The organism is Actinomadura rifamycini DSM 43936 (assembly GCF_000425065.1).
Taxonomy (GTDB): Bacteria; Actinomycetota; Actinomycetes; order Streptosporangiales; family Streptosporangiaceae; genus Spirillospora; species Spirillospora rifamycini.
Map to the genome: position 1 here is coordinate 434204 of NZ_KE384300.1, position 56229 is coordinate 490432.

Here is a 56229-nt window from a genome sequence, read left to right on the forward strand (position 1 = left end):
CGCACCCGAAAAGCGTCGCCGCAGGTGGTTGCCATGGACGACCGGCCGGCGCGGGCGCCGGAATTCTTCGCCCCGTACCCCCTCGCCGGTGAAGGAGCCGGTCAACGCAGGGGGCGGCGGAAAGGTGAATAATGTGCCGCCGAAATGCGCGGTTGACGCCATTCACCGGACCGTTACCGTGAACGTGCCCCGACGATTCCGGAGGACCCCCATGGCACGTCCCGCGGTGCCCTTCCCCGTCCATCGCGACGACCCCCTCCACCCGCCGGCGGAATACGCGGCGCTGCTCGGCGGGCCGCCGGTCCGGGTCCGGACGCCCGACGGGGCGGAGCACTGGATGGTGTCGCGGCTCGCCGACGTGCGGGCCGTCCTCGCCGACCCCCGGCTCAGCGCCGACGACACCCGGCCGAACTTCCCGAACCTGCTGCCGCTGCCCGCGGTGCCCGGCGCGCTGTCGTTCCTGCGGATGGACGACCCCGAGCACGCGCGGCTGCGCCGCACGCTGACCGCGGAGTTCACGGTCCGGCGCGTCAACCTCATGCGCCCGGGGATCGCCGAGACCGTCGACGCGCTGCTGGACGCGATGGTCGGGCAGGGGCCGCCCGCCGACCTCGTCGCGGCGTTCGCGCTGCCGCTGCCGTCCCTGGTGATCTGCCGGCTCCTCGGCGTGCCCTACCGCGACCACGACTTCTTCCAGGAGCGCAGCGCCGAGTCGCTCCGGCTGGACACCGGCGGCGGCGCGGCGGTCGCGGCGTTCGCCGATCTCGCCGCCTACCTGGACCGGCTCGTCGCCGACAAGGAGCGTGAACCGACCGACGACCTGCTGGGACGGGTCGCCGGACGGGTCCGCGCCGGGGAGCTCGGGCACGAGGAGGCGGTCGCGATGGCGCGGCTGCTGCTGCTCGCCGGGCACGAGACGACCGCCAACATGATCGGGCTCGGGACGTACGCGCTGCTGCGGCACCCGGCCGAGCTCGCGCGGCTCCGCGCGGACCCCGCGCTCGTCCGTCCCGCGGTGGAGGAACTGCTGCGGTACCTGACGATCGTCCACCGCGGCACGCAGCGCGTGGCGCGCGAACCCGTCGAGGTGGGCGGCGTGACGATCGCGGCGGGGGAGGGCGTCGTCGTGGCGCTGGCGGCGGCCGACCGCGACCCGGGCGCGTTCGCCGACCCCGGCGCGTTCGACCCGTCCCGCCCGCCGGGCCACCACGTCGCGTTCGGGTTCGGGCCGCACCAGTGCATCGGCCAGACCCTCGCCCGGGTCGAGATGGAGATCGCGTTCGCCCGGATGCTGGAGCGCCTCCCCGGCCTCGCCCTGGCCTGCGCGCCCGAGGAGCTCGCGTTCCGCGACTCCGTCGTGTACGGCGTGCACGCCCTGCCGGTGACGTGGTCGGGGGAGGGGGCGTGAGCGGGGCGGCCGCGGGCCGGCTGAGCGTCGACCGCGACGCCTGCCGGGGCGCGGGCCAGTGCGCCTACAACGCCCCCGACCTGTTCGACCAGGATGAGGACGAGGGCCTGGTGGTGCTGCTGGACGCCGCGCCGCCGCCCGAGCGGCTGGCGTCCGCGCGCCGCGCCGCGGACGCCTGCCCGAACCGCGCGATCACCCTGGCCGGGCCGGAGTGAGGGGCTAGACGACCGCGCCGTCGTCGCCGTCGCGGGGCTCGTCGCCCATCCGCAGGACGAGCGTCACGAAGCCGCCGATGAACGCCGCGACCGCGAGGAACGCGGCCCAGCCGGGGACCTCCCAGTCGAGGATGACGGTGACCAGCAGGTAGACGGGGCCGCCGACCAGCGCGACCCACGCGCCCTTGGTGAGCGGGTCGGCGGCGGGCAGCGGCGGGGGCGGCGGCGGGACGTAGTGCCCCTCGTCGTCCGCCGCCGGGAACTCCGGCTCGGCGGCGGGCTTGATCACCCGGGCGCGGGGCAGCCGGCCGGTGCGGTCGTCGCCCTCGGCGGGCGGCTCCGGCGGCTCGTCGATGTTCTCCTGCTCGGGCCAGGGCATCTCGTCGCCCTCGGGGACGGCGTCGAACCCCGCGACGATCTCCGCCCAGATGGCGTCCTCGTCGCGTTCGGCGGTGCCGGCGGGGGAGGCGTCGGCGGCGCCGGGCGCGTCCGCGCCGTCGGGCGCGCCGGGCTCGGGCCGGTCGGCGTCGGCGAGCCCGCCGTCCGCGCGTCCCGCGTCGGGACGGCCCGCGTCCTTGAGCCCGGCGTCCTTGAGGGGCGGGTCCTGCGGATCCGGGTCCTTGAGCCCGGTGTCGGCGAGGCCGGCGTCGGTGCGCTCGGCGTCCGGGCCGGAGCCGCGCACGCCCGCGTCGCGCAGCCGCGCCAGGTGGGCCCGCAGGATCCCCTCGGCGGCCGGCTTCATCTCGACGTCCACGTACAGCCGGTCGAGGACGTCCTCGGCGGCGCGGCCGGACGCGTCCGCGGCGCGCGGCCCGTCGGGCGCGGCGGCGGGCCGGCCCGGGTCGTCGGCCGCGGCGGCGCCGCCCGCGGGCGGGACGGCGTAGGCGGCGACGCCCGCGTCCCGCAGCGCCGTCAGCATCGCGTCGGCGAGGTGCGGGGCGAGATCGACCAGCGGAGCGTAGGTGTCGGCCGACAGGCCGTTGCCACGGCGATTCACGGGGCCGGCTCCTTCGGCTCCGGCGTGACCGGCAGCACCGGCATGGCGGCCTCCGCTCCCCCATCGACAGGTGCGTCCGGCGGCGCCCCCGCACGCGGCGGCGCCCCCGGACACGTTGAGACGTGTCCCACGGTATTCGCTGCGCCGCGCGGGACAAGCCCCCGGGCGCACCCGAATTGAGATTACGTAGAGAGAGAGTACGGCCAACCGGCGGCGCGGCGCGCCGCGCCGGGCGGGCCCGCCGGCCTACCCGGGCGGCCGGGTGGGCCGCTCGGGGGCGGGATGCGAAGATAGCCCATCATCTTCCCCCGGAGCCGGGTCCTCGGCTCGCACACCGCATGCACGCGCGGTAAAGAAAGGGTGTCGGCATGCTCTGGTTCTGGATCCTGCTGAGGATCGTCCTCTCGCCCATCATGTACGTGCTGTGGCGGCCGCGGAACCAGGGGATGCGCAACGTGCCGAAGCGCGGGCCCGCGCTGATGGTGAGCAACCACCTCTCGTTCGCCGACCACTTCTTCGCGCCGCTGCCGCTGATGCGTCCGATCTTCTTCATCGGCAAGGGCGAGTACTTCACCGGCAAGGGGATCAAAGGGCTGATCAGCAAGGCGTTCTTCACCGGGGTCGGGGTGGTGCCGGTCGACCGGACCGGCGGCTCGGCGGCCGAGGCGGCGCTGGAGACGGGCCTGCGGATCCTCCGGGAGGGCAAGCTGCTCGGCATCTACCCGGAGGGCACGCGCGCCCCCGACAACCGCCTGTACCGGGGGAAGACGGGGGTGGCGCGGCTGGCGCTGAAGTCCCGCGTGCCGGTGATCCCGGTAGCGATGATCAACACGTTCGAGCTCATGCCGTCCGGCAAGCCGCTGCCCCGGCTGGGGGTGCGGCCGGGCGTCCGGTTCGGCGAGCCGCTCGACTTCTCCCGCTACTACGGCCGCGAGGACGACCGGGAGGTGCTGCGCGCGATCACCGACGAGATCATGCGGGCGATCCGGGAGCTGTCCGGCCAGGAGTACGTCGACCGCTACGCCGCCGAGGTGAAGGCCGAGATGGCCGGCAAGCCGGTCCGCCCGGTCCGCGACGACGACGAGGACGAGGACGCGCCCGGGACCGGCGGCGACAACGGGACCGAGGACGGGACCGGCAACGGGACCGAGGACGGGAACGCCGCGCGGCGCCCCCGCGACGGCGACGGAGGGCCGACCGACGGCGCGTGACGCGGACCGCGGCGGCGGCCTGGGCCTGGACGCCGCGCTGTGGCGGGCGGTCGCGGTCTACCGGACCGCCGCGCTCGGCTACGCCGCCGTGCTGATCGTCAAGAACGCCGGCGGCTACGCGCACCCGGCCGGCGGCTGGGCCGTCCTCGGGGCCATGGCCGGCTGGACGGTCGCCGCCTGGCTGCTGTTCCGCGACCCGCGCCGCCGCGGCCCCGCCCTGCTGGCCGCCGACATGGCCGTCGCGTCCGGCTGCGTGGTCGCGACCGCCTGGGTGGAGAGCGTCGCGGGCATCGCCTCCGGACGCCCGACGCTGCCGGTGTCGTGGGTCGCGGCGGCCGTCCTGTCGTGGGCGGTGGTGGGCGGCCGGCGCCTCGGCATCGCCGCCGCCGGGATCCTCGCGCTGGCGAACCTGCTGGTGCACGTGCTCGCCGGGACGGCCGGCGGCATCGGCGGCCGCACCTTCAACGGCATCGTGCTGCTGGGCCTCGCCGGGCTGGTCGTCGGGCACGTGGTCCGGCTGGCCCGCGAGGCCGAGGCGCGGCTCGCCCGCGCGGTCGAACTGGAGTCGGCCACCCGCGAGCGCGAGCGCCTCGCCCGCGACATCCACGACTCGGTGCTGCAGGTGCTCGCGATGGTGCGGCGGCGCGGCGCCGGGCTCGACGGCGAGGCCGCCGAGCTGGCCCGGCTGGCGGGGGAGCAGGAGACCGCGCTGCGCGCCCTGGTCGGCAGCGCGCCCCGCACGCCGTCCCGCGCCCCGGCCGGAACCGGACGTCCCGCCGCCGGCGCCGCGGCGGAGGACGAGCTGGACGTGCGGCCGCTGCTGACCGCCCGCACGTCCGGAACCGTCACCGTGTCGACGCCCGCGACGCCCGTCCCGCTGCCCGAGCACGCCGCCCGGGAGCTGGACGCGGCCGTCGCCGCGGCGCTCGACAACGTCGCGCGGCACTGCGGCGCCGGCGCCCGCGCCTGGGTGCTGCTGGAGGACGGCGGCGACGAGGTGATCGTCAGCGTCCGCGACGACGGCCCGGGCATGCCGGCGGGACGCCTCGAGCGGGCGGCGGCCGACGGGCGCCTCGGCGTCGCCCAGTCGATCCGCGGGCGCGTCCGCGACCTCGGCGGCACGACGGCGATCACGTCCGCGCCCGGCGAGGGCACCGAGATCGAGATGACCGTTCCGCGGTCCCCGCGGAACGCGTGAGAAGGTGATGGGGTGAGCGACGTTCCCCTCAGGGTCATGGTGGTGGACGACCATCCGATGTGGCGGGACGCGGTCGCCCGCGACCTCGCCGAGGCCGGGCACGAGGTCGTCGCGACGGCCGGCGAGGGCCGCGCCGCGGTCCGTGTCGCCGCCGCCGCGCGCCCCCAGGTCGCCGTCGTCGACCTGCAGCTCCCCGACATCTCCGGGGTCGAGGTGACGCGGCACCTCGCCGCCGCCGACCCGCCCGTCCGGGTGCTGGTGCTGTCCGCCAGCGGCGAGCAGGAGGACGTGCTGGAGGCCGTCAAGGCGGGCGCCACCGGCTACCTGCTGAAGTCGGCCGCCCGCGAGGAGTTCCTGGACGCCGTCCGGCGCACCGCCGCGGGCGACGCCGTCTTCACCCCGGGCCTTGCCGGGCTCGTCCTCGGCGAGTTCCGCCGCCTCGCCGCCGCGCCCGCCCGCGACGCCGACGACGGCGCGCCCCGGCTCACCGAACGCGAGACCGAGGTCCTGCGCCTCGTCGCGAAGGGCCTCACCTACAAGCAGATCGCGCAGCGCCTCGTCCTGTCCCACCGCACGGTGCAGAACCACGTGCAGAACACCCTCGGCAAGCTCCAGCTCCACAACCGCGTCGAACTCGTCCGCTACGCGATCGAGAAGGGCCTCGACGACGACCTCGGCCGGGGCTGACCCGTCCGGCGGGAACGGCGTCGAACACGCCGGGCCGGACGGGCGTCCAACGGTGTGGACGCTCGGAGAACAGAAGAGGTGCGGGCATGGACGATGCTCGGTCGGTAGCCGCACAGCTGGACGGCCCCTGGCCGTCCGTCGTCGTGTGGGCCGTACTCCTACCCGTGTCCGCGGTGCTGCTGGTGCGGGCGCTCGCGGTCCGGCGCCGGCTCGGCCGCGGCGCCCCGCTCGGCCGCGAGCCCCATCCGTACGAGGCGGCGCTGATCCGCTCCGGTGAGGACCGCGCGGTCCTCACCGGCCTGGCCGTCCTGCGGGCTGAAGGGGCGATCGAGGCGCGGCCGCCCGGGCGCCTGGTCGCGGGGGACCGGAAGGGCCCCGTCCTGCCGCTCGACGACGCCCTCCACGGCGCCGTCCGGCGGGGCGTCGCCCCGTCCGCGCTGCGCCGGGACGGGGCGGTGGGCAAGGCCCTGCGGATGCTCCGGACCGACCTGGAAGACGCCGGGCAGCTCCTGAGCCCCGCCGCGAAGGACGCCCGGAGGGTCGCCGCGGTGCCGCTGCTCGCCGTGAGCTGGCTCGGCGCCCCGGCCGTCCTGATCCTCCCCGGCGGCGTGACCCCGCCCGCCCTCGTCGCGGGCTTCCTGATCGAGGCCGTGCTCGCCGTGGCGGCACTGGTCCTCGTGCTGGACCGGGGGTCGCGCACCGCCGAAGGCAAGGCCGCGGACCTGGAGTACGGCCTGCGGCACCTCCACCTGGCGCCGTGGGCGTCGCCGTCCTGGACGACCTACGGCCCGGCGGCGCTCGCCACCGGAGTGGCGGTGTACGGGGTGGCGGTGCTCGACGACGCGGAACCGGAGTTCACCGAAGCGGCCGAGCTGCGCAAGGACTACGGGGGCGGCGCGGGCGGAGGCGGCGGCGACGGTGGCGACGGGGGCGGCGGCGACGGCGGGTGCGGCGGCTGCGGGGGGTGCGGTGGCTGACGCGGCCCCCGCCGGGCTCGGCGTGGGCATCGGCTGGCGGCCCCCGATCGGCGGGTTCGTCGCGTCGCTGCCGGGCCTGCGGTTCACCGAGGTGATCGCCGAGTCGGTCCGGCCGGCGCGGCCCGACCCCGGCCTGCTCGCCCTGCGCGACCGCGGCGCGGCGGTCGTCCCGCACGGGGTGCGGCTGTCGCTCGGCGGCGCCGAACCCGTGTCCGCCGAGCGGGTCGCGCACCTGGCCGCGTGCGCCGAGGCGCTCGGCGCGCCGCTGGTCAGCGAGCACGTCGCGTTCGTCCGCGCGGGCGGCATCGAGGCCGGGCACCTGCTGCCGGTGCCCCGCACCCGCGCCGCGCTCGACGTCCTGACCGCGAACGTCCGCCGCACCCGGGACGGGCTGCCGGTGCCGCTGGCCGTCGAGCCGATCGCCGCGCTGTTCGACTGGCCGGACGCCGAGTACGACGAGGCCGCCTTCCTCACCGAGCTGGTCGAGCGCACCGGCGTCCTGCTGCTCCTCGACGTCGCCAACGTGCACGCGAACGCCCGCAACCGCGGCACCGACCCCCTCGACCTCATCGACCGCCTGCCGCTCGAACGGGTCGCGTACTGCCACGTCGCGGGCGGCGAGCAGGCGGGCGGCCGCTACCACGACACCCACACCGCGCCCGTCCCGCCCGAGGTCCTCGACCTGGTCGCCGAGCTCTGCGCCCGGCACCGCCCGCCCGGCCTCCTCCTCGAACGCGACGGCCGCTACCCGCCCGCCGCCGAGCTGCGGGACGAACTCGACGCCGTCGCCGACGCGTCCGGCCACCCCCGCGTCACATGACCGGGGAGCCGCTGGACGCCGGCCTGGCGGCCGCGCAGGAGGCCCTCGTGCGCGCCATGGCGGCGGGCGGGCCGATGCCGGCCGGGTTCGACGGCGACGCCGTCCGCGCCGCGGCGCGGAGCATCCTGCGCAAGCGGGCCGGGGAGGTCGCGCACGCGTGGCCCGCGCTCGCCGCGTCGTACGGGACGTCCTGGGGCGAGGCGTTCGCGGCCTGGGCGGCGGAGCGGCCCACGCGCGGATCCGCCCGGGACGGGCGCGACTTCGCCCGCGCCCACCGGCACGAGTTGGCGCCCGGCGCGGCGCGGGAACTGGCGGTCGCGGAGGCGCGGTGGTCGTATGTCCGGGACGGCGCCCCGCGCCGCCGCGCGGCCGGGGTGCGGCGGGTGCCCGGCGGGCTGGCGGTGGCGGTCCGCGGCCGGGTGCGCGTCCTCGCGCGCCGCCGCTGACGCGGTTCGCGGCGGACGTGCCCGAGCCGCCCCGACAGCGACTATGGTCTAGACCAATGGCGGCGTGCCGGGACGGCCGGCGAACGCGCCCGTGAACGCACGCGCCGGCATAGAGTCCGGGCACGTGAACGAGGGAGGAGTCCGGTGGCGGGAGAAGGAGACGGCATGCGGGTCGGAGTGCTGACCGGCGGCGGGGACTGCCCCGGCCTGAACGCGGTGATCCGCGCGGTCGTGCGCAAGGGCGTGCAGGTCTTCGGGTACGAGTTCGTGGGCTTCCGCGCCGGGTGGCGCGGCCCCCTCGAAGGCGACACCGTGGCCCTGGACGTCCAGGCCGTGCGGGGCATCCTGCCGCGCGGCGGCACGATCCTCGGATCGTCCCGGACCAACCCGCTCAAGGTCGAGGGCGGCGTCGAGCGGATCAAGGACAACCTCGCCGGGCTCGGCGTGGACGCCCTGATCGCCATCGGCGGCGAGGACACCCTCGGCGTCGCGCGCGAGCTGCACTCGCGCGGCGTGAACGTCGTGGGCGTCCCCAAGACCATCGACAACGACCTGAACGCCACCGACTACACGTTCGGGTTCGACACCGCGGTGAACATCGGGGTGGAGGCCGTCGACCGGCTGCACACCACCGCCGAGAGCCACCACCGCGCGCTGATCTGCGAGGTCATGGGCCGCCACGCGGGCTGGATCGCGCTGCACGTCGGCATGGCCGCCGGCGCCAACGTCATCCTGATCCCCGAGCGGCCCTTCGACATCGACAAGGTCGTCGAGTACGTCGAGAGCCGGTTCAAGACCCGCTACGCGCCGATCATCGTGGTGTCCGAGGGCGCCCACCCGATCGACGGGCAGATGCAGCTGCAGACCGGCGAGCGCGACGCGTTCGGGCACGTCCGGCTCGGCGGCATCGGGCAGCGGCTCGCCGACGAGATCGAGAAGCGCACCGGCAAGGAGGCCCGCGCCACCGTGCTCGGGCACATCCAGCGCGGCGGCACCCCGAGCGCGTTCGACCGCGTGCTCGCCACCCGCCTCGGCCTCCAGGCCATCGACGCCGTCCGCGACGGCGACTACGGCAGGATGGTCGCGCTGCAGGGCACCGAGATCGTCCGGGTCGGCCTCGACGAGGCCACCAAGGAGCTGAAGACCGTCCCGCTGGAGCGGTACGCGGAGGCCGAGGTCTTCTTCGGCTGACCGGAGAAGGATCCTCCTGGCGGGAACACCGATACCAGGTCGCGGCGTTGCGGCTTCTGGGCCACACTGGAGGCCCGCCCCCGTACTTCGCCGCCCCGCCAGGAGGATCCGCATGACCACGCTCGACGCCGCGCCCGCCGTCGTCCGGGAGCAGTCGCCGGTCGACGGCGAGCCGTGCGTGCTGCTCAAACTGGGCGAGGTCGTCCTCAAGGGCAAGAACCGCGAGCAGTTCGAACGCCGGCTGGCCGACAACGTCCGCACCGCGGTCCGCCCCATCGCCCGCGTCGACGTCATCCGCCGCCACGGCGTGTTCGTCGTCCGCACGAAGGACGCCGACGTCCCCACCGTCGACCGGCTCGCCGAGCGGATCGGCGACGTCATGGGCATCGTGTGGGCGCACCGCGCCTGGCGCGTCGGCAAGGACCTCGCGAGCGTCGAGCGCGTCGCCCTCGAGCTGATGGAGGGGCGCACCGGCTCCTTCGCCGTCCGCTCGCGCCGCCGCGACAAGCGGTTCCCGATGACCTCCACCGAGCTCGACCGGCACATCGGCGCGCTCGTCGCGCAGAAGTACGGGCAGCCGGTCAAGCTGAAGAACCCCGAGCACACCCTGTCGATCGAGGTCGACCGCGACGAGGTGTTCGTGTTCTCCGGCGGGCTCCCCGGCCAGGGCGGGCTCCCCGTGGGGATGAGCGGCCGCGCGCTGGTGCTGATGTCCGGCGGCATCGACTCGCCCGTCGCCGCGTACCGGATGATGCGCCGCGGCCTGCGCGTCGACTACCTGCACTTCTCCGGGATGCCGTTCACCGGCCCCGAGTCGATCTACAAGGCGTACGCGCTGGTCCGCGAGCTGGACAAGTTCCAGGGCGGCTCGCGGCTGTTCGTCGTCCCGTTCGGCAAGGCGCAGCAGCAGATCAAGTCGTCCGGCGCGGACCGGCTCGCGGTGATCGCGCAGCGCCGGCTGATGCTGCGCACCGGCGAGGTCCTCGCCCGCCGGCTGCGCGGGACCGCGCTGATCACGGGCGACGCGCTCGGCCAGGTGTCCAGCCAGACGCTCGCGAACATCACCGCGCTGGACGACGCGGTCGAGCTGCCGATCCTGCGCCCCCTCGTCGGCATGGACAAGATCGAGATCATGGACCAGGCGCGCCGCATCCGCACCCTGTCGATCTCCGAGCTGCCCGACGAGGACTGCTGCACGCTGCTCGCGCCGCGCCGCGCCGAGACCCGCGCGAAGATCGACGACCTGCGGCAGATCGAGAAGCGCCTCGACGTCGGGGAGCTCGCCGACCAGCTCGCCGAGTCCGTCCAGGAGCACCGCCCGGTCTACGGCGACGCCGCCGCCTCCTGACCGCCGCCGCGTCGACCGCGGCCCCGTCCGCGCCCCCGTCCGGCCGGGCGGGCGGGTCAGCGCGGGTCGCCGGGGCGCGGGGGTTCCGGGCCGTCCGGGCCGAGCAGCGTGATCCGCTCGATCCGCACCACCCGGAACCGGCGCCCGGCGACCGTGATGCCGTTGCGGCCCGTGCCGTCCTCCATCAGCTCGGCCGCCGCGGCGAACTCGGCGGCGGCGGCCTCCGCGGGCCGCTCGATCACCGGGACGACGTGCCGGAAGTACGTGACGAGCGAGTCGCGGGCCTCCTGCGGGCCGTCGTGCAGCCGGCCGACCGGGCGCCACCGCCCGCCGCCCCGCTCCGCGACCGTGAACACCGGCGCGAGCGGCACCGGCGTCAGGAACGCTCCGTCCGGCTCGTTCCCGGCGGCGGCCGCCGCGTCCAGCACCTGGCACAGCAGCTCCGCCGACGTGAGGTCGGGGTCGGTGCCGTCGCCGGGCAGCAGGTCGGGCTCCCCGCGCGGCGCGCGCCCGGACGGGTCCAGGTCGGTGGGCCGCGGCGGCTCGGGCCCGTCCGGCCCGGTCCGCACGAGCTGCTCGATCCGCACGATGCGGAACCGCAGCCCGGCCGCCGTCACCTCGTCGGACGGGTCCGCCTGCAGCGCCCGCGCCGCCGCCCGCAGCTCCCGCGCGGCGGCGCCGGCCTCCGCGGCGGCCCGGTCCTCCAGGTGGACGGCCAGCAGCTCCCGCGCGCCCTGCGGGAGCGGGTCGCTCGGGCACACCAGCCGCCACCCGTCCGCGACCCGCTCGGCCGCCGCGAACAGCGCGCCGACGACCACCGGTTCCGGGTACGCCGCCATGGCGCGGCGCGCGTCCGCCCGCAGCACGGCGGCCACCGGGTCGACGCCGTCCAGGTCCTCGGGGAAAAGCTGTCCTCCGGCGTCCCCCTCGCCCGTCGTCATGCGGGCCATCATCCCCGCCGCGGGCCGGGTACCGCGAGTGGTTCAGACCAATCGTTACTTCCGCGGCAGCACGATCAGCACCAGCGCGGCGGCGAGGAGCCCGAGGCCGGCCAGGGCGGTGCCGCCGAGCCGCTCGCCGAGCAGGACGACGCCGAGGACGGCCGCGACCGCCGGTTCGGCGAGCGTCAGCGTCGTCGCCGCCGTCGCCGGGGTGGTGCGCAGCCCGCGGGCGAACAGCAGGTAGGCGCCGCCGGTCGCGACCACCCCCAGGTAGAGGGCGATGAGGGCGCCCGAGCCGGTCAGCATCCACCCCGACCCGGCGAACGGCAGGACGGGCAGCAGCGGGACGGCCGCGACGCCGAACAGGGCGCCGACGGCGGCCCGCTCGTCGGCGCCCCGGACGATCAGGACGGACGTCACCGACGCGTACGACGCGTACGCGAGGCCGGACAGCGCGGCGAACGCGATGCCCGCGAGGTCGGCGCCGGCGTCCTCGCCGCCGCCGACGAGCAGCGCGCACCCGGTGACGGCCGCGGCGGTCGCGACCGTCCAGCGCCGGGCGGGTGCGGTGCGGTCGGCGGCGGCGCCGATGAGCCCGGCGAACGCGGGCGCGGACCCGATGGTGACGACGGTCGCGATCGCGACGCCGGTGCGGGCCGCGGCGACGAAGAACGCCGTCTGGTACACGGTGATCGCGACGGCGCCGAGCAGGACGAGCGGGCGGGCGCGGCGGTCGGCGGCGAGCCGCCGCAGGCCCGCGCCGCCCGCCGGGGCGGCGGAGGCCAGCAGGACCAGCCCGCCGAGGACGATGCGCATCGCGGCGACCGACAGGCTGGACGCGCCGTCCGCGAACGTGCGGACGGTGCCGGTCGTCCCCCACAGGGCCGCGGCCGCGAGGATCGGGAAGGCGCCCCCGCCCGGCAGCCCCCGCCCGGACGTGCCGGACGGGGACGCGGACTCGGACGGGGAACCGGTCGGGGACTCGGACGGGGACGCGTGCTCGGACGAGCGCGCGGACATGCGGAACGAAAGCGTGCGGAAGGACACGGAGTGCTGCTCCTGTGCTCGAATCGGGAGAGGGATTCCGGATTCGGGGCGCAGGACTGACCGGGCCGGGGCGCGCTCGCGCCGGGCCCGTCAGGACTCGAGGTCGGAACTGCTTGTGGTTCGCCGCGCCCCGTCAGGAGCGGGGCGGCCCGCAGTTCGGGGTCCAGAACGCCATGGGCCCGACGTTACCAGCCGTTCCGCACGTCCGTCCGCGCCCGCTCAGGCCGGGACGGCGTCGACGTCCGGGTCCCGGGTGAGGGTCCGGCCGACGATCGGGGGCAGCTCCCGCACCGCCTTCGCCAGCTCCCGCAGGTCGCCGTCCACGAGCGCCTGGGGCCCGTCGCACAGCGCGGTCTCCGGGTGCGGGTGGACGTCGATGATGACGCCGTCGGCGCCGATCGCGATCGCGGCGCGGGTCAGCGGCAGGACGAGGTCGCGGCTGCCGCCGGAGTGCGACGGGTCCACGATCACCGGCAGGTGGGAGAGCCGCTGCGCCACCGGCACGGCGGAGATGTCGAGGGTGTTGCGGGTCGCCCTCTCGAACGTCCGGATGCCGCGCTCGCACAGCACGATGTCGAGGTTGCCGCGCTGCGCGACGTACTCGGCGGCCATCAGCCACTCCTCGATGGTGCCGTTCATCCCGCGCTTGAGCATCACCGGCTTGCCGGCCTCCCCGGCGGCCTGCAGCAGCGCGAAGTTCTGCGCGTTGCGGGTGCCGATCTGCAGCATGTCGGCGTAGGACGCGACGAGCTCCACGTCCGCGGCGTCCACGACCTCGGTGACGACCGGCATGCCGGTCTCCTCGCGGACGTCCGCGAGGATCTTCAGGCCGGCCTCGCCGAGCCCCTGGAACGCGTACGGGGACGTGCGGGGCTTGAACGCGCCGCCCCGCAGCAGGGTCGCGCCCGCTGCCTTGGCCATCTGCGCGGCCTGGAGGGTCTGCTCGGGGGTCTCCACCGCGCACGGCCCGGCGATCAGCGTCATCGTGCCGGGGCCGACGGGGACGCCGCCGACCCGGACCACCGTGCGCTCGGCGTGGTTCTCCCGGCTGACCAGCTTGTAGGGCGCCGAGATCCGGATGACGTCGCTGACGCCCCGCAGCCCGCGCAGGTTCAGCGAGCCGAACTGCTCGACGTCGCCGACGAGGCCGACGATCGTCCGCTCCACGCCGCGGCTGACGAAGGCGTCGCCCCCCGCCGTCTCGACCAGTGAGACGACGCCGTCGACATCCGCTTCGGTGGCCCCCGGGGCCATGACGATGACCATGCCGTACTCCCTCTCCTCGTCCCGCGGGCCCGGCGGTCCCGCGGGCGTCCCCTGAAACGACGGAAGCCCCGGGCCGACCGGCCCGGGGCTTCTCGTTCGTGGTCTGTCAGCGCAGCGTCTGGCAGACCAGCCGTCCGGGCTGGTCGAGCCAAAAGAAATACACGACGTTGCGCATGGGCCTCACCATAGCCGACGCGGGACGGGGGCGGTGGCGAGGGGGCCGAATATGGCTCAGCTCACGCCGGATGGCAGGATGGCCGCGTCATGTCCCAACCCGAAGAGCCCACGCAGCAGCGGCGGGACCTGCCGCCCGGTCAGTACGTCCCCCGGGGATGGCCGGTCCTCCACTACGGCCCCGTCCCGAAGTTCCGTCCCAAGGACTGGGATTTCCGTGTCTTCGGTGCGACCGCGTCGGGCGGGCACCACCGCTGGACGTGGGACGAGTTCGACGCGCTGCCCCGCGCCAAGGCCGTCGCCGACTTCCACTGCGTCACCAAGTTCACGATCCCCGACAACGAGTGGGAAGGCGTCCCCGGCTCGGCGATCGTGGAGCTCGCGCCGCCCGCCCCCGAGGTCACGCACGTGATGGTGTGGGCCGAGTACGGCTACAGCGCCAACATCCGGATGGCGGACTTCCTCGCCGAGGGGACGATGTTCGCCACGCACCGCGACGGCGAGCGGATCACGCCCGACCACGGCTTCCCGATCCGCATCGTCGTCCCGCACCTGTACGCGTGGAAGAGCGTGAAGTGGGTGCGCGGGGTGGAGTACCTGGTGAAGGACCGCCGCGGCTTCTGGGAGGAGCGCGGGTACCACAACGTCGCCGACCCGTGGCGCGAGCAGCGGTACTCCTACCAGGAGGACGACGGCGAGGCGCCGCCGCTGTAGGGCCCGCGCGTCCCGGACCGCGGCGTGGCCCATCCGAGACCTTCGTAAATGGCCAACACACCGACCCACGCGGACGACAGCCGTTACCGTAAGTCGTCATGGTCCTACCGTCCGTTCTGGACGCCGTGGCGTGCGCCGTGGCCGCCGGCGCCGCCGTGGGGGCGTGCGCGCTGCGCAGCCGGCTCCCGTTCCCCGGCCGGGGCCCCGCCGTGCCGGACGAGCGGGCCGCGTTCGCGGCCCTGCACGCGATCACGCTGGCGTCGCCGCCGCTGCGGACCGGGCTGGGCGGCGCCGCCGCGCGCCGGTCCGTCCGGCACCTGCGGGCGCTGCTGGACGCCGAGGCCGTCGCGCTCGTCGCGCTCCGCTCCGCGCTCGTGGAGGACGACCCCGCGGACGACGACCCTCCGGACGACGACCCCGCGGTGCTGCTGGCGTGGGACGGCGCGGGCCGGAACCCGCACGCGGGCGAGGCCGTCGACCTCGCGCTGCCGGTGCTGGCCTCGGGCCGCCCCCGGGTGGTCGGCGCCGACCGGGTCGCCTGCCCGGACGGCGCCTGCCTGCTGCGGACCGCGATGATCGCGCCGGTCGCCGTCGGGCGGTCCGCCGGGCCCGCCGTCCCCGAGGCGCCCGCCGGGCGGGGCGTCGAGGCGGCGTTCGTGGCGTACTGGCACCGGCCGTCCGCCGCCCGGGTCCGCGCCGTCGGCGAGACCGCCCGGCTGGTCGCCGGGCAGCTCCGGCTCGCGGAACTGGACGCCGCGCGGCAGCGGGTCGCGGAGGCCGAGATGCGGGCGCTGCGGGCGCAGATCTCCCCGCATTTCGTCTACAACTCGCTGACCACGATCGCGTCGTTCGTCCGCACCGACCCGGAACGGGCCCGCGAGCTGCTGCTCGACTTCGCCGACTTCGCGCGCTACTCGTTCCGCAACGCCCGCGACTTCACCACCCTCGCCGACGAGCTGCGCTCCATCGACCGCTACCTGCTGCTGGAGCGGGCCCGGTTCGGGGAGCGGCTCTGCTTCCAGGTGGAGATCGCGCCGGAGGTGCTGCCCGTCGCGGTGCCGTTCCTGGCGCTCCAGCCGCTCGTCGAGAACGCCGTCCGGCACGGCATGGCCGACGCCCGCGACGCGTTCCACATCTCGATCACGGCGCGCGACTCCGGGCCCGAGGCGGCGATCAGCATCGAGGACGACGGCGTCGGCATGGACCCCGAGCGGCTGCAGGAGATCCTCTCCGCCCCCGTCGGCGGGCCGGGCCCGACCGGGTGGGGGAGCGTGTCGGGCGGCCGGTCCCGCCGCGGCGGCACCGGGATCGGGCTGGCGAACGTCGACGCGCGGATGCGGCAGGTCTACGGGGAGGAGTACGGGCTGACGGTCCGGACGGCGCTCGGCGCCGGCACCAGGGTCGAGCTGCGCGTCCCCAAGTACCGGCCGGGAGTGTTCCCGGACTGAAAATCTCACGCCGACACCCCACTCACTTTTCGGAATCGATTGCGGACGGTCGGTAATCGCGGCAAAGTCGCCCTCATGCTTCGCGTTCTGGCCGTCGACGATGAACGCCCCGCCTTGGAGGAGCTGACCCACCTGCTCCGGAGGGACCCGCGGATCGAGCGGGTCACCGGCGCGGGAGACGCCTCGTCGGCGCTGCGCGACCTGAGCCGGATGCTCGTAGAGGGCGAGCGCCTGGACGCCGTGTTCCTCGACATCCGCATGCCCGGCCTCGACGGGCTGGACTTCACCCGCCTGCTGACCGGCTTCGCCGAGCCCCCGCACGTCGTGTTCGTGACCGCGCACGACGACTGCGCCATCGCCGCGTACGAGCTCGGTGCCCTCGACTACCTGCTGAAACCCGTCCGGCCCGAGCGGCTCGCGGAGGCCGTCCGGCGCGTCGCGGCCGCCGCCGAGCGCCCCGACCCGCCCGGCGAGGAGGGCCGCGCCGACCCCGCGGACGAGATGATCCCGGTCGAGCTCGGCGGCCGGACCCGCCTGGTGTCCCGGCGCTCGGTCACGCACGTGGAGGCCCAGGGCGACTACGTCCGCCTCCACACCCCCGACGGCGGATTCCTGGTCCGGATGCCGCTGTCGGCCCTCTCCAAGCGGTGGGAGGGCGCCGGGTTCATCCGGATCCACCGCAGCACCCTCGTCGCGTCCGCGCACATCACCGAGCTCCGCTTCGACGGCGGCCGCGCCGCCGTCCAGATCGGCGACGAACTGCTCCCGGTGAGCCGCCGCCACACCCGCGAGGTCCGCGACCTGCTCGTCCGTCGCTTCCACGAGCAGCGCGGCGACTGCGACGGGGACGGCCGCCGTGGTTGAGGCGACGGTCGACGCAGACCCGCACCATACGGCGGCGCCGCCCCCGGCGGACGCCCCCGACGCGTCCGACCCCGACCCGTCCGACCCCGACCCGTCCCATACCGGCCGGGACCCGGCCCGCGCCCAGCTCGCGATCGCGCTCCGCACCGCCGCGATCGTCGCCGCCGGAGTCGCCGTCCTGCCGCTGCTCCCCGCCCCGCTCGCCCCGGCCGTCCCCGCGGTCCTCGCGGCCGCCGCCCTCGCCCACGTCCGCCGCGCCGAACGAGCCGAACACCCCCGCCGCCCCCGCCGCGCACTCCCGCCCGCTCACGAACCCCGAACGCACTTCGCGGACCGCACGGGCCACGTGAACGAGGCGGAACGCCTCGACCGGGCGGACCGAAAGCCTGAAGCGACCCGTACGAGAACCGCGCGCCTGACGGACACCGCGGGCCTGACGGACACCGCGGGCCGCATCGAGACTGCGGGCCGGGTGGGCGGCGCGGTGGGGAGCGCGGAACGGAGGGGGCCTGCGGCCCGGGGCGAATCGGCGGACCGGGGCGGGCGTGGCGGCCGGGCGGGACGTTCGGATCGGGGCGGGGGGCGGCTCGGGCGGGACCGGGCCGTCCGGGCGGTCGATTCGCGATGAGCGCGACGGCCCTCGCGGCCGTGCTCGTCGCACTGGCCGCGGCGTTCGCGGCGGGACGTGGCGGGCGCCGGGGCGGCGGGCGCTCGCGGCGGGCGCGGGCCCGTCCCGTGCCCGGTCTGGCGGACGCGGCGCGGGAGGTGCCGCCGTGGCGCAACGCCGCCGCGGTCGGCGGCGAGCACCTGTGCGCCGCGATGTACCTCGGCGCCGCCGGGCTCGTCCTCGCCCACGGGGCGGACGTGCTGTGGCTGCCCGTGGGCGCGGCCGCCGGCTGCGCCCTGCTCGCGGCGTTCGTCGCCGCGCCGCTGCGCAGGTCCGGCGCGTACAGCGTCGCCGACTTCGCCGAGTGGCGGCTCGGCTCGCGCGGCGCCCGGCACGCCGCCACCGGCTGCGTCTGCCTGGTGGGCTGGTGCTGCCTGCTGCCGCAGCTCCACGGCGCGGGCGTGGCGCTGCACGTGCTCACCGGCGGGCCGCACTGGACGGGCTGGACGGTCGGGGTCGCGGCGGCGTCGGTCCTCGTGGCGTCCGGCGGGGTGCGGAGCGTCACCGCGTTCCAGGCCGTCCACTTCTGGGCGAAGCTCGCGGCGCTGACCGTGCCCGTGCTGGCGGGGGCCGTCCTGTGGCAGGTGCACGCCGTGCCGGACGTCCGGGCCGCGCCCGCTCCGGGCGGTGCGCCCGGCATCGCCGGGACGTACGCGCTGGTCGCGTGCGTCGCGCTCGGCACGGTCGGGCTGCCGCAGATCCTCATGCACTTCTACACGAGCGGCGGGGGCGGCGCCGCGCGCAGGACGGCGGCGTACGTCACGGTCCTCGTCGGGCTGTTCTCGGTGGTCGCCGTCCTGTACGGGATGCTCGGACGCCGGCCCGGGGCGGCCGCCCCGGGAACCGGGGCCGACGCGGACCTCCTCCTGCTGCCGCAGCGGACGATCCCCGGAACGGCGGGCACGCTGCTCACGGGGCTGCTCGCGGCGGGGGCGTTCGCCGCGTTCGTCACCGCCTCGTGCGGCATCGCCGTCGCCGTGGCCGGGACCGTCGCGCAGTACGCGCGGCGGCGCGGGGCGGCCGTGTTCCGGGCGGGCGCGGTGGTCGTGCTCGCCGCGCCGCTCGCCGTCATGCCGCGGCTCGGCCCGCACGGGTCGGCGGGACTCGTCACCCTGGCGCTCGCCGTGTCGGCGGGCACGCTGTGCCCTCTGCTGCTGCTGGGGATCTGGTGGCGCGGCCTCACCCCGGCCGGCGCGGTCGCGGGGCTGCTGTGCGGCTGCTGCCTGGCGCTGGCGGCGGGGGCGGCGCAGCTCGCCGGGCGCGGCGCGGTCCCCGCCGCGGCGGCGGCGCCGGCGGCGGCGGCCGTGATGGTCGCGGTGTCGCTGCTCACGCGCCGCAGCGTGCCGCCCCACGCGGGCCGCGCCCTGGCGCGGCTGCACCTGCCGGACGGCGCGTCCGCCCGCCCTCCGGCGGGTTGACGTGGACGGACGCGCGCGCCGCCCGTTCGTCGTACGAAACCGACCGCTCACCGGGTGACTACGCTACGCACAGCTATGACTACGGACCGTTCATCGCGGGCGGCGTGTTCGGGGTGCCGATCTGCGGCATCACGGGCTTAGTGTTCTCAGTGGCACCACGAGAAGCACCCGCCTCCGGAGGGGCGGGCGGCACGGGGGACGGACGTCCGCCGGCCGCGGAACCTCCCACAACAGCACACCCGGAGATCCGGCGAACGCCAGTCGCCGCCGGATCGTGAGTCGCCGGGTCCCGTACCGGGGGGGTGGGACCCGACGGCCTGTGGCTCGGGTGCCGGTGGACAGTCGGGGGGTTGTTCATCGGCACCCGAGCTCTTTTTCATGCTCGGGTGCCCTGTGCTCCGGATCTGCCCGGGGGCGTGCGCTCAGGCGCCGCGCAGGCGCTTCAGCGTCGCGATGTCGCGGCCGTGCGGGCCGGGGTCGCGGCCCGGGGTCTCGATGATGAACGGGACGCCCGCGACGGCCGGGTGGGCGAACAGGGCCGCGAAGGGGTCCTCGCCGATCTGCCCGGCGCCGATGTTCTCGTGCCGGTCCTTCGCGGAGCCGCACGCGTCCTTGGAGTCGTTGGCGTGGACGAGGTCGAGCCGTCCCGCGCCGACCGTCTCGACCAGCGCGTCGATCGTCTCCTTGACGCCGCCCGGCGCGGCGAGGTCGTGCCCGGCGGCGAACGCGTGGCACGTGTCGAAGCACACGCCCAGCTTCGGGTGGTGCTCCAGCTCCTCGAAGAACGGGCCGAGGTCCTGGACCTTGGCGCACAGCATCTTGCCCTGCCCCGCCATGGGCTCCAGCAGCAGCCGCGGGCCGTCGTCCGGGATCTCCTCCAGCAGGGGGAGGACGTGCTCGTGGACCTGCCGCATCGCGGCGTCGTACGCCTGGCTGACGGCCGAGCCGGTGTGGACGACGACGCCCCGCGCGCCGATCGCGCGGCCGCGCTCCAGCGAGTGCCGGACCGTCGCGATCGACTTCTCGAGGGTCTCCTCGCTGGGGGAGCCGAAGTTCACCAGGTACGGGGCGTGCACGTACACGGGCACGTCGTCGCGGTCGCGGAGCTCGGCGTCCTCGGCCGGCTTGCCGGCGGGGAGCGCCCACCCGCGCGGGTTCGCGACGAACACCTGGATCGCCTCGGCGCCGATCTCGGCGGCGTACTTCAGGCCGCCGGTGGCGAGCCCGCCGGCGACCGGGACGTGGGCCCCGACGGGGCTCTGCGGAGAGGTCATGGTCCCTCCAGCCTATCCGCCGCCCGGCGCCCCGGGGCCGCCGCTCAGGGCCCCCGGACGATCGTGACCGTGGAGCCGCGGTCGGCCGTGCCGTCCCCGCCGGGCGCCTGGAAGCGGACGGTGTCGCCGCCCCATCCCTGCACGTTCACCTCGAACCCGGAATCCTTCAGGATCTTGGTGGCGTCGTCGACGCTGCGGTGGGTGACGTCCGGCACCGGAATCTTCTCGGCGCCGCCCTCGCCGTCGCAGCCGAGCCGGATCGGGCCCGCGTCGATGATGCAGTCGCGCTCGTTGACGACGAGCACGACCTCGTCGCCGCGGGACACGCCGGTGCCCTCGCCCGGCGTCTGCTCGACGACGGTGCCGGGCGCCTTGCCCTCGACGCGCTTCTCCCGGACGGTCACCTTCAGGCCGAGCGAGCGGAGCCGGTTCGCGGCGGTCTCGCCGTTCGAGCCGACGAGGTCCGGCATCGACATGCCGCCGCTGAGGACGACGGCGACCGGCTCGTCCGGGGACAGCTCCTTCCCGGCGGCGGGGTCGGTGCCGACGACGCGGTCCTTCGGGACGGTCTGCGACTCGCGGGTGCTCGTCCCGCCGACCCGGAACCCGTCGTCGGCGAGGATCTTCTTCGCCTCGTCGAGCGTCTTCCCCTCGACGTCCGGGACGGCCCGGGGCGTGAGCCCCTTGGACGGCGTCAGCGTGACGGTCTCGCCCTGCCCGACGCGGGCGCCCGCGCCCGGGTCGGACTTCGCGACCAGCCCCTTGCGGACCCGGTCGTGGTAGACGGGTTCGGCGACGCGGACGGCGATGCCGGCGTCGGCGAGCGCGCCGCGCGCCTCCGCGACCTCCATCCCGACGATGTCGGCCGGGACGTGCTCGTACTGCCCGGACGTCTGGTACCAGACGGCCCACCCGAGGATCACGGCGGCGATCGCGCCGATCGCGACGAGCACGTACCGCCCGGTGAGCGCCCCGATGACGCGGTCGCCGCGGGAGCGCGGCGGCGGGCCCGCCGGGTCCTCGCCGGGGTCGAGCACGGCGGTGTGGCCGCGCACGTCCTCGGGGAAGCGGACGGGCGACGTCCGCGGCGCGGGCGGGAGCGGCTCCGTGCCCCCGTGCCCGGCCGGCCCGCCGTCCGCGGCGCCGTCCGGGGACGCGGCCCCGGCGGGCGCGGGCAGGACGGCCGTCCCGCCGGGGGACGCCTCCTCGAGCCGGGCGTCGATGTCGGGCGGCAGCCCGCCGTGGACCTCGGCGACCGCGGCGAGGCAGGCGTTCGCGTCCTGCGGGCGGTGCGCGGGGTCGCGGCTCGTCGCGGCCGTGACGAGCTCGTCGACCCGGTACGGCAGGCCGGGGACGAGTTCGGACGGCGGCGGCACGGTCTCGTTGACGTGCTTGTACGCGACGGCGAGCGGGGTGTCGCCTTCGTGCGGGAGCCGTCCGGTGAGCAGCTCGAACAGCATGATCCCGGCGGCGTAGACGTCCGAGCGCACGTCGGCGCTGCCGGACGTGACCTGCTCGGGCGCGAGGTACCCGACGGTGCCGATGATCACGCCGGTGCGGGTCATCCGGCTCGCGGACTCGGCCCGCGCGAGCCCGAAGTCGGTCACCTTGACCTGGCCGTCCTCGGTGATGAGGACGTTCTCCGGCTTGACGTCGCGGTGCACGAGCCCGGCGCGGTGCGCGGCGCCGAGGGCGGCCAGCACCGGCTGCATGGTCTCCAGCGCGGCCCGCGGCCCGAACCGGCCGCGGGCGGCGAGCGCGTCCCGCAGCGTCCGGCCGGGGACGTACTCCATCACCAGGTAGCCGCGCTCGCCGTCCGTCCCCTGGTCGTACACGGCGACGACGTTGGGATGCGACAGCGCGGCGGCGGCCTTGGCCTCGCCGATGAAGCGGTTCACGAAGTCCTCGTCGGCGGCGAGGCCGGCGTGCATCACCTTGACCGCGACGACGCGGTCGAGCCTGCTGTCGCGCGCGAGGTAGACCGTGGCCATGCCGCCGCGGGCGATGCGGGACTCAATGCGGTAGCGCCCGTCGAGCAGCTGCCCGACGAGTGGATCTGCGACCGTCGTGTCCATCGCAGCGAGTCTACGGCGGGTTCGCCATGCAACTCATCAGTCGCGAGTATGAGCATGGTCGAGCGCGGAGGGTGACGCGGGGTGCGGCGGGGCGGGCGCGGCGGCGGGGACGTCCGCGGCGGCGGGGGACGCGGCGGTGCGCGGCCCGCGGCGCCGCTCGCCGCGCGGTGTGCTGCGCGACACGGCGACCCCGGCCAGGCACAGCGCGCCGCCGAGCAGCGTGACGGCCCCGGGCACCTCGTCGAGGAACGCCCACGACATCAGCACGACGATCGCGGGGACGGCGTAGGTCGTCGCGCCCATCTTCCCGGCGGACGTCCGCGCCAGCGCGTACCCCCAGGTGGTGAACGCCAGCGCGGTCGGGAAGACGCCGAGGTAGACCATGTTGAGGGTCGCGCCCGCCGGGGCGTCGGCGGCCTGCGACACGAGCAGCCCCGCGAACGGCAGGGTCGCGACGGTGCCGACGGCGCACGCGAACGTCGTGAACTGCAGCGCGGACGCGTGCCGCAGTGCGGGCTTCTGGCTCACCACTCCGGCCGCGTAGGTGACGGCCGCGACGACGCACAGCAGGACGCCGAGCAGCGGCGACCCCTTCTCGCCGGACATCGACAGCCCGACGACGGCGGCGCCGGCGAACGCCACGGCCAGGCCCGCGAGCAGCCGGGAGGAGAAGCCCTCCTTCAGCAGCCAGCCGCCGAGGAGCGCGATGAGGATCGGCCCGATGTTGACGACGAGGGCCGCGGTGCCGGCGTCCACGAGCTGCTCGCCCCAGTTGAGCGCCACCATGTAGACGCCGAACCACAGGATGCCCGCGGCGACGATGCCGGGCCACGCGCCGCGCGGCGGGAGGCCCTCGCGGCGGACGAGCCAGAGGGCGCCGAGCACGACCGTCCCGGAGAGCAGCCGCCCGAGCGCGAGGGGGCCCGGGTCGTACGCCTCGCCGGCGCTCCGGATGGAGACGAACGCCGAGGCCCACAGGACGACCGTGACGGTGGCGGCGGCGATCGCGCGCCGGTCGACGCCTCCGGCCGCGGCCGGAGGGGAGATGTCCTGTTCCATGAAGCGCACCTTAGGTCCGGATCGTTTCGCTGAGCACCGAAGTTCGGCGCGCGGCCGCGCCGGACGACAATGGACCGCCCCAGTCTGAGAGCGGTCCATTGTTCAGGTCCAGCGAATTATTCTTGACCGTCGGTTAAGGTGCGCTACATCGAGGCGAGTCCCTCGAAGGGCGACGACGCCTGCGCGTACCGGCGCTTCGGGATCCGCCCGGCCAGCCGCGCCAGCCGCCCGCCCTCCACGGCGTGCCGCATCGCGGCGGCCATCATCGCCGGCGACTGCGCGCGGGTCACCGCCGTCGCCAGCAGCACCGCGTCGCAGCCCAGCTCCATGGCCAGAGCGGCGTCGCTGGCGGTGCCGAGCCCCGCGTCCAGGACGACCGGGACGCCCGCCCGCTCGACGATCAGCTCGATGTTGTGCGGGTTGCGGATGCCGAGGCCCGAGCCGATCGGGGAGCCGAGCGGCATCACCGCCGCGCACCCGACCTGCTCCAGCCGCCGCGCCAGGACGGGGTCGTCGTTGGTGTACGGCAGCACGACGAACCCGTCGTCGACGAGCTGCTCGGCGGCCTCCACCAGCTCGATCGGGTCGGGCAGCAGCGTGTGCTCGTCCGCGATCACCTCGAGCTTCACCAGGTTCGTGCCGAGCGCCTCGCGGGCGAGCTTGGCGGTCAGCACCGCCTCGCCCGCGGTGAAGCAGCCCGCCGTGTTGGGCAGCACGCGGATGCCGCACTCGGCGAGCACGTCCAGGACCGAGCCGCGCGCCGCCGGGTCCACCCGCCGCATCGCGACCGTGGTGAGCTCCGTCCCGGACGCGGTGAGCGCCTCCCGCAGCACCTGCATGCTGGGCGCGCCGCCCGTCCCCATGATCAGCCGCGAGCCGAACTCCTCGCCCGCGATCACCAGCGCGTCGTCCCGCACCGTCCCGCCGCTCGCCTGCGTGTCGTTCGCCTGCGTGTCGTTCGCCTTCGCGTCGCTCGTCGCGTCGTCCATCGTCAGCCTCCCTGCACGGCGGTCAGCACTTCCAGGCGGTCGCCGTCGCGCAGCGGCGTCGCCTCCCAGGCCGTCCGGCGGACGACCTCGTCGTTCAGCGCGGCGGCCACGCCGGTCGGCGCCGCGCTCACGGCCGCGACGGCGGCGGCGACGCTCGTGCCCGCGGGCAGCTCGCGCGGCTCGCCGTTGACGATGACCTTCATCGCTTCACCTCGGAGAATCGGTCGGGGGAGAACGGGCGGGCGACCTCGGGCACCGGGTCGCCGAGCAGCGCCGCGGACAGCACGTCCGCCGAGACCGGCGCGAGCAGCACGCCGTGCCGGAAGTGCCCGGTGCCGAGGACCAGCCCCGGCACGTCCGAGGCGCCCATGACCGGGGCGTTGTCGGGGGAGCCGGGCCGCAGCCCGGCGGTGACCTCGGCGAACTCGAGCTCGGTGACGCCGGGGATCAGCTCGCGGGCGTCCCGCAGCAGCTCCCACAGCCCGCCGGCGGTCACGCGGGTGTCGAACCCGAGCTCCTCCTGCGTGGCGCCGAGGACGATCTCGCCGTCGTCCGCGCGCGGCACCAGGTACACCGGCGAGCCCTTCACCAGCCCCCGGACGCACCGCCGCAGGAACGGCACGCGGGTGCGCAGCCGGATCACCTGCCCCTTGACGGGGCGGACGGTCGGGACGGTCCCGGCGGGCAGGCCGTCGAGGTCGCCCGACCAGGGGCCCGCGGACAGCAGGACGCGGTCGGCCCGCAGGACCGTCCCGTCGTCCAGGCGGACGCCCGCCGCCGCGTCCCGCTCGACGACCACACCCGCCGCGCGGCGCCGCACGATCCGCACGCCGGACTTCTCGCACGCCGCGAGCAGCGCCGCGGCGAGCCGGCGCGGGTCGACGGACCCGTCCCGCGGGGCGAGCAGCCCGCCCCGCACGCCCGGCGCCAGCATCGGCTCCTGCTTGCGGCACTCCCGGCCGGTGAGCGCCTCGACGGGGAGGCCGAGGCTCTCCTGGAAGCGGCGCAGGTCGTCCAGGACGGCCAGGTCGTCGGAGTCGAACGCGACCTGGAGCAGGCCGTCGTCGCGGTACCCGGTGGCGGTGCCGGTGAATTCCTCCAGTTCCGCCACGAACGCGTCGTAGCGGTCGTGGGCCGCGAGGTTGAGCCGCAGCAGCGGCTCCTCGCCGTAGGCCAGCTCGCTGACAGGGGTGATCATGCCCGCGGCGACGGCCGTCGCGCCGCCCGCGGGCGCGGGATCGACGAGGGTCACCGCGCCGCCCCGGCCGGCCGTCCGCCACGCCGCGGCCAGGCCGACGATCCCGGCCCCGATGACGACGATCTCCATTCGCGCTCCCTTCGCCGGCATGATCCGGATCAGGTCAGGCGGTCGGCGGCCCGGTCAGCCGCCCTCTCAGCCCGGTCGCACCGGACTCCCGCGGGTGTTCTGGGTGGTCTTCCCCCACTTTACGACCGCTGTGACGTACATGACCGTCTGGACACATGTCCAGGCAAAAGCGGCCCCACTAAGGTGAGCGCCATGGAGAGGCTTGTTGTCGTGGGTGGCGGGCTGGCCGGCGTGCGCGCCGTGGAGGCCCTGCGCAGGAAGGGGTACGAGGGCGCGCTCACCCTCGTCTCGGCCGAGCGGCACCGGCCGTACGACCGGCCGCCGCTGTCGAAGGCCGTCCTCGCGGGCGACTCCGACGACACCACCGTCGACGCCGACTGGGACGCCCTGCGCTGCGAGCTCCTCCTCGGCGAGCGGGCCACCGCGCTGCGCCCCGGCGCGCCCGGCCGCGGCGGCGTCGTCGCCACCACGGCCGGCGACCTGCCCTTCGACGGCCTGGTCATCGCCACCGGCGCGGCCCCGATCACGCTGCCCGGCGACGGCCGCCAGCACGTCGTCCGCACCATCGAGGACGCCCGCGAGCTGCGCGGCCTCCTCGTCCCGGGCGCCCGCGTCGCGATCGTCGGCGCGGGCTGGATCGGCGCCGAGGTCGCCACCACCGCCGCGAGGAAGGGCTGCGCGGTCACCGTCGTCGAGGCCGCCGACACGCCCCTCGCGAACGCGCTCGGCGCCGAGGCCGGCGCCCTGACCGCGCCCTGGTACGCCGAGGCCGGCGTCGAGCTCCGCACCGGCGTCAAGGTCGCCGAGGTCGACGGGCGCGGCCTCGTCCTGGCCGCCGACGGGGCGCCCGGCCGCATCGACGCCGACGCGGTCGTCGTCGGCGTCGGCGTCCGGCCCGACCTCGGCTGGCTCGCCGGCTCCGGCCTCCTCCTCGAACGCGGCGTCGTCACCGACGCGGCCTTCCGCACCTGCCACGAGGGCGCCGAGCCCGGCACCCCCGGCGAGCCCCGCCCCGACATCGTCGCCGTCGGCGACTGCGCCGCCTGGTGGTCGTCCCGCTACGGGCGCCGGCTCCTCGTCGAGCACTGGGACACCGCCCTCAACGCCCCCGAGACCGCCGCCGCGACCCTCCTCGGCGAGGACGCCGCCTACGACGCGGCACCGTACTTCTGGTCCGAGCAGTTCGGTCGCATGGTCCAGTACGCCGGGAACCACGCGGCGTCCGAGCGGATGATCCGGCGCGGCGACCCGGACGGCCCCAAGTGGGCCCTCGCGTGGCTCACCGGCGACCGCCTCGACGCGATCCTCACCGTCGACCGCCCCCGCGACCTCGTCCAGGCCCGCCGGGTGATCGCGTCCGGCGCGGCCGTCGACCCCGGTCTGCTCGCCGATCCCGACACCCCCGTCCGCCAGGCCGTTCGCGCGTAGCGGAGCGTCCCCGCGAAACAGGTGGTCGTCGAGAGGGTTTGCCGGTTCCGAAGGCGTGGTAGCAAGGGGGCGTGACGCAGATGCACGCAACCGTTGAAAGCGCACTCGACCCCCGCACCGACGCCCTCGCCGGAGAGTGGCTCACCCTCCCGGAGACCGCCGAGCGGCTCGGCATCAAGACCAACCGGATCAAGCAGCTCATCAGCGAGCGCAAGCTGCTCGCGGTCCGCCGCGCGGGCGAACCGATGGTCCCGGCGGCCTTCGTCCACGAGGGCCAGGTGATCAAGGGCCTGTCCGGCACGCTCACCGTGCTCTCGGACGCCGGCTACAGCGACGTCGAGACCGTCCGCTGGCTGTTCACCGCGGACGACACGCTGCCCGGCACGCCGGTCGAGGCGCTCACCGAGAACCGCGGGACCGAGGTGCGGCGCCGCGCCCAGGCCCTGGCATTCTGACCGTCCGCCCACCGGGGGTCACGCGTCCGCGTGGCCCCCGCAGCACTGCCCAGGAAGGAAGTCCTCCCCACCGTGTCCAGGCACCTGCCCTCCGACCGCGCCGTGGCCCTGCGCGCCCGGCTCGACCGCGCCCGTCTCTACCTCTGCACGGACGCGCGTGAGGAGCGCGGCGACCTGCCCGGGTTCCTGGACGCCGTCCTCGCGAACGGCGTCGACATCGTGCAGCTCCGGCAGAAGGGCCTGGAGGCGCGGCAGGAGATGGCGTACCTGGAGGTGTTCCGGGCCGCGTGCGAGCGGCACGGCGCGCTGCTGGCCGTCAACGACCGCGCGGACGTCGCCCACGCGGTGCGCGCGGACATCCTGCACCTCGGGCAGGACGACCTGCCGGTGCCGGCGGCGCGGGAGATCGTCGGCGGCGACGTGCTGATCGGCCGGTCCACGCACGCGGCGGAGCAGGCGGCGGCCGCGGCCTCCGAGCCCGGCGTCGACTACTTCTGCACCGGGCCGACGTGGCCCACGCCGACCAAGCCCGGACGCCCCGCGCCGGGCCTGGAACTGCTCGAGTACACCGCCGGGGAGAAGTTCTCCCGGCCGTGGTTCGCGATCGGCGGCATCGACCTCGGGAACCTCGACCGGGTCACGGCCGCCGGTGCGCGCCGCGCGGTCGTGGTGCGGGCGATCACCGAGGCCGACGACCCGGGCGCCGCGGCGGCCGAGTTCGCGCGGCGGCTCGCCGCCGTGTGACCGCCCGCACGGTTCGCGGGGGCGCGGCATGCCGCACAATGGGGATCATGGGACCCGACGACGAGCGGCCGGTCGACCTCGACGACGAGTTCGACGTCCTGCCCGACCAGACGTCCGACGACACCGACACCGGCTGGGGCGAGTGGCGCGGCGGCGACGACGACTCCCGGCTGCTGGAGGAGCGCCCGCCGCACTGGTGAGCCGTCCGGCGGCCGCTACAGGATCCCGATGACGAACCCCGCCGTCATGACGACGGCGAGCGCCACCATCATGCGCCAGCGGTAGCGCGGGATCCGGGTCGGGCGCGGCTTGGGCGCCGGGGCGCTGCCCTCGCGCAGCGCTCGGACGAGCTGCCGCGCGGACGGCCGCGCCTGCGGGTTCTTGTCGAGGCAGCGGGCCGCGAGGTCGCGCAGCGGGCCGTCGAGGCCGCCGAGGTCCGGCGGCCGGGACGTCACCCGGCGCATCACCGCGGCGTTCGGGCCCGTGCCGAACGGCGGCCGGCCCGTGGCGGCGAACACCATCGCCGCGCCCCACGCGAAGACGTCCGCGGGCGGCCCGACGGGCTCGTCCTCGATCTGCTCGGGGGCCATGTAGGCGGGGGTGCCGAGCGGCCCGGTGGTCAGCGGCGTCGCGTCCGCCACGCGCGCGATGCCGAAGTCGATCACCTTGGCGCCGTCCGGGCCGAGGAGGACGTTGCCGGGCTTGAAGTCGCGGTGGACGATCCCCTCGCGGTGGATCGCGGCGAGCGCGGCGGCGGTGCCGAGCGCGACCCGGTGCAGCCGGCGGTCCGGCAGCGGGCCCTCGTCGGCCACGACCTCCTGCAGGGACGGGCCGTCCACGTACTCGCTGACGATGTAGGGCCGGTCGCCGGTCACGTCGGCGTCCAGCACCTGCGCCGTGTGCCGCCCGGCGACCCGCCGGGCCGCGTCGGCCTCTTTGACGAACCGGTCGCGGGCGCGCCGCCCGGCCGCCATGCCGCCCTTCAGCAGCTTCACCGCGCAGAGTCCGCCGTCGTCGTCCTCGGCGAGGTAGACGACGCCCTGGCCGCCCTCGCCGAGCCGGCCCAGCAGGGGGCGGCCGCCGATGTCGTCCGGGTCGCCGGGGCCGAGCGCGGACGCGGGGCGGCGCCGCAGGTCGCGGGGGACCGGGGCGGGCCGCCGGGTGGTGGCAGGGGACACGGGGACTCCGGGGGGAACGGATGTGGAGGGTCCTTATTTGTACCGTGTGACCGTCCTGTCCTGCAGGTGAACGCGGATCTTCCCGCGGGTCACCGGCACTGCCCGAACGAGCCCCGCTGCGCGACGTCCCGGGACGACGCGCCGACCATCACCGTGTAGCAGCCGTCCGCGACCTTCCACCGCTTCGCCTCGACGTTCCAGTAGGACAGGTCGCGCTTGGTCAGCGGGAAGGCGACGGTCGTGCTCTGCCCCGGCCGGAGCGTCACCTTCGTGAAGCCCTTGAGCTGCTTGGGCGGCTGCGGGACGTCCACGCCGGGGGAGGGCAGGCCGAGGTACATCTGCGGGACGGCCACGCCCGTGCGGCTCCCCGTGTTCGTGACCGTGACCTGTACTTCCTTGGGTCCGACCTTCAAGCCGCTGTAGCGGAACGTCGTGTACGACAGGCCGTGCCCGAACGGGTACTTGGGCGCGATGTTCTTCGCGTCGTAGTGCCGGTAGCCGACCATGACGCCCTCGGAGAACGCGACGGTCTTGTTCACGCCCGGGTACTGCGCCGGGTTCCCGGCCGCGGGCGCGTGCGCCTCCCCGGCGGGGAACGTGACCGGCAGGCGCCCGCCCGGGTCGACGTCCCCGTACAGGACGCGGGCCAGCGCGTCCCCGCCCTCCTGCCCCGGGTACCAGCTCTCGACGACCGCCGCGACGTCGTCCGCCCACGGGGTGAGGACGGGCCCGCCCGTCTGCAGCACCACGATCGTGTTCCGGTTCGCCGCCGCGACCGCCGAGATCAGCCCGTCCTGGTCGCCGCGCAGCGGCTCGCCGCACCGCAGCGTGAGGCACGACTTGTCGAAGAACTCGCCCTGGCTGTCGGTGACGAACACGACCGCGACGTCCGCGCCGCGGGCCGCGTCGGCCGCGGCGGCGCGGTCGTCGCCGTCCCGGTAGGTGATCGAGACGCCCGCGCCGGCGCGCCGCGCCAGGCCCTCCTGCGCGCTGACGGACGCGAACGGCACCACCTTGGCCGACCCGAACCCGGACTGGCTCTCCTTCGCGGCCCGCCCGATCAGCGCGATCTTCTTCGGCGCCCCCAGGGGGAGGACGCCGTCGTTCTTCAGCAGCGTGACGCCGTTCTCGGCGATCGTCCGGGCCGCGGTCTCGCTCGCCGTCCGGTCGACGCGGGCGAGGTCGTTCGGGTACGCGGGCCGGTCGAAGACGCCGAACTCGAACATCGTCCGCAGGACGTTGCGGGTGTGCCCGTCGATGGTCGCCTGGGTGACCTTGTTCTGCGCGCGCGCCGCCTTCAGCATGAACGCGTTGTAGCGGAGGCCGACCGGCAGTTCCATGTCGAGCCCGCCGTTGGCGGCCTCGGCGGTGTCGCGGACGGCGGTGTGGTCGGACATGACCATCCCGTCGAAGCCCCACTCCGCCCTCAGGATCCCGTTCAGGACGCCCCCGTCGTGGCACGCCCAGCGGCCGTTCAGCTTCCCGAACCCGCACATGACGGTCGCGGCGCCGCCCTCCGTCACGGCGGCCTCGAACGGCGGCAGGTAGATCTCGCGGAGCGTGCGCGGGTCCACGGACATGGACAGCTCGAGGCGGTCGGTCTCCTGGGCGTAGACGGCCAGGTGCTTCACCGAGGCCATCACGCCCTGCCCCTGCGCGCCCTCGATCCAGGACGCGCCGAGCCGCGCCGACAGGTACGGGTCCTCGCCGAACCCCTCGAACGTCCGGCCGTTGAGCGGCGTGCGCAGCACGTCCACGGTCGGGCCGAAGATCACGTCGTTGCCGCGGTGCCGCGCCTCCCACCCGACCGTCGTCCCGTACAGGTGCGCGGCCCGCCGGTCGAACGTCGCGGCGAGCGCGATCGGCGCGGGCAGCGCGGTCGCCTCGCCCTGCCGGACGCCCGCCGGGCCGTCGGCCATGTACAGCGGCGGGACCCCGAGCCGCTCGATCCCGTTGTTGGTGTCGGCGTGCGCCCAGTCGAAGAACCCGCCGAGCGGGCCGCCGAGCGGGTCGTCGGACGCCAGCAGCGCGATCTTCTCGTCGTCGGTCAGCTCCGCCAGCAGCAGCCCGGCGCGCCGGTCCGCGCTCAGCGCGGTGTCGCACCACGGCCGGACGGCCGGGTCGCCGCAGCGGCCCGCCGCGGCCAGCGCCCCGTCCGTCCGGGCGGGGACGACCGCGAGCGCGAGCGCGCAGGCGAGCGCGCCGGCCGCGGGCAGCCACCGCCCGGCCCGCGTCCCGCCGGTCCGGAGCATCAGCCCTCCCCGCCCTCGTGACCGGCGCCGGTGTCCTCGTTCTGGACGCGCAGGGCGTTCAGCGTGAAGGCGACCATGTGGTAGTGGCCGATGAGCATCACCAGCTCGATCAGCTCGCGCTCCCCGAAGCGGGTCGCGAGCTCCGTCCAGGTCGCGTCCGTTACCGTGCCGCGCTCGTGCAGCTCGTCCGCGGCGGCCAGCACCATCCGGTCGTCGTCGGACCACGGGTGGTCGTCGGGGTCGCGGCGGAGCGCGGCGATCTCGTCCCCGGTCAGCCCCGCGTCCAGCGCGAGCCCGCGGTGGTGCGCCCACTCGTACTCGCAGGACCGGTGGTGCGCCGTCCGCAGGATCGCCAGCTCGCGGTCGCGGCCGGACAGCAGGCCGTTCATCAGCAGCGCCGAGCCGAAGCCGATCCAGGACTGGAACAGCGACGGGTGCCGGGCCAGCGTCGTGAAGACGTTCAGCGGCCCGGTCGCGGCGGTGACGGCCTGGAGCGCGTCGTCCCACTGCTCCGGAGGCAGCGGGGCGATGCGCGGAACGCGGTTCCCGGGGATGTCGGCGCACATGGCGACATTTCTGCCACCAAATGGTGGGACAGTGCTAGAGCGTTCCGATCATTTGGCCGGATCGTGCCACTTTTCGCGATCCGGGCGCGGATCCCTGTGGAGTCGGGTGCGGTGTCAGGTGCGGCGGGAGGTCGCCGCGACGGCCAGCCCGGCGAGCGCCTCGCGCGCCTCCTCGGTGATCGGCGCCGCGCGGAGCGCCCGCTCGGCCTCGTCGAGGTACCGCTCGATCATCTCCTCGCAGGCCGCGAGCCCGCCGGTCTCCTCGATGATCTGGCGGAGCTCGTCCACCCCCGGCCGGTCCAGCTCCGGGTCGCCGAGGCGCCGCTCGAGCGCCGCCGCCCGCGCCGCGTCCGCCCGCTCCAGGGTCAGCGCGACGAGCACCGTCCGCTTGCCCTCGCGCAGGTCGTCGCCCGCGGGCTTGCCCGTCTCCGCCGGGTCGCCGAACACGCCGAGGACGTCGTCGCGGAGCTGGAACGCGATGCCGAGCGGCAGCCCGTACCCGGTCAGCGCGGCGGACACGTCCGGGCGGCCCCCGGCCAGCGCCGCGCCCAGGTGCAGCGGCCGCTCGATCGTGTACTTGGCGCTCTTGTACTCGACGACCCGCAGGGCCGTGGCGACGGTCGCCGCGCCGCGCGTCCCCTCCAGCATGTCGAGGTACTGGCCGCACATGACCTCGGTGCGCATCAGGTCGTACACGGCCCGGCCGCGCCGCCTGCGCTCGCCGTCCAGCCCGCACGCCTCGTACATCTCCGCCGACCAGGCCAGGCACAGGTCGCCGAGCAGGATCGCGGTGCCCTCCCCGAACGCCGCCGCGTCGCCCGGCCAGCCCTGCGCGCCGTGCAGCGCCTCGAACCGGCGGTGCACCGACGGCTGCCCGCGCCGCGTGTCGCTGGAGTCCATGACGTCGTCGTGGATCAGCGCGCTGGCCTGCAGCAGCTCCAGGGACGCCGCCGCGTCCACGATGCCCGCGTCCCCGCCGCCGCCCGCGGCCCGCCACCCCCAGTAGCAGAACGCCGGGCGCAGCCGCTTCCCGCCCCGCAGCAGCGAGTCCAGCGCCCCGAGCAGCGGCGACAGGTCGTCGCTGATGGCGAGCAGGCCGGGGCGCTGCCGGTCGACGAACGCGAGCAGCGCCTCGTCGACCCGCTTGCGGATGCGGCTCGTCGACATGTCGTGATCGTATCCAGGGGAAGGCATGCAACCGCCCGTCAGTAGCGCGAGATGTCCACCGATCTTAGGAAATCTCCGCCATTAAGTGACAACTGGGCGTAAACGTGCGGTCCAACCGGAACCCGCCCGGGCCCCCGGCCCGCCGCCGGCCCCTTCTGTACGCTGGTGGGATGCGATCCGTGCGCCCCGAACGGCCCCCCACAGTCCGCGAGCTGCTCGCCACCGAGGGAAGGTCCTTCTCCTTCGAGTTCTTCCCGCCCAAGAGCGAGAAGGGCGTGCGGACCCTCTGGCGTACGATCCGCGAGCTCGAGCCGCTGCGGCCCACGTTCGTCTCCGTCACCTACGGCGCCGGCGGCGGCACCCGCGACACCACCGTCGACATCGTCGAGCGGATCGCCACCGACACCACCCTCACCCCCGTCGCCCACTTCACCGCGGTGGACCACTCCCAGGCCGAGCTCCGCCACCTCATCGGACGGCTCGCCGCCGCGGGCGTCCGCAACATGCTCGCGCTGCGCGGCGACCCGCCCGGCGACCCGATGGGGGAGTGGGTCAAGCACCCCGACGGCGTCGAGTACGCCGCCGACCTCGTCCGGCTCATCCGCGCCACCGGCGACTTCAGCGTCGGCGTCGCCGCCTTCCCCTACAAGCACCCGCGCTCGCCCGACATCGAGAGCGACACCCGGTACTTCGTCGAGAAGTGCCGCGCCGGCGCCGACTACGCCATCACGCAGATGTTCTTCCGCGCCGAGGACTACTTCCGGCTGCGCGACCGCGTCGCCGCCGCGGGCGGCGACATCCCGATCATCCCCGGGATCATGCCGGTCACGCGGTTGAGCACCATCGAGCGGTCCGAGCAGCTGTCCGGCGCCCCGTTCCCGCCCGAGGTCAAGGCCCGCTTCGACGCCGTCGCCGACGACCCCGAGGCCGTCCGGCGGCTCGGCATCGAGCACGCCGCCGAACTGTGCCGCGAACTCCTCGACCAGGACGCCCCCGGCATCCACTTCATCACGTTCAACAAGTCGACGGCGACGCGGGAGGTGTACGGGCTGCTCGAGGCCGGCGGCTACTGCGGCGCCGCGCCCGCGGCCAGCGGCAGCGTCCCGCCCATCACCGCGTAACGGGGCCCGCCGCCCGGGAACTCGAAGTCGGTCAGCAGGTCCACCATGCCGACCGACCGGTAGAGCCGGCGGGCGGGGGTGTCCGGCCGCCGCTCCAGCGTCGACAGCACCACCGTCCGCTCCGGCCTGCCCTCGCACAGCGCCGCCAGCAGCGCCCGGCCGAGCCCCCGCCCCTGCGCGTCCGGGCGGACGTGCAGCTCCGCGACCTCGAAGGCGTCCGCGAGCCACGCCGCCGCGTGCTCCGGGCCGCCCCGCGCGGTGAGCGCCTCGAGCACCACGTCGTGCCACCACTGGCCGCGCTCGCCGTGGAACCCGTACGCCAGCCCGTGCAGCGGCCTCGGCAGGCGCACCGGCCCGCCCCGCCGCTCCGCCACGAACGCCCGGAAACCCGGGTACCGCGCGTGCCGCTCCAGAATCGTGCGCCGCCCCGGCAGCTGCTCGCGCGGCGGGTCCATCGCCGCCGCGTACACGTCCAGCAGCGGATCCAGCCTGCGCAGGAAGGCCCGTTCGTCGATCTCGCGCAGCTTCGCGTCCCTCACCCGCCCGAGCCTAGACCCGGGGGAGGGTCCTGGGTGTGGCCGACAGCCGGTCGTAGACGTCCCACAGGATCTGGTCCGCCGCCTGCCGCAGCCGCGCCCGCTCCGCGTCGAGGGCCGTCCCCCACCGGCGGGCCTCCGGGCCGAGCCACGCGTCCGTCCCGCCGAGGGTCTTCACGGGCGCGTCGAGCGCCTGCCGGAGCCGGTCGATCCCGCCGTAGGCGTCCGCGTACGCCCGGTAGAGCTCCCCGTACGCCGGGTTGGGGCGCTCCGTCGGCGCCAGCGCACCCGCCGCCGCGCCCTCGATCGGCGGCGGCAGGCTCCCCGGCGGCGGCGGCGCGCTCATGAGGCCGGCCGCGACGTCGTCAGGTCCAGCTCGCGGACGGCCTCCCGCGTGCCCGCGCTCCAGTCGGCGCCCGCGATGACCCGCACGGCCACCGGCCGGACGTCCGCGCGCCCGGCCTCGGCCAGGAACGCCCGCAGCCACCCGGCGTCCATGCGGACCCCGTTGCTCGCCATGCCCAGCGACTCCCGGACCACCCGCAGCCGCGCCTCGTCGCCCTCGGCCCCGGCGAGCAGCCGCGCGGCGCCCGCCGGGCCCAGCCGCTCGTACAGCCGCGCGGTGTAGTCGGGGTCGTCGGCGTCGGCCTTCAGCCGCGCCCACACCGCGGCCGGGACGGCCGCGTCGTCCGCGAACGCCGCCCGCAGGGCCCGCGCGTCCGCCTCCGCCGCCTTCTCCGCCGTCCGCCGGTCCGGGTGGCTCCCGATGTCGCCCGCGCCGCGCGAGGCCGGCCCGCCCGGGGCCGGCGTCCCCGCCCGTCCCGCGCCCGGGGCCCGCGGGGCCTCCGCCACCGGGTCGCGGCGGGGCGGCGCGACCGGCGCCGCGGGCGCGCCGCCGGCGGCCTCCACCGGCGCCCGTCCCGTCTCCGGCGCCGGCGCGGGACCGGACGGCGGCCGCATCGACCCGCCGTCCGGGTGCGTCATCGCGTAGCCGTAGCGGCGCGACAGCATCCCGAGCTGGTTCCCGACCCACTGCGCGACCTCGTCGGCCTGCCGGTACCCCGCCGCGGACACACCGGCGGGCGGGCGGTGCCCGTTCAGCCAGCCCCGGATCGCGTTCTGCGCGTCCTGCATCTGCTTGATGAGCCGATCCAGCGCGGGCGGGTCGATCCCCCGGAAGTTCGGGTCGCGGGCGGCCGGGCCCGTGCGCATCTGCGCGGTCATCGGTCCTCCGGGGGTCACCGAACGTCGGGGTCGTCTCCCAGAATCACACCGTCGTCACAGGCTGTCGAGGGCTTTGCCGACAGCGGCCTCGTCGCGGGCGACGACGGCGGCGCCGTCCGTCACCACGATGGGCCGCTGGATGAGCACCGGGTTGGCGACCATGAGCTCGATCCACCGCGCCCGGTCGTGCTCCAGGTCCTTCAGCCCGAGCTCCTTCGCGACGGGCTCGTTCAGCCGCGCGACCTCCCACGGCTCCGCGCCGATCCGGGCGAGGACGGCGTCCAGCTCCTCGGCCGTCGGCGGCTCGTCCAGGTACCGCCGCTCGGTGTAGGCGACGCCCGCCTCGTCCAGCGCGGCCTTCGCGGCGCGGCTCTTGGAGCAGCGCGGGTTGTGCCAGATCTCCGTCATCACTCCACCTCCGCCGGGTCGCCCCCGGTGATCTTGAGCAGTTCCTCGTACGACGTCGGGAACACGGTGTGCGGGTGGCCGCCCGCCGCCCACACCCGCTCGTGCCCGTCCAGCCAGACGTCCACGAGCGTGCGGATCGGCGCCGGATGGCCCACCGGCGCCACGCCGCCGATCGGCTGGCCCGTCGCCTCCCGGACGAACTCGGGCGTCGCCCGCCGCACCGTCGCCGCGCCCGCGAGCGCGGCGACCTTCGCGGTGTCGACCCGGTGCGCCCCGCTCGTCAGCACCAGCAGCGGCGCGCCGTCCGCGTCGAACACCAGGCTGTTGGCGATGGCGCCGACCTCGCACCCCAGCTGCTCGGCCGCGGCCCGCGCCGTCCGCGCCGCCTCCGGCAGTTCGACGACCTCGCCCTCGACCCCGTGCTCGCGCAGCACGCGCGCGACGTGTTCGGCGTTCGGATGCATGCCCGCACCCTAACCGACCTGCGCACGCCGCTCCGTTCGAACACGTTGACGAATCGTCACGAGGGAGGTTTACTGTGAGTGCGTCGAACTTATGTTCGACGTGATGCGGGACTCGCGGCCCGTATCAGGGCGACGCCCCCGCCGGCGGCGATGTGCCGGCGGGGGCCGTGGGCCGGGCGGAGTGAGGGGAAGCTCTCCGCCCGGCCGGCCCGAGCCCCGGAAGGAGGCAGCCATGTCCGCAACGACGACCGCAGTCCACTCCGCCGCACTGTCCGGCCCGCCGAGCCCGCGGCGGCGTCCGAGGCCCGCGCCGCGCCCGGCGCACACCGCCGCCGGCCAGCTCCAGGCCGCCCGCACGGGCCTCGCCGAGGCCGCCGAGGCGACCACGCCCGCCGTCCGCTACGTCTGCGCCCACCTCGCCGCGCTGCGCGCCGCCGCCGCGGTGCTGGCCTCCCGCGACCCCGTGGAGACGCACCGCCGCGGCCGCCCCCGCAGCGTGTGGGTGCTGCTGCCCGAGGCCGAGCCCGCCCTGCGCGAGTGGGCCGCCTTCTTCGCCGCCGGCGCCGACAAGCGCGCCGCCGCCGAGGCCGGCCTGCCCCGCGCCGTCACCGTCCGCGAGGCCGAGGAACTCCTGCACGACGCCGAGATCTTCGTCTCCCTCGTCGAGGACTGCCTCGGCATCGCGGGCCAGACCGCGCTGCCGTTCACCGACGCCAACTGACCCCTCCCCGGGGCCCGTCCCACCTCCCCGGGACGGCCCCGCCGGGCCGGGGCGGACCGCTCCCCTGACCGAGCACCGCCCCGACCCGGCCTCCCCACAGAAGCCGCCCCCGGCCACCCTCTGCGGGCGCCGCCATGGCCCTGTGGACCCCGTCCCGCGGCTACCGCCCGGTGGAGGTCGCGATGGAGGCGCCGCCGCGGCTGCCCCTGCGGGCGCCGCCATGGGGACGGCGGCGCGGCTGCCGCCCTGTGGACGCCGTCCGGCGGCTACCGCCCGGTGGACGTCGCGATGAGGACGGCGGTGCGGCTGCCGCCCTGTGGACGCCGTCCCGCGGCTACTGCCCGGTGGAGGTCGCCATGGAGATACCGCCGCGGCCACCTCCCGCGGGCGCCGCCATGGGGACGGCGGCGCGGCTGCCGCCCGGTGGACGTCGCGATGAGGACGGCGGTGCGGCTGCCGCCCTGTGGACGTCGTCCCGCGGCTACCGCCCGGTGGAGGTGGCCATGGAGGCGCCGCCGCGGCCACCTCCTGCGGGCGCCGCCATGGGGACGGTGCCGCGGCCGCCGTCCTGTGGATGCTGCTCTGTGGCTTCGGCGCCATGGGGGACGCCGTAGGGGCTGCCGTGGGCGCGGGCCGGGCGTAGGGCGCGAGCGAGGCCGCACGGGGCCGTCCGGCCGTTGGCGGCTACGGCCGCGTGAGCGAGGACCGGGGCGGACGGATCGCCCCCGATGCCGGGTCGTTCCATCGCCCCGCGGCGTTGCAGGGGCGCCACAGGGCGGGCTCGGGGGCGGGGTTCGGCGGGTGGTAGGCATGTGCGGATGGACGCACTGTTGCCGCTCGCCGGGATGCGCATCGTCGAGATCTCCAGCTTCGTCGCCGCGCCGCTGGGCGGGATGACGCTCGCGCAGCTCGGCGCCGAGGTCATCCGGGTGGACCAGGTCGGCGGCGGGCCCGACATCGACCGGTGGCCGCTGGCGCCGTCCGGGCGCAGCCTGTACTGGGCGGGGCTCAACAAGGGGAAGCGGTCGGTCACCGTGGACCTGCGGTCCGCCGAGGGGCGCGGCGTCGCGGCGCGGCTCGCGGCCGAGTGCGGGACCGTGCTGACGAACGCGCCGCCGCGCGGCGGCCTCGCCCCCGGCGACCTGGCGGCGCGGCGGCCCGACCTCGTGCACGTCCAGCTCGTGGGGCGGCGGGACGGGGGCACCGCGGTCGACTACACGGTGAACGCGGCGTCCGGATTCCCGGCGATCACCGGGCGGGACGGCGCGCCGGTGAACCACGCGCTGCCGGTGTGGGACGTCGTCTGCGGGCTCTACCTGGCGGCGGGGCTGCTCGCGGCGGAGCGGCACCGGCTGCGGACGGGCGAGGGCTCCCGGCTGCGGGTCGCCCTCGACGACGTCGCGCTGGCGACCGCCGGGAACCTGGGGTACCTCGCGGAGGCGCAGCTCGGGGCGCCGCGCGAGCGGCTCGGCAACCACCTGTTCGGCGAGTTCGGGCGCGACTTCGCGACCGCGGACGGGCGCGTCATGCTCGCCGTGGTCACCGGGCGGCAGTGGCGCGACCTCGTCGCCGCGACCGGCCTCGGGGACGTCGTGGCGGCGCTCGAGCGGGCGCTGCGGGCGGACTTCGGGACGGCCGGGGACCGGTACCGGCACCGGGAGGCGGTCGGCGGCGTCCTCGCCTCGTGGTTCGGGGCGCGGACGTGCGCGGAGATCGCGGATGCCCTGGACGGCACGTCCGTCCTCTGGTCGCGGTACCGGGACTTCGGGGAGGTGGCGCGGGACCTGGACGGGCGGCCGCTCATGGGCGAGCTCGACCAGCCCGGCGTCGGCCCGCACCTGGCGCCCGGCTCCCCGCTGGTGTTCGGCGGGCAGGCCCCGCCCGTCCCCGCGCCGGCCCTCGGCGAGCACACCGCCGAGGTCCTGCGGGACGTCCTCGGGATGACCGGCGACGAGGCGGCCGACCTGCGGGCCCGGGGCGTCGCGGGAGAGCCCTGACCCCTCTTCAGGACGGAGAGGGCGGTGCCCGCCGGGTCCTTGACCCACGCGATGGGCGGCCCTCCGGAAGATCCCCTTGTCATCGGTGACGCCGCCGCAGTGCTCGGACCGGACGCCCGCTCCTTCGTCGGGTGTGCGCGCCGGTGGCGGCCCCGGAACTCCCCGCGCGGCTTTTGTGGGCATATGAGATTGTTAGGGGAGCGAAGTAAGGAGGGGCGGACGTGGCGGCGCGGGGCGGGCGGGGGCTGGTGCCGCTGCTGGCGTTCCTCGGCGTGGCGGCCTACTCGCTGTCGATGGCGGTCGTCACCCCGGCGCTGCCGCAGATCCAGGCGGGGCTCGGCACGACGCCCGCGGGCGCGGCGTGGGCGCTGACGGCGATGACGCTGTCGGCGGCCGTGGCGACGCCGGTCGTGGGCCGGCTCGGCGACCTGTACGGGCCGCGCCGGGTGCTGCTGGCGGTGCTCGCGGCGGCGACGGCCGGGATGGTCGTGGCCGCGTCGGCGGGGTCGCTGCCGGTCATGCTCGCCGGCCGGGTGCTGAGCGGCGTCGGCGCCGGCGTGTTCCCGCTCGCCTACACCATCATCCGCGCCGTGGTGCCGCCCGAGCGGACGGCGTCCGCCGTGGGCCTGATGTCGTCGATGCTGGGGCTCGGCGGCGCGCTGTCGTGGTGCATGGCCGGGCCGATCATCGACCTGCTCGGGTGGCGGTGGCTGCTGTGGGTGCCGGTGCTCGGGCTCGTCCCGGGGCTGGCCGCCGCCTGGTTCGCGGTGCCGGCGTCGCCGCCCCGCGCGGGCGCCCGGGTGGACTGGTGGGGCGCGGTGCTGTTCGCGGGGTGGCTCGTGGCGGCGCTGGCGGCGCTCACCCAGGGGACGTTCTGGGGCTGGACGTCGCCGGGCGTGCTGGGGCTGCTCGCGGTGTCGGCGGTGACGGCCGCGGTCTGGCTGCGGGTCGAGACGCGGGTGCGGGAGCCGATCGTCGACCCGCGGATCATGCGGCTCCGCGGGGTGTGGACGGCCAACGCGGCGTCGCTGCTGTCGGGCTACGCGCTGATGGCGGGAGGGCTGCTGTTCCCGCTGCTGGTCCAGCTCCCCGAGGACACCGGCCACGGGTTCGGTGGCAGCGCGACGCAGGCGGCGGTGCTCCAGCTCCCCGCGAGCATCGGGATGACGCTGGCGGGCGCGGCGGCGGGGGCGCTGGACCGGCGGATCGGGTCGCGCGCCGTGCTGTTCGCCGGGGCGGCGCTGACGGGCGCCGGGTACCTGTTCGTCACGTTCGCGCACGCGGAGCTGTGGCACCTGTACGTCGGCGGCACCGCCCGCGGCGTGGGCCTCGGCCTCGCCTACGCGGCGGTCGCGACGCTGGTGGTGCAGGCCGTCCCGGCGGGGGAGACGGGCGCGGCGACGGGCGTCAACACGCTGATCCGGACGGTCGGGGCGTCGCTGGGCACCCAGGTCAGCGCGGTGATCGTGGCGGGCGTGCCGGGGGAGCGGGGGTTCACCGCCGGGTTCGCGCTGAGCGCGGCGGCGATGGCGGCCGTGCTCCCGCTGGCCCTGCTGGCCGCGCGCGGCGCGGCGTCCGCGGGCGGGCGGACACGCGGACGGGGGCCCGGGCGGACCCGGACCCCCGTCGTGCGAGGCGGTGGATCAGAACGACTCGACGGCGCGGCGCGCCTCCGGGTCGAGGACGCCCCAGGAGATGAGCTCCTCGGTCAGCTCCGTAGGAGACTTGTCATAGATGACCGCGAGTGAACGCAGGTCCTCCTGACGGATGGACAGGACCTTCCCGTTGTAGTCGCCCCGCTGGCTCTGAATCGTCGCGGCGTAACGGGCGAGAGGACCGGCCTTGTCCTTCGGAAGCTGCTGCAGCCGCTCGAGGTCGATCACGAGCTTCGGTGTAGGCCCGAGCGGGCTCGGCGCGGCTCCGCCGGGCAGCAACTCGGAAACCGGCACGCCGTAGAAATCGGCGAGCTCGGCCAGCTTCTGAACGGTGACGGCGCGGTCGCCCCGCTCGTACGAACCCACGACGACGGTCTTCCAGCGGCCTCGGGACTTCTCTTCCACGCCGTGCAGGGACAGCCCCTGCTGGGTGCGGATGGCGCGCAGGCGCGCGCCGAGAGCCTTTGCGTATTCAGACGGCATTCTTGGCCCCCCAGGCTCACTTTCGTCGTCGATTGGTTCCCGGCCGATGCCGGAGAACCGACAGAATCCCGAAGCCAATGCGCCTCAAGACCCCGTCTCCAGGGATGGTTACGGACAGTGACGGTAAAACGGTGCGGGCCCCAGGTCAAGCTGATTGGAAAAAAGCGGTCGAATCCGCAGGTCTCGGTTCGGACCTCCCGGGGGCCCCGGGCCCGGGCGGGAACGGCGCCCGGACGGCCGTTCCACGCGTTCGACCGGCCGAGTGTGACCCCTCTCACCAGGGATGATACGACCCCGCCCGGGGACGGGGCAGTTCCCGCCGACTGCTAACGTGTGGGGGACAAGACGTCCTTTAAGGCCCGTCCAGTGAGGCGGGAAAGGAGGTTTCCGAGGTGAATGCTGCCTCCAGGCCGCCACGGCCTGTGGGGTCGCGCGCCGCGGAGGGTGACCCCCGGCCGAAGGCCGTGCTCGAGGGTCCCGACATCCGCCGTGCGCTGACCCGGATCGCCCACGAGATCCTCGAACGCACCAAGGGCGGGCACGACGTCCTGCTGCTGGGCATCCAGACGCGCGGGGTGACGCTGGCCGAGCGGCTGGCGGGCCTGCTGCGCGAGGTGGAGGGGCGCCCGGTGCCGTGGGGATCCCTCGACGTGACCATGTACCGGGACGACCTCCGGATGCGTCCCGCGCGCGCCCTCGGCCGCACCGAACTGCCGTCCGACGGCGTCGACGACCGCGTCGTGGTGCTGGTCGACGACGTCCTGTTCTCCGGACGGACGGTCCGCGCGGCGCTCGACGCCCTCAACGACCTCGGCCGGCCGCGCGCCGTCCAGCTCGCCGTCCTGGTCGACCGCGGGCACCGCGAGCTGCCGATCCGCGCCGACTACGTGGGCAAGAACCTGCCGACGTCGATGCGCGAGACCGTCAAGGTGCTGCTGGACGAGAACGACGGCCGCGACGCGGTGCTGCTCGGCCCGGTCCCCGAGCCGGTCGGCTCCCCGGTCCCCGGCCCGGCGGGAGGCGCCGAGTGAACCGCCACCTGATCTCCGCCGCCGACCTGACCCGCGACGACGCGCTGCTCGTCCTCGACACCGCCGAGGAGCTGGCGCAGGTCGCGGGCCGCTCGATCAAGAAGCTGCCGACGCTGCGCGGCCGCACGGTCGTCAACCTGTTCTTCGAGGACTCCACCCGCACCCGGATCTCGTTCGAGGCCGCCGCGAAGCGGCTCTCCGCGGACGTCATCAACTTCTCCGCGAAGGGGTCCAGCGTGTCCAAGGGCGAGAGCCTGAAGGACACCGCGCTGACGCTCGAGGCGATGGGCGCCGACGGCGTCGTCATCCGGCACGGCGCGTCCGGCGCCCCGCACCGCCTCGCGGGCTGGGTGCGGGGCAGCGTCGTCAACGCCGGCGACGGCACCCACGAGCACCCGACCCAGGCGCTGCTGGACGCGTTCACGATGCGCCGCCGCCTCGGCGACCTGGAGGGCCGCCGGATCACGATCGTCGGGGACGTCCTGCACAGCCGGGTGGCGCGTTCCAACGTCCTGCTGCTGGACACCCTCGGCGCCGACGTCACCGTCGTCGCGCCGCCGACGCTGCTGCCGGTCGCGATCGGTACCTGGCCGTGCCGGGTCTCCTACGACCTGGACGCCGTCCTGCCGAAGAGCGACGTGGTCATGATGCTGCGCGTCCAGCAGGAGCGGATGAACGCCGCGTACTTCCCGACCGTGCGCGAGTACAGCCGCCGCTACGGCCTGGACGCCGACCGGATGGCGCAGCTCCCCGAGCACGCGATCGTCATGCACCCCGGGCCGATGAACCGCGGCGTCGAGATCGCCGCCGAGGTCGCCGACTCGGTCCGCTCCACCATCGTCGAGCAGGTCGCCAACGGCGTCAGCGCCCGCATGGCCGTCCTCTACCTGCTGCTCGGAGGCTCCGAGCCCGCCATCGGCCAGGAGGTCTCCCCGTGACCGAAACCCCCGCCACGACCACGCTGATCAAGGGCGCGCGGCTCCTCGGCGGCGAGCCCGCCGACATCCTCGTCCGCGGCGGCGTCATCACCGAGGTCGGCGCCGGCCTGGACGCCGCGGGCGCGCAGGTCGTCGACGCCGCCGGGCTGATCGCCCTGCCCGGCCTGGTCGACCTGCACACCCACCTGCGCGAGCCCGGCCGCGAAGACGCCGAGACCGTCGAGTCCGGCACGAAGGCCGCCGCGATGGGCGGCTACACGGCCGTCCACGCGATGGCCAACACCGACCCGGTCGCCGACACCGCCGGCGTCGTCGAGCAGGTGTGGCGGCTCGGCCGCGAGGCCGGGTACTGCGACGTGCAGCCCGTCGGCGCCGTCACCCGCGGCATCGCGGGCGAGCAGCTCGCCGAACTCGGCGCGATGGCCGACTCCGCCGCGTCCGTCCGGGTGTTCTCCGACGACGGGCACTGCGTCTCCGACGCCGTCATCATGCGGCGCGCGCTGGAGTACGTGAAGGCGTTCGACGGCGTCGTCGCGCAGCACGCGCAGGAGCCGCGGCTCACCGAGGGCGCGCAGATGAACGAGGGCGAGGTGTCGGCCGCGCTGGGGCTGCGCGGCTGGCCCGCGGTCGCCGAGGAGGCGATCATCGCCCGGGACGTCCTGCTCGCCCAGCACGTCGGGTCGCGGCTGCACGTCTGCCACGTGTCCACCGCCGGTTCGGTCGACGTCATCCGGTGGGCGAAGAGCAAGGGCTGCCCGGTGACCGCCGAGGTCACCCCGCACCACCTGCTGCTCGACGACACGCGCGCCGAGTCCTACGACCCGATCTTCAAGGTGAACCCGCCGCTGCGCACCGCCGAGGACGTCCACGCCCTGCGGGACGCGCTCGCCGACGGCACCATCGACTGCGTCGCCACCGACCACGCCCCCCACCCGGTCGAGGCGAAGGAGACCGAGTGGGCGGTCGCCGCGATGGGCATGATCGGCCTCGAGACCGCGCTGCCGGTCGTCCAGGAGGCCATGGTCGACACCGGCCTGCTCGACTGGGCCGGCGTCGCCGACCGCATGGCGTACCGGCCCGCGCGCATCGGCCGCCTGTCCGGGCAGGGACGTCCGCTCGAGACGGGGTCGCCCGCCAACATCACGCTGTACGACCCGTCGCCGCGCCGCGCCGTGGACCCGTCCGCCATGACCTCCAAGAGCCGCAACACCCCGTTCGCCGGGCTGGAGCTGCCTGGACGCGTCGTGGCGACGTTCCTGCGCGGCGAGCCGACCGTCCTGGAAGGGAAGCTCCAATGAACCCTGCTCTGCTCGTTCTGGAAGACGGCAGGGTGTTCCACGGGGCCGCGTACGGGGCCGAGGGCGAGACCTTCGGCGAGATGGTCTTCAACACCGGGATGACCGGCTACCAGGAGACCCTCACCGACCCGTCGTACGCGCGGCAGATCGTGGCCATGACGTCCCCGCACATCGGCAACACGGGCGTGAACGACGAGGACCCCGAGTCCGGCCGCATCCAGGTCGCCGGGTACGTGGTCCGCGAGCCCGCGCGCGTCGCGTCCAACTGGCGCGCCACCGGCTCGCTCGGGTCGGCGCTGCGCGACCAGGGCGTGGTCGGCATCGCGATCCCCGGCACCCGGGCGCTGACCCGCCACCTGCGCGACCGCGGCGCCATGCGCGCCGGGATCTTCAGCGGCGCCGCCGCGGCCGCCGGTCCGGACGCGCTGCTGGAGCGCGTCCGGCGGAGCCCCTCGATGGAGGGCGCCGACCTCGCCCGCGACGTCTCGACGGCCGAGCCGTACACCGTCCCGGCGATCGGGGAGAAGCGCTTCACCGTCGCCGCCGTCGACCTCGGCATCAAGGCGATGACGCCGCACCGGATGGCCGAGCGGGGCTGCGAGGTGCACGTGCTGCCCGCCACCGCGACGTCCGCCGACATCCTCGCCCTGGACCCCGACGGCGTGTTCTTCTCCAACGGCCCCGGCGACCCGTCCGCCGCCGGCTACGCGGTGGACGCGCTGCGGGGCGTCCTGGACGCCGGCAAGCCGTTCTTCGGCATCTGCTTCGGCAACCAGATCTTCGGCCGCGCCCTCGGCCTCGGCACCTACAAGCTGCGGTTCGGCCACCGGGGCATCAACCAGCCCGTGCAGGACCGGACGACCGGCAAGGTCGACGTGTCGGCCCACAACCACGGGTTCGCCGTGGACGCGCCGGCCGACGGCCCGTTCGACACCCCGTACGGGCGCGCCGAGGTCACCCACGTGAACCTGAACGACGGCTGCGTCGAGGGCCTGCGGCTGCTCGACCGCCCCGCGTTCAGCGTCCAGTACCACCCGGAGGCCGCGGCGGGCCCGCACGACGCGTCCGGCCTGTTCGACCGTTTCTGCGAGATGATGGAGGGGTCGAGGTAATGCCGCGCCGCGAAGACCTGACGTCCGTCCTGGTGATCGGCTCCGGGCCGATCGTGATCGGCCAGGCGTGCGAGTTCGACTACTCGGGCACCCAGGCGTGCCGCGTCCTCAAGGCCGAGGGCCTGCGCGTCACGCTGGTCAACAGCAACCCCGCGACGATCATGACGGATCCGGAGTTCGCCGACGCCACCTACGTCGAGCCGATCACCCCCGAGGTCGTCGAGAAGATCATCGCCAAGGAGCGGCCGGACGCGCTGCTGCCGACGCTCGGCGGCCAGACGGCCCTCAACACCGCGATCGCGCTGTTCGAGAGCGGCGTCCTCGAGCGGTACGGCGTCGAGCTGATCGGCGCCGACGTCGACGCGATCCAGGCCGGCGAGGACCGCGAGAAGTTCAAGGAGATCGTCGCCAAGGTCGCCCGCGAGCAGGGCCTGAACGCCGAGTCCGCCCGGTCCGTCATCTGCCGCACGATGGACGAGGTCACGGCGGCGGCGGGCGAGCTCGGCTACCCGCTCGTCGTGCGGCCGTCGTTCACCATGGGCGGCCGCGGCTCCGGCTTCGCCCACGACGAGGACGACCTGCGCCGCATCGCCGGCGCGGGCCTCGACGCGTCCCCGACCAGCGAGGTGCTCCTCGAGGAGTCGATCCTCGGCTGGAAGGAGTACGAGCTCGAGGTCATGCGCGACCGCGCCGACAACGTCGTCATCGTGTGCTCCATCGAGAACCTCGACCCGATGGGCGTGCACACCGGCGACTCGATCACCGTCGCGCCCGCGATGACGCTGACCGACCGCGAGTACCAGAACATGCGGGACGTCGCGATCGCGGTGATCCGCGAGGTCGGCGTCGACACCGGCGGCTGCAACATCCAGTTCGCGGTGCAGCCCGGCACCGGCCGGATGATCGTCATCGAGATGAACCCGCGGGTGTCGCGGTCGTCCGCGCTGGCGTCCAAGGCCACCGGCTTCCCGATCGCCAAGATCGCCGCGAAGCTCGCGATCGGCTACACCCTCGACGAGATCCCGAACGACATCACCCGCGAGACGCCCGCGTCGTTCGAGCCCACGCTCGACTACGTCGTGGTGAAGGTCCCGCGGTTCGCGTTCGAGAAGTTCCCCGGCGCCGACGGCACCCTCACCACCCACATGAAGTCGGTGGGCGAGGCCATGGCCATCGGCCGCTGCTTCACCGAGGCCCTGCAGAAGGCGCTGCGCTCGCTCGAGCAGAAAGGCTCCTCGTTCGCCTGGGCGGGCCGGGACGACGCCTCGGGCCTCGACGCCGCCGCGCTGGTCGAGTCCGCGTCCCGTCCGCACGAGGGACGGCTCCGCGACGTGCAGCGCGCGCTCTGGGCCGGCGCGACCCTCCACGACCTGTACTCGGCCACCGGCATCGATCCCTGGTTCCTCGACCAGATCGCCGCGATCAACACCGTCGCCGAGGAGATCCGCACCGCCGACGACGCGCTCACCCGCGAGAAGCTCCTCGCCGCCAAGCGGCACGGCTTCTCCGACGCACAGATCGGCGAGCTGCGGGGCCTGTCGGAGGAGGTCGTCCGGGAGGTCCGGCACGCCCTCGGCATCCGCCCCGTCTACCTGACGGTCGACACCTGCGCCGCCGAGTTCGAGGCGCGGACCCCGTACCTGTACTCGGCCTACGACGAGGAGACCGAGGTCCCGGCCGGGACGAAGCCGAAGGTGCTGATCCTCGGCAGCGGCCCGAACCGCATCGGGCAGGGCGTCGAGTTCGACTACTCGTGCGTCCACGCGTCCTTCACGCTGGCCGAGGCGGGCTACGAGACCGTCATGGTCAACTGCAACCCCGAGACGGTCTCCACCGACTACGACACGTCCGGGCGGCTGTACTTCGAGCCGCTCACCCTCGAGGACGTCCTGGAGGTCGTGCACGCCGAGCAGCAGACCGGCGAGGTCGCGGGCGTGATCGTCCAGCTCGGCGGGCAGACCCCGCTCGGCCTCGCGCAGAAGCTCAAGGACGCGGGCGTCCCGATCGTCGGCACGTCCCCGGAGAGCATCCACCTCGCCGAGGAGCGCGGCGCGTTCGGCCGCGTCCTGCACCGCGCGGGGCTCCTCGCGCCCAAGCACGGCACCGCCGCCTCGTACGACGAGGCGCGCGACATCGCCGCGGAGATCGGCTACCCGGTGCTCGTGCGGCCGTCCTACGTGCTCGGCGGGCGCGGCATGGAGATCGTCTACGACGACGCCACGCTCGAGTCGTACATGGCCCGCGCCACCGAGGCGAGCCCCGAGCACCCGGTGCTGGTCGACCGGTTCCTGGACGAGGCCATCGAGATCGACGTCGACGCCCTGTTCGACGGCGAGGACCTCTACCTCGGCGGCGTCATGGAGCACATCGAGGAGGCCGGCATCCACTCCGGCGACTCCGCGTGCGCGCTCCCGCCGATCACCCTCGGGCACGACGACGTCCGCCGCATCCGCGAGGCCACCGAGGCGCTCGCCCGCGGCGTCGGGGTGCGCGGGCTGATGAACGTCCAGTACGCGCTGTCCGCGGGCGTCCTGTACGTCCTGGAGGCGAACCCGCGCGCGTCCCGGACCGTCCCGTTCGTGTCCAAGGCGACCGCCGTGCCGCTCGCGAAGGCCGCCGCCCGCGTCATGATGGGCGCGACGGTCGCCGAGCTGCGCGCCGAGGGCCTGCTGCCCGCGACCGGCGACGGCGGGAACCTCCCGCTGGACGCGCCGATCGCGGTGAAGGAGGCCGTCCTGCCGTTCGACCGGTTCCGGAACGCGCACGGCCAGGGCGTCGACACCGTCCTCGGCCCGGAGATGCGCTCGACGGGCGAGGTCATGGGCATCGACGAGGTGTTCGGCACGGCGTTCGCCAAGTCGCAGCAGGCCGCCTACGGCTCGCTGCCGACCAAGGGCCGGGCGTTCGTCTCCGTGGCGAACCGGGACAAGCGGCACATGGTGTTCCCGGTGAAGCGCCTCGCTGACCTGGGCTTTGAGATTCTTGCCACGGAGGGGACCGCCGAGGTCCTGCACCGCAACGGCGTCCATGCCAAGATCGTGCGCAAGCACAGCGAGGGCCCCGGACCGGACGGCGAGCCCACGATCGTGCGGCGCGTCCTCGACGGCGAAGTGGACCTCATCGTCAATACTCCCTTCGGCGGCCCCGGCCAGTCCGGGCCCCGGCTCGACGGGTACGAGATCCGTACCGCGGCCGTGCTGCGCGGCGTACCGTGCGTCACGACCGTGCAGGGGCTCGCCGCCGCCGTCCAGGGCATCGAGGCCGTCGCGGGCGGGCAGATCGGCGTCCGCTCCCTGCAGGAGCACGCCGAGCGGCTCAGCGGCGCGCACGGCCGCACGCCCACGGACGACCCGGGCCGCCCGCCCACCCGCGGACGCCGCCGCGGCGAGGCGACGAGGAGAGGGAGACGGGTGTCCGACACACCGGTGCAGACGTCGGCGACGGTCCTGACGGTCCGCCAGGTGCAGGACTACCACGCGATGACGCTGGTCGCCCCGGCCATCGCCGAGCGGTTCCGGCCCGGCCAGTTCATCGCGGTGGCGGTGGGCGGCCGGCAGACGGCCCGGCTCGTCCGCCGCTGCTTCGGGGTCCACGAGGTCAAGTCCGACTACGGCGGCACCGTCGAGGTCGTGTTCGCCGACACCGAGCCCGGCACCGGCTGGCTCGCCGGGCTGCGCTCCCGCGACCAGCTCGACCTCCTCGGCCCGCTCGGCCGCCCGTTCCGGCTGCCCCGCGACCCGGTGAACTGCCTGCTGGTCGGCGGCGGCCCCGGCGGCGCGGTGCTGTTCGCGCTCGCCGACTCGCTGCTGCGGCGCGGCTGCCGCGTCCACTTCGTCCTCGGCGGCCCGTCCGACCGGCAGGTGTTCGGGTCGCGGATGGCGCAGCGCATCGGCGACAGCGCCACCGTCGTCACGGCGGACGGGACGCTCGGCGACCGCGGGACGGTCCGCGACGTGCTGCCCCGCGTGATCGACGAGACGGCCGCCGACGTCGTCTACGGGTGCGGTCCCACCGACCTGCTCCGCTCGGTCACCCAGACCGCCGGGGACTTCGGGCTGCCGTCCCAGGTGTCGGTCGAGGAGTTCATGCAGAAGACGGGCGCGTGCGGCACCGGCGTCTGCATGACGTGCGTGCTGCCCGTCCACGGCGACGACGGCGTCACCCGCATGGTGCGCGCCTGCGCGGACGGGCCCGTCCTGCGCGGCGACCGCGTCCGCTGGGGCGACCTCGGCACCATCCCGTTCGACGCGCTCGGCGCGCCGCGCGTGCTGTCGCCGGGCGCGCGGGGCGTCACGGAGGGGAGCGAGCGGTGAGCGACCGGCTGTGGACCTCGATCGGCCCGCTGGGCCTGGCCAACCCCGTCCTGACCGCCTCCGGGTGCGGCGGCACCGGACGCGAGCTGGCCCAGTTCTTCGAACTCTCCCGCCTCGGGGCGTTCGTCACGACATCGGTGATGCCGCAAGCGCGCGCGGGACGACCCACGCCGCGTGTGGCCGAGACCCCGAGCGGGCTCCTCACGGCCATGGGCCTCCCCGGCCCCGGCATCGAGACCTTTCTCGAACACGACCTGCCGTGGCTCATCGAGCAGGACGTCCGCACGATCGTGTCCGTCGCGGGCAACAGCGTCGAGGAGTACGGCGACCTGTCCCGGCGGCTGCGCGGCGTGCCCGGCGTCGCCGCCCTCGAGGTCAACCTCGCCGCCCCGAACGCGGGCGACCGCGGCGGGACCTTCGGCCGGCACCCGGCGGCCGCCGCCGCCGTCGTCCGCGCCGTCCGCGAGCACACCCGCTCCGGCGTCCCCGTGCTGGCCAAGCTCGCCCCGGACGCCACCGACATCGTCACGATCGCGCTGGCGTGCGTCGACGCGGGCGCGGACGGGCTCACCCTGATCAACACCATGGAGGGCATGGCGATCGACCCGCACACGCTGCGGCCCGCCCTCACCGGCGTGTCCGGCGGGCTGTCGGGCCCGGCGATCCGCCCGGTCGCCGTCCGCTGCGTCTACCAGGTGCACGCCGCGCTGCCCCGCACCCCGATCGTCGGCGTCGGCGGCATCGCCACCGGCATGGACGCGCTGGAGTTCGTCCTCGCCGGGGCGTCGGCCGTCGCCGTCGGCACCGCCCTGTTCCACGACCCCACGGCCGGCCCCCGCATCCTGCGCGAACTCGACGAGGCCCTCGCGGCCCGCGGGATCGGGAGCCTCGCCGACGCCGTCGGGCTGGCCCACCGGCCCGCCGGCTACGTGCCGCCGCAGGTGCGGCCCGACGAGCCCCAGAAGGAGAGAACGTGACCGCCGCCCCCATCGCCGTCGCGCTGGACGCGCCCGACCTCGAGACGGCCGCGCGCTGGGCCACCCTGGTCACGCCGCACGTCTCGACCGTCAAGGTCGGCCTGGAGCTGTACCTGCGGTACGGCCCGGACGTCGTCGCGAGCGTCCGGGGCGCCAGCCGCGTGCAGGTGTTCCTGGACCTCAAGCTCCACGACATCCCCGCCACCGTCCGGGGCGCGGCGCGCGCCGTCGCGCGGCTCAAGCCGTCCTTCCTCACCGTGCACGCCGCCGGCGGGCCCGCCATGATCCGCGAGGCCGTGGACGCCGCCCCCGCCACCAAGATCGCCGCGGTGACGGTGCTGACGTCCCTCGGGGACGCCGATCTCGCCCGGCTCGGCATCGAGGGCCCCGCCCCGGACGCCGTCCGCCGCCTGGCCGTCCTGGCCGTCGAGGCGGGCGCGCAGGCGCTGGTGTGCTCCCCGCAGGAGGCCGCCGCCGTCCGCGCCGAGGTCGGCCCGGGCATCACGCTCATCACCCCCGGCGTGCGCCCCGCGGGCGCCGACGTCCAGGACCAGGCCCGCGTCGCGACGCCCGAGCAGGCCCTCGCCGCGGGCGCCGACCTCCTCGTCGTCGGCCGCCCGATCACCGGCGCCCCGGACCCGGGCGCGGCCGCCGCCGCCCTCGCCGCCGCCCTCCGCCGCACCACCACCGAACCCCCCGCAACCCCCTGACCCGCCACCCCGGCCCACCCCGCCCCCGGCGACGCCACCGGCGTCTTACAGGCGGCTCCGAGCACCGGCGTGCCGGCGGCCTTGCGGACGCCCCGGCCGAGGGCACGCTCGTCCCGTCCGCCGTTTGCCGGCGGCCAGGCCCCCGCGTTCGGCGGCGGCGCCGGTGTCTCGATGACGGCCCGGGCCGACCGCGTGTCGGTGGCCTGACGGACGCCCCGGCAGCGGCGCGCTCGTTCGGTGCGCCGTTGCGGGCGGGCACGCTCCGTGTGCGGCGGTGCTGCCGGGGTCTCGATGATGGCTGGAGCGCCCGTTGGCTGCTCTCGGTGGTCGACTGGACGGCCACCGTTGGCCGGGCTCGCCCGTGGCTCGGCTTGACTAGAGCGGGGTCATGGTGTGGGTCATGGAGGCCGCGTGTGGGTGAGATGTCTCATGTGTCGCGGTCTGGGGTGCAGGGCCGGAGATGTGCGGGTGTGACCCCGGGTGCGATGCACCGGGTCTGACGTGCGAAGATGTCGGGCGGACGGGGCCCGGAGCGGGTCGCGCGCGGAGCCGTGCGGCGCCTCGGCGAGGGGTGTCGGCGGGACGTCTTGACCAGGGGTAAGTCACGCGTCGGGTCATGGCCGGCGGGTGCGCGGCTTTATGGGGCGGGGGAGGTCCGTATGGCGAGATTTGCTTTGCGAGCCGGATTTAGCATCGCGTGCAGTGGGCGCTCAGTTGGGCGGGCCGTGATCACCCATTGCGGTTATTGGCGGGCACGCGAATGCCGCCTCCCGGACTTCCGCAATGCGATACGCGGGGAAGGGCCGGGTGTTCACGAACGGGTCTCGCGGGAGCGTTTCCCGGACGGCGGAAGGCGTCCGGCTCGCCGGCCGGACCGTTCTCGCGCGGACGGGCGCGGAGGCGCGCCCGCGGGCGCGGGGCGGGGGAGCGGTGTCGGGCGGCGGGCCTCCGGTACGGGAATGATCTTGGCGGGCGGGTGTTGTCGAGGATGGCAGTTGCGCGACCGCCGCGACGTGCGGAACGGCGCGGCGTGACGAGCGTCACTCGGTCGGGACGCCCTGTGGGGAGGTTCACACGGGCCGTCGCGCGGGGGTTCCGGACGGTCGCCGGAACGGTCCGCCGGCGCGCCGCGGACCCCGCGGCGGAGGCCCGGAGCGTCCCGCCGAACGGTACCTTCTGCCGCAAACCGGGCTGGAATGGGGGGTTTTTCACGATCTTTCGAAAGTCCCAGCAAGGTGCAGGGGTCGACTTCCGGACCGTCCAAGTTGTGTACACTCCGTATTGAGGACACTCCGGGGAGTGATTTTCGTGAATTTGTGGTGGGCTAAACGGCACTTCACGTTGCCTTATGGGGCAACAACTCGCTAGTTTCCCAACCCGTCCGACTCCGTCGAGTGGAAACCTGAGGTGACCCGGCGTGGCTCTTCCGCCCCTAACCCCCGAACAGCGCGCCGCAGCCCTGGAGAAGGCTGCCAAGGCCCGCAAGGAGCGGGCCGAGGTTAAGAACCGGCTCAAGCACGGGGGAACCTCGCTCGCCGAGGTTCTCAAGGAGGGTCAGTCCGACGACGTCATCGGGAAGATGAAGGTGTCGGCCCTCCTGGAATCGCTGCCCGGTGTGGGCAAGGTCCGTGCGAAGCAGATCATGGAGCGCCTGGGCATCGCCGAGTCCCGCCGCGTGCGGGGCCTCGGCGCCAACCAGCGCGCCTCCCTGGAGCGTGAGTTCGGCGGAAGTGCGAACCGCTGACGCGCGACTCACGGACGGGCGCGGCGGTCTGACCGCCGCGGCCGGCTCCGGGCTGCCCGGAAACGGGGCGCCGGGCACCGGGACGACCGGTGCCGGGCTCCCCGGCGGGCGCCCCGGCGCGGGCACCACCTCGTCCGACTCCGGCGCACCCATGACTGCGCCGGAAGGCTCCCCCACGCACGAACCGCTCGCCCGTCGGCTGACGGTCCTCTCCGGGCCGTCGGGCGTCGGCAAGAGCACGGTCGTCGCCGAGATCCGGCGCTCACACCCCCGGGTGTGGCTGTCGGTCTCGGTGACCACCCGGGCCCCCCGCCCGGGCGAGACGCACGGCGTGCAGTACTTCTTCGTCGACGACGCCGGTTTCGACCGGCTCGTCGCCGAAGGGGAGCTCCTCGAATGGGCCGAGTTCGCCGGGAACCGCTACGGCACCCCCCGCAAGCCCGTCGAGGAGCGGCTCGCCCGCGGCGAGCCCGTCCTGCTGGAGATCGACCTGCAGGGCGCCCGGCAGGTGCGGGGCACCATGCCGCAGGCGCAGCTGGTGTTCCTCGCGCCGCCGTCCTGGGAGGAGCTGGTCCGCCGCCTCACCGGCCGCGGCACCGAGCCGCCCGAGGTGATCGAACGGCGCCTGGACGCCGCCCGCGTCGAGCTCGCCGCCGAGAAGGAGTTCGACGTCACGCTCGTCAACACGTCCGTCCGGGACGTGTGCTCCGAGCTGCTAGCCTTGATGGCTGTTCAATGACCGAAGTCCGCCCTCCGGCGGACACGGCCCGCACCCTAGTGGAAGGCCACGGAGTGGCAGCCAGCAGCGAAGGCATCACCAACCCGTCGATCGACGAGCTCCTCGAGGTCGTCGACACCAAGTACGGCCTCGTGAGCATCGCGGCCAAGCGCGCCCGGCAGATCAACGCCTACTACGCCCAGCTCGGCGAGGGCCTGCTGGAGTACGTCGGGCCGCTCGTCGAGACCCAGGTGCAGGAGAAGCCCCTGTCCATCGCGCTCCGCGAGACGCGCGAGGGCCTCCTCAACGCCGAGCCCATCGAGGGCTGAGACCACCCGGGCCGCCCGCCGGAACCGGCGGCACGGCCCGAACGGACCGGGCGCCGCGCCTGGGGAGCGTGAGCCGGGCCGGTGAGCCGGGAGAGTGACAGCCATGAGCACCGGTAAGCCCCGCGTCGTCCTCGGCGTCGGCGCGGGCATCGCCGCGTACAAGGTGTGCGAGCTGCTGCGGCGGCTCACCGAGTCGGGCCACGACGTGCGCGTCGTCCCCACGGCGGACGCGCTGCGCTTCGTCGGCGAGCCCACCTGGGCGGCGCTGTCGGGCCACCCGGTGTCCCCGAACGTCTGGGACGGCGTCTCCGAGGTCCCGCACGTCCGGCTCGGGCAGACCGCCGACCTCGTGTTCGTCGCGCCCGCCACCGCCGACCTACTCGCCCGCGCCGCGCACGGCCTGGCCGACGACCTGCTCACCAACACCCTGCTCACCGCCCGCTGCCCGGTGGTGTTCGCGCCCGCGATGCACACCGAGATGTGGGAGCACCCCGCCACCCGCGACAACGTCGCGACGCTGCGGGCCCGCGGCGCGATCGTCGTCGAGCCCGCCTCCGGGCGGCTCACCGGCGCCGACACCGGCCCCGGGCGGCTGCCCGACCCCGCCGAGCTGTTCGAGGTCGCCCGCCGCGTCCTCGCGCGCGGCGACCGGGAGCGCGGCGACGCCGCGCGCGACCTCGCCGGACGGCACGTCGTGGTCTCCGCCGGCGGGACGCGCGAGGCGATCGACCCCGTCCGGTTCATCGGCAACCGCTCGTCCGGCCTGCAGGGGTACGCGCTCGCCCGCACCGCCGTCGCGCGGGGCGCCCGCGTCACGGTCGTCGCCGCCAACGTCGCCCTGCCCGACCCGGCCGGCGCCCGCGTCGTGCCCGTCGGGTCCGCGGAGGAGATGCGCAAGG

The 56229-nt window shown here is 75.4% G+C and carries 54 protein-coding genes, 1 pseudogene and 1 riboswitch (1 of these 56 running past the window's edge); of the genes and pseudogenes, 35 read left to right on the forward strand and 20 right to left on the reverse strand.

Translation table 11 applies throughout. The annotated features are described in order from the left end of the window. The first annotated feature begins 211 nt into the window (after nt 1-211). Both H505_RS0135415 and H505_RS0135420 read left to right on the forward strand, forming a co-directional pair. Entirely contained in the window at nt 212-1408 is a 1197-nt protein-coding gene (locus H505_RS0135415; protein WP_051301522.1) for a cytochrome P450, read from the forward strand. Beyond that, on the forward strand, nt 1405-1623 hold the full coding sequence (locus tag H505_RS0135420; protein ID WP_026405729.1) for a ferredoxin: 219 nt from the start codon (nt 1405-1407) through the stop codon (nt 1621-1623). Before H505_RS0135415 ends, H505_RS0135420 begins: the two co-directional genes overlap by 4 nt. A gap of 4 nt (nt 1624-1627) precedes the next feature. Here H505_RS0135420 and H505_RS0135425 read toward each other — a convergent pair whose 3' ends face one another. After that, nucleotides 1628-2620 carry a hypothetical protein gene (locus H505_RS0135425; protein ID WP_026405730.1) on the reverse strand — a complete coding sequence of 331 codons (993 nt, stop codon included), beginning with the start codon at nt 2618-2620 and terminating at the stop codon, nt 1628-1630. Nucleotides 2621-2988: 368 nt separating this feature from the next. Between H505_RS0135425 and H505_RS46485 the strand changes: the two genes are divergently transcribed. From H505_RS46485 to thiI, 8 genes are all read left to right on the forward strand, one after another. Beyond that, a complete protein-coding gene (locus H505_RS46485) occupies nt 2989-3831 on the forward strand; it encodes a 1-acyl-sn-glycerol-3-phosphate acyltransferase (protein WP_084551171.1) in 843 nt (280 codons plus the stop codon). Nucleotides 3832-3868: 37 nt separating this feature from the next. After that, nucleotides 3869-5029 (forward strand): MacS family sensor histidine kinase, encoded by a 1161-nt coding sequence (macS, locus tag H505_RS0135435; protein ID WP_425248283.1) that lies wholly within the window; start codon nt 3869-3871, stop codon nt 5027-5029. Between the two features lie 36 nt (nt 5030-5065). Beyond that, a complete protein-coding gene (locus tag H505_RS0135440) occupies nt 5066-5716 on the forward strand; it encodes a response regulator (RefSeq protein WP_425248284.1) in 651 nt (216 codons plus the stop codon). A gap of 86 nt (nt 5717-5802) precedes the next feature. After that, entirely contained in the window at nt 5803-6693 is an 891-nt protein-coding gene (locus H505_RS0135445) for a TIGR04222 domain-containing membrane protein (protein WP_084551173.1), read from the forward strand. Next, the gene (locus tag H505_RS0135450) at nt 6686-7513 is read left to right on the forward strand and encodes an MbnB/TglH/ChrH family RiPP precursor modification enzyme (RefSeq protein ID WP_026405734.1); all 828 of its coding nucleotides are present in this window, start codon (nt 6686-6688) and stop codon (nt 7511-7513) included. Before H505_RS0135445 ends, H505_RS0135450 begins: the two co-directional genes overlap by 8 nt. After that, nucleotides 7510-7959, forward strand: a complete 450-nt coding sequence (locus H505_RS0135455; RefSeq protein WP_026405735.1) for an SCO6045 C-terminal-like domain-containing protein — start codon at nt 7510-7512, stop codon at nt 7957-7959. The genes H505_RS0135450 and H505_RS0135455 overlap by 4 nt, the downstream gene beginning before the upstream one ends. Nucleotides 7960-8124: 165 nt before the next feature. Continuing rightward, on the forward strand, nt 8125-9150 hold the full coding sequence (locus tag H505_RS0135460; protein WP_026405736.1) for a 6-phosphofructokinase: 1026 nt from the start codon (nt 8125-8127) through the stop codon (nt 9148-9150). A gap of 112 nt (nt 9151-9262) precedes the next feature. Further along, nucleotides 9263-10498, forward strand: a complete 1236-nt coding sequence (gene thiI, locus H505_RS0135465; RefSeq protein WP_026405737.1) for a tRNA uracil 4-sulfurtransferase ThiI — start codon at nt 9263-9265, stop codon at nt 10496-10498. Between the two features lie 56 nt (nt 10499-10554). On the opposite strand, the gene H505_RS46490 is transcribed toward thiI, so the two are convergent. The 3 genes from H505_RS46490 to aroF all read right to left on the reverse strand — a co-directional run bounded on the left by H505_RS46490 (nt 10555) and on the right by aroF (nt 13752). After that, nucleotides 10555-11439, reverse strand: a complete 885-nt coding sequence (locus H505_RS46490; RefSeq protein WP_051301523.1) for a DUF5954 family protein — start codon at nt 11437-11439, stop codon at nt 10555-10557. A gap of 54 nt (nt 11440-11493) precedes the next feature. Continuing rightward, nucleotides 11494-12486: an EamA family transporter gene (locus tag H505_RS0135475; RefSeq protein ID WP_245592715.1), complete on the reverse strand. Its 993-nt coding sequence runs from the start codon at nt 12484-12486 to the stop codon at nt 11494-11496. A gap of 219 nt (nt 12487-12705) precedes the next feature. After that, on the reverse strand, nt 12706-13752 hold the full coding sequence (gene aroF, locus H505_RS0135480; protein WP_026405739.1) for a 3-deoxy-7-phosphoheptulonate synthase: 1047 nt from the start codon (nt 13750-13752) through the stop codon (nt 12706-12708). 264 nt (nt 13753-14016) lie between these two features. Between aroF and H505_RS0135485 the strand changes: the two genes are divergently transcribed. From H505_RS0135485 to H505_RS0135505, 5 genes are all read left to right on the forward strand, one after another. Further along, nucleotides 14017-14640 carry a sulfite oxidase-like oxidoreductase gene (locus H505_RS0135485; RefSeq protein ID WP_026405740.1) on the forward strand — a complete coding sequence of 208 codons (624 nt, stop codon included), beginning with the start codon at nt 14017-14019 and terminating at the stop codon, nt 14638-14640. A 98-nt stretch (nt 14641-14738) separates the two neighbouring features. After that, on the forward strand, nt 14739-16088 hold the full coding sequence (locus tag H505_RS0135490; RefSeq protein WP_084551176.1) for a histidine kinase: 1350 nt from the start codon (nt 14739-14741) through the stop codon (nt 16086-16088). A 75-nt stretch (nt 16089-16163) separates the two neighbouring features. Beyond that, nucleotides 16164-16952: a LytR/AlgR family response regulator transcription factor gene (locus H505_RS46495; protein ID WP_034521332.1), complete on the forward strand. Its 789-nt coding sequence runs from the start codon at nt 16164-16166 to the stop codon at nt 16950-16952. After that, nucleotides 16945-17580 (forward strand): hypothetical protein, encoded by a 636-nt coding sequence (locus H505_RS0135500; protein ID WP_026405742.1) that lies wholly within the window; start codon nt 16945-16947, stop codon nt 17578-17580. Before H505_RS46495 ends, H505_RS0135500 begins: the two co-directional genes overlap by 8 nt. Then, complete coding sequence (locus H505_RS0135505) at nt 17577-19037, forward strand: sodium:solute symporter family transporter (protein ID WP_051301524.1); 1461 nt, start codon at nt 17577-17579, stop codon at nt 19035-19037. The genes H505_RS0135500 and H505_RS0135505 overlap by 4 nt, the downstream gene beginning before the upstream one ends. Nucleotides 19038-19459: 422 nt before the next feature. Here H505_RS0135505 and H505_RS0135510 read toward each other — a convergent pair whose 3' ends face one another. The 6 genes from H505_RS0135510 to thiO all read right to left on the reverse strand — a co-directional run bounded on the left by H505_RS0135510 (nt 19460) and on the right by thiO (nt 25761). Next, nucleotides 19460-20311 carry a deoxyribonuclease IV gene (locus H505_RS0135510; RefSeq protein WP_026405744.1) on the reverse strand — a complete coding sequence of 284 codons (852 nt, stop codon included), beginning with the start codon at nt 20309-20311 and terminating at the stop codon, nt 19460-19462. Nucleotides 20312-20355: 44 nt separating this feature from the next. Beyond that, a complete protein-coding gene (gene pknB / locus H505_RS0135515) occupies nt 20356-22386 on the reverse strand; it encodes a Stk1 family PASTA domain-containing Ser/Thr kinase (protein ID WP_026405745.1) in 2031 nt (676 codons plus the stop codon). A 36-nt stretch (nt 22387-22422) separates the two neighbouring features. Further along, on the reverse strand, nt 22423-23445 hold the full coding sequence (locus H505_RS0135520) for a DMT family transporter (RefSeq protein WP_051301573.1): 1023 nt from the start codon (nt 23443-23445) through the stop codon (nt 22423-22425). Between the two features lie 143 nt (nt 23446-23588). Further along, nucleotides 23589-24434 (reverse strand): thiazole synthase, encoded by an 846-nt coding sequence (locus H505_RS0135525; RefSeq protein WP_211238625.1) that lies wholly within the window; start codon nt 24432-24434, stop codon nt 23589-23591. A gap of 2 nt (nt 24435-24436) precedes the next feature. Then, nucleotides 24437-24637 carry a sulfur carrier protein ThiS gene (thiS, locus tag H505_RS0135530; RefSeq protein WP_026405748.1) on the reverse strand — a complete coding sequence of 67 codons (201 nt, stop codon included), beginning with the start codon at nt 24635-24637 and terminating at the stop codon, nt 24437-24439. Continuing rightward, complete coding sequence (gene thiO / locus H505_RS0135535; RefSeq protein ID WP_026405749.1) at nt 24634-25761, reverse strand: glycine oxidase ThiO; 1128 nt, start codon at nt 25759-25761, stop codon at nt 24634-24636. The genes thiS and thiO overlap by 4 nt, the downstream gene beginning before the upstream one ends. Further along, a riboswitch (TPP riboswitch) is annotated at nt 25751-25863 on the reverse strand. Its footprint overlaps the gene before it by 11 nt. A gap of 90 nt (nt 25864-25953) precedes the next feature. Here thiO and H505_RS0135540 point away from each other — a divergent pair. The 4 genes from H505_RS0135540 (at nt 25954) to H505_RS50415 (ending at nt 28588) form a co-directional block, all read left to right on the forward strand. Beyond that, nucleotides 25954-27189, forward strand: a complete 1236-nt coding sequence (locus tag H505_RS0135540) for an NAD(P)/FAD-dependent oxidoreductase (protein ID WP_026405750.1) — start codon at nt 25954-25956, stop codon at nt 27187-27189. Between the two features lie 80 nt (nt 27190-27269). Further along, on the forward strand, nt 27270-27644 hold the full coding sequence (locus H505_RS0135545; protein WP_034521592.1) for an Rv2175c family DNA-binding protein: 375 nt from the start codon (nt 27270-27272) through the stop codon (nt 27642-27644). A gap of 72 nt (nt 27645-27716) precedes the next feature. After that, the gene (thiE, locus tag H505_RS0135550) at nt 27717-28388 is read left to right on the forward strand and encodes a thiamine phosphate synthase (RefSeq protein ID WP_199748192.1); all 672 of its coding nucleotides are present in this window, start codon (nt 27717-27719) and stop codon (nt 28386-28388) included. Between the two features lie 47 nt (nt 28389-28435). Further along, entirely contained in the window at nt 28436-28588 is a 153-nt protein-coding gene (locus H505_RS50415) for a hypothetical protein (protein ID WP_169528898.1), read from the forward strand. A 15-nt stretch (nt 28589-28603) separates the two neighbouring features. Here H505_RS50415 and H505_RS0135560 read toward each other — a convergent pair whose 3' ends face one another. The 4 genes from H505_RS0135560 to H505_RS0135575 all read right to left on the reverse strand — a co-directional run bounded on the left by H505_RS0135560 (nt 28604) and on the right by H505_RS0135575 (nt 33551). Next, entirely contained in the window at nt 28604-29566 is a 963-nt protein-coding gene (locus H505_RS0135560; protein WP_026405753.1) for a serine/threonine-protein kinase, read from the reverse strand. A gap of 89 nt (nt 29567-29655) precedes the next feature. Beyond that, nucleotides 29656-31818, reverse strand: a complete 2163-nt coding sequence (locus tag H505_RS0135565; RefSeq protein ID WP_026405754.1) for a glycoside hydrolase family 3 C-terminal domain-containing protein — start codon at nt 31816-31818, stop codon at nt 29656-29658. Beyond that, nucleotides 31818-32384, reverse strand: a complete 567-nt coding sequence (locus H505_RS0135570) for a carboxymuconolactone decarboxylase family protein (RefSeq protein WP_026405755.1) — start codon at nt 32382-32384, stop codon at nt 31818-31820. The genes H505_RS0135565 and H505_RS0135570 overlap by 1 nt, the downstream gene beginning before the upstream one ends. A 114-nt stretch (nt 32385-32498) precedes the next feature. Further along, nucleotides 32499-33551 (reverse strand): polyprenyl synthetase family protein, encoded by a 1053-nt coding sequence (locus tag H505_RS0135575; RefSeq protein ID WP_026405756.1) that lies wholly within the window; start codon nt 33549-33551, stop codon nt 32499-32501. Nucleotides 33552-33721: 170 nt separating this feature from the next. Between H505_RS0135575 and metF the strand changes: the two genes are divergently transcribed. Further along, nucleotides 33722-34672, forward strand: coding sequence for a methylenetetrahydrofolate reductase [NAD(P)H] (gene metF / locus H505_RS46500; protein WP_034521335.1), 951 nt, complete (start codon nt 33722-33724; stop codon nt 34670-34672). Here metF and H505_RS0135585 read toward each other — a convergent pair. The 5 genes from H505_RS0135585 to H505_RS0135605 are packed head-to-tail and all read right to left on the reverse strand — an operon-like array spanning nt 34618 to nt 37304. Next, nucleotides 34618-35211: a GNAT family N-acetyltransferase gene (locus H505_RS0135585; RefSeq protein WP_245592716.1), complete on the reverse strand. Its 594-nt coding sequence runs from the start codon at nt 35209-35211 to the stop codon at nt 34618-34620. The genes metF and H505_RS0135585 overlap by 55 nt on opposite strands. Before the next feature lie 10 nt (nt 35212-35221). Next, on the reverse strand, nt 35222-35554 hold the full coding sequence (locus H505_RS0135590) for a hypothetical protein (protein ID WP_026405758.1): 333 nt from the start codon (nt 35552-35554) through the stop codon (nt 35222-35224). Continuing rightward, nucleotides 35551-36432 carry a hypothetical protein gene (locus H505_RS0135595; RefSeq protein WP_026405759.1) on the reverse strand — a complete coding sequence of 294 codons (882 nt, stop codon included), beginning with the start codon at nt 36430-36432 and terminating at the stop codon, nt 35551-35553. The genes H505_RS0135590 and H505_RS0135595 overlap by 4 nt, the downstream gene beginning before the upstream one ends. A 54-nt stretch (nt 36433-36486) precedes the next feature. Then, nucleotides 36487-36840, reverse strand: a complete 354-nt coding sequence (locus tag H505_RS0135600; RefSeq protein WP_026405760.1) for an arsenate reductase family protein — start codon at nt 36838-36840, stop codon at nt 36487-36489. Beyond that, nucleotides 36840-37304, reverse strand: coding sequence for a YbaK/EbsC family protein (locus H505_RS0135605; protein ID WP_026405761.1), 465 nt, complete (start codon nt 37302-37304; stop codon nt 36840-36842). Before H505_RS0135605 ends, H505_RS0135600 begins: the two co-directional genes overlap by 1 nt. Nucleotides 37305-37536: 232 nt before the next feature. Between H505_RS0135605 and H505_RS0135610 the strand changes: the two genes are divergently transcribed. From H505_RS0135610 to H505_RS46505, 3 genes are all read left to right on the forward strand, one after another. Then, the gene (locus tag H505_RS0135610) at nt 37537-38025 is read left to right on the forward strand and encodes an SAV_6107 family HEPN domain-containing protein (RefSeq protein WP_026405762.1); all 489 of its coding nucleotides are present in this window, start codon (nt 37537-37539) and stop codon (nt 38023-38025) included. A gap of 818 nt (nt 38026-38843) precedes the next feature. Continuing rightward, nucleotides 38844-40022, forward strand: a complete 1179-nt coding sequence (locus H505_RS0135615; protein WP_026405763.1) for a CoA transferase — start codon at nt 38844-38846, stop codon at nt 40020-40022. A 221-nt stretch (nt 40023-40243) separates the two neighbouring features. Next, nucleotides 40244-41770: an MFS transporter gene (locus H505_RS46505; RefSeq protein WP_245592717.1), complete on the forward strand. Its 1527-nt coding sequence runs from the start codon at nt 40244-40246 to the stop codon at nt 41768-41770. Here the strand turns inward: H505_RS46505 and bldD are convergent. After that, nucleotides 41666-42160 carry a transcriptional regulator BldD gene (gene bldD / locus H505_RS0135625; protein ID WP_026405764.1) on the reverse strand — a complete coding sequence of 165 codons (495 nt, stop codon included), beginning with the start codon at nt 42158-42160 and terminating at the stop codon, nt 41666-41668. The two genes, H505_RS46505 and bldD, sit on opposite strands and share 105 nt — an antisense overlap. A 422-nt stretch (nt 42161-42582) precedes the next feature. Between bldD and pyrR the strand changes: the two genes are divergently transcribed. From pyrR to coaBC, 12 genes and pseudogenes are all read left to right on the forward strand, one after another. Then, nucleotides 42583-43191, forward strand: a complete 609-nt coding sequence (pyrR, locus tag H505_RS46510) for a bifunctional pyr operon transcriptional regulator/uracil phosphoribosyltransferase PyrR (RefSeq protein WP_051301525.1) — start codon at nt 42583-42585, stop codon at nt 43189-43191. Continuing rightward, entirely contained in the window at nt 43188-44129 is a 942-nt protein-coding gene (locus tag H505_RS0135635) for an aspartate carbamoyltransferase catalytic subunit (protein WP_026405765.1), read from the forward strand. The genes pyrR and H505_RS0135635 overlap by 4 nt, the downstream gene beginning before the upstream one ends. Further along, the gene (locus tag H505_RS0135640; protein WP_026405766.1) at nt 44126-45427 is read left to right on the forward strand and encodes a dihydroorotase; all 1302 of its coding nucleotides are present in this window, start codon (nt 44126-44128) and stop codon (nt 45425-45427) included. The genes H505_RS0135635 and H505_RS0135640 overlap by 4 nt, the downstream gene beginning before the upstream one ends. After that, nucleotides 45424-46539, forward strand: a complete 1116-nt coding sequence (carA, locus tag H505_RS0135645; RefSeq protein ID WP_026405767.1) for a glutamine-hydrolyzing carbamoyl-phosphate synthase small subunit — start codon at nt 45424-45426, stop codon at nt 46537-46539. Before H505_RS0135640 ends, carA begins: the two co-directional genes overlap by 4 nt. Further along, nucleotides 46539-49862, forward strand: a pseudogene (gene carB / locus H505_RS46515) (carbamoyl-phosphate synthase large subunit); the annotation flags it as partial. The gene carA and the pseudogene carB, both read left to right, overlap by 1 nt. 87 nt (nt 49863-49949) lie before the next feature. Beyond that, nucleotides 49950-50852, forward strand: coding sequence for an iron-sulfur cluster-binding protein (locus H505_RS50840; RefSeq protein ID WP_125620401.1), 903 nt, complete (start codon nt 49950-49952; stop codon nt 50850-50852). After that, entirely contained in the window at nt 50849-51829 is a 981-nt protein-coding gene (locus H505_RS0135655) for a dihydroorotate dehydrogenase (RefSeq protein WP_026405768.1), read from the forward strand. Before H505_RS50840 ends, H505_RS0135655 begins: the two co-directional genes overlap by 4 nt. Continuing rightward, nucleotides 51826-52539, forward strand: coding sequence for an orotidine-5'-phosphate decarboxylase (gene pyrF / locus H505_RS0135660; protein WP_026405769.1), 714 nt, complete (start codon nt 51826-51828; stop codon nt 52537-52539). Before H505_RS0135655 ends, pyrF begins: the two co-directional genes overlap by 4 nt. Nucleotides 52540-53956: 1417 nt before the next feature. Further along, the gene (gene mihF / locus H505_RS0135665; RefSeq protein ID WP_026405770.1) at nt 53957-54283 is read left to right on the forward strand and encodes an integration host factor, actinobacterial type; all 327 of its coding nucleotides are present in this window, start codon (nt 53957-53959) and stop codon (nt 54281-54283) included. 151 nt (nt 54284-54434) lie between these two features. Beyond that, nucleotides 54435-55022: a guanylate kinase gene (gene gmk / locus H505_RS0135670; RefSeq protein ID WP_026405771.1), complete on the forward strand. Its 588-nt coding sequence runs from the start codon at nt 54435-54437 to the stop codon at nt 55020-55022. A 53-nt stretch (nt 55023-55075) separates the two neighbouring features. Next, the gene (gene rpoZ, locus H505_RS0135675) at nt 55076-55330 is read left to right on the forward strand and encodes a DNA-directed RNA polymerase subunit omega (RefSeq protein WP_026405772.1); all 255 of its coding nucleotides are present in this window, start codon (nt 55076-55078) and stop codon (nt 55328-55330) included. Nucleotides 55331-55433: 103 nt separating this feature from the next. Beyond that, a protein-coding gene (coaBC, locus tag H505_RS0135680) for a bifunctional phosphopantothenoylcysteine decarboxylase/phosphopantothenate--cysteine ligase CoaBC (RefSeq protein ID WP_026405773.1) crosses the window boundary here: on the forward strand, nt 55434-56229 show its 5' portion. The gene runs 434 nt beyond the window's last position; only the first 796 of its 1230 coding nucleotides appear in the window; its start codon is at nt 55434-55436; its stop codon lies beyond the right edge, outside the window.

Excerpts from the sequence above, each read along its gene's own strand:
- H505_RS0135545 (WP_034521592.1), top strand. The coding sequence starts at position 27,270 with ATGCACGCAACCGTTGAAAGCGCACTCGACCCCCGCACCGACGCCCTC.
- H505_RS0135600 (WP_026405760.1), bottom strand. The coding sequence starts at position 36,840 with ATGACGGAGATCTGGCACAACCCGCGCTGCTCCAAGAGCCGCGCCGCG.
- H505_RS0135615 (WP_026405763.1), top strand. The coding sequence starts at position 38,844 with ATGGACGCACTGTTGCCGCTCGCCGGGATGCGCATCGTCGAGATCTCC.
- H505_RS0135510 (WP_026405744.1), bottom strand. The coding sequence starts at position 20,311 with ATGACCTCTCCGCAGAGCCCCGTCGGGGCCCACGTCCCGGTCGCCGGC.
- H505_RS0135415 (WP_051301522.1), top strand. The coding sequence starts at position 212 with ATGGCACGTCCCGCGGTGCCCTTCCCCGTCCATCGCGACGACCCCCTC.
- H505_RS0135505 (WP_051301524.1), top strand. The coding sequence starts at position 17,577 with ATGAGCGCGACGGCCCTCGCGGCCGTGCTCGTCGCACTGGCCGCGGCG.
- H505_RS0135485 (WP_026405740.1), top strand. The coding sequence starts at position 14,017 with ATGTCCCAACCCGAAGAGCCCACGCAGCAGCGGCGGGACCTGCCGCCC.
- H505_RS0135440 (WP_425248284.1), top strand. The coding sequence starts at position 5,066 with ATGGTGGTGGACGACCATCCGATGTGGCGGGACGCGGTCGCCCGCGAC.
- H505_RS46495 (WP_034521332.1), top strand. The coding sequence starts at position 16,164 with ATGCTTCGCGTTCTGGCCGTCGACGATGAACGCCCCGCCTTGGAGGAG.
- H505_RS0135525 (WP_211238625.1), bottom strand. The coding sequence starts at position 24,434 with ATGGACGACGCGACGAGCGACGCGAAGGCGAACGACACGCAGGCGAAC.
- H505_RS0135520 (WP_051301573.1), bottom strand. The coding sequence starts at position 23,445 with ATGGAACAGGACATCTCCCCTCCGGCCGCGGCCGGAGGCGTCGACCGG.
- thiS (WP_026405748.1), bottom strand. The coding sequence starts at position 24,637 with ATGAAGGTCATCGTCAACGGCGAGCCGCGCGAGCTGCCCGCGGGCACG.
- aroF (WP_026405739.1), bottom strand. The coding sequence starts at position 13,752 with ATGGTCATCGTCATGGCCCCGGGGGCCACCGAAGCGGATGTCGACGGC.
- H505_RS0135575 (WP_026405756.1), bottom strand. The coding sequence starts at position 33,551 with ATGTCGACGAGCCGCATCCGCAAGCGGGTCGACGAGGCGCTGCTCGCG.
- gmk (WP_026405771.1), top strand. The coding sequence starts at position 54,435 with ATGACTGCGCCGGAAGGCTCCCCCACGCACGAACCGCTCGCCCGTCGG.
- H505_RS0135445 (WP_084551173.1), top strand. The coding sequence starts at position 5,803 with ATGGACGATGCTCGGTCGGTAGCCGCACAGCTGGACGGCCCCTGGCCG.
- H505_RS46490 (WP_051301523.1), bottom strand. The coding sequence starts at position 11,439 with ATGACGACGGGCGAGGGGGACGCCGGAGGACAGCTTTTCCCCGAGGAC.
- metF (WP_034521335.1), top strand. The coding sequence starts at position 33,722 with ATGCGATCCGTGCGCCCCGAACGGCCCCCCACAGTCCGCGAGCTGCTC.
- H505_RS0135595 (WP_026405759.1), bottom strand. The coding sequence starts at position 36,432 with ATGACCGCGCAGATGCGCACGGGCCCGGCCGCCCGCGACCCGAACTTC.
- thiI (WP_026405737.1), top strand. The coding sequence starts at position 9,263 with ATGACCACGCTCGACGCCGCGCCCGCCGTCGTCCGGGAGCAGTCGCCG.
- H505_RS0135610 (WP_026405762.1), top strand. The coding sequence starts at position 37,537 with ATGTCCGCAACGACGACCGCAGTCCACTCCGCCGCACTGTCCGGCCCG.
- H505_RS0135455 (WP_026405735.1), top strand. The coding sequence starts at position 7,510 with ATGACCGGGGAGCCGCTGGACGCCGGCCTGGCGGCCGCGCAGGAGGCC.
- carA (WP_026405767.1), top strand. The coding sequence starts at position 45,424 with ATGAACCCTGCTCTGCTCGTTCTGGAAGACGGCAGGGTGTTCCACGGG.
- H505_RS0135605 (WP_026405761.1), bottom strand. The coding sequence starts at position 37,304 with ATGCATCCGAACGCCGAACACGTCGCGCGCGTGCTGCGCGAGCACGGG.
- H505_RS0135590 (WP_026405758.1), bottom strand. The coding sequence starts at position 35,554 with ATGAGCGCGCCGCCGCCGCCGGGGAGCCTGCCGCCGCCGATCGAGGGC.
- bldD (WP_026405764.1), bottom strand. The coding sequence starts at position 42,160 with ATGCCGTCTGAATACGCAAAGGCTCTCGGCGCGCGCCTGCGCGCCATC.
- H505_RS46485 (WP_084551171.1), top strand. The coding sequence starts at position 2,989 with ATGCTCTGGTTCTGGATCCTGCTGAGGATCGTCCTCTCGCCCATCATG.
- H505_RS0135540 (WP_026405750.1), top strand. The coding sequence starts at position 25,954 with ATGGAGAGGCTTGTTGTCGTGGGTGGCGGGCTGGCCGGCGTGCGCGCC.
- H505_RS0135460 (WP_026405736.1), top strand. The coding sequence starts at position 8,125 with ATGCGGGTCGGAGTGCTGACCGGCGGCGGGGACTGCCCCGGCCTGAAC.
- thiO (WP_026405749.1), bottom strand. The coding sequence starts at position 25,761 with ATGGAGATCGTCGTCATCGGGGCCGGGATCGTCGGCCTGGCCGCGGCG.
- H505_RS0135565 (WP_026405754.1), bottom strand. The coding sequence starts at position 31,818 with ATGCTCCGGACCGGCGGGACGCGGGCCGGGCGGTGGCTGCCCGCGGCC.
- pknB (WP_026405745.1), bottom strand. The coding sequence starts at position 22,386 with ATGGACACGACGGTCGCAGATCCACTCGTCGGGCAGCTGCTCGACGGG.
- H505_RS50415 (WP_169528898.1), top strand. The coding sequence starts at position 28,436 with ATGGGACCCGACGACGAGCGGCCGGTCGACCTCGACGACGAGTTCGAC.
- H505_RS0135490 (WP_084551176.1), top strand. The coding sequence starts at position 14,739 with ATGGTCCTACCGTCCGTTCTGGACGCCGTGGCGTGCGCCGTGGCCGCC.
- H505_RS0135570 (WP_026405755.1), bottom strand. The coding sequence starts at position 32,384 with ATGTGCGCCGACATCCCCGGGAACCGCGTTCCGCGCATCGCCCCGCTG.